The sequence below is a fragment of the Dokdonia sp. Hel_I_53 genome, from assembly GCF_007827465.1.
GTDB lineage: Bacteria > Bacteroidota > Bacteroidia > Flavobacteriales > Flavobacteriaceae > Dokdonia.
Genome location: NZ_VISL01000001.1, coordinates 1,733,358 through 1,791,028 on the forward strand (window position 1 = coordinate 1,733,358; position 57,671 = coordinate 1,791,028).

General features: G+C 36.7%; 52 protein-coding genes (1 of these 52 only partly in view). 25 read left to right on the forward strand and 27 right to left on the reverse strand.

The features are described from left to right. The 4 genes from OD90_RS07745 to trxA form a co-directional block, all read right to left on the reverse strand. Window positions 1-695 carry the 5' end (the start) of a carboxypeptidase-like regulatory domain-containing protein gene (locus tag OD90_RS07745; RefSeq protein WP_144668577.1) on the reverse strand. The gene continues 808 nt to the left of window position 1, outside the view, so the window shows 695 of its 1,503 coding nt (coding positions 1-695); the start codon lies at window positions 693-695; its stop codon lies beyond the left edge, outside the window. A gap of 85 nt (window positions 696-780) precedes the next feature. Continuing rightward, window positions 781-930: a hypothetical protein gene (locus OD90_RS13185; RefSeq protein ID WP_186434730.1), complete on the reverse strand. Its 150-nt coding sequence runs from the start codon at window positions 928-930 to the stop codon at window positions 781-783. Between the two features lie 23 nt (window positions 931-953). Further along, window positions 954-1,625 (reverse strand): SH3 domain-containing protein, encoded by a 672-nt coding sequence (locus OD90_RS07750; protein ID WP_144668579.1) that lies wholly within the window; start codon window positions 1,623-1,625, stop codon window positions 954-956. A 185-nt stretch (window positions 1,626-1,810) separates the two neighbouring features. After that, on the reverse strand, window positions 1,811-2,110 hold the full coding sequence (gene trxA / locus OD90_RS07755) for a thioredoxin (RefSeq protein WP_144668581.1): 300 nt from the start codon (window positions 2,108-2,110) through the stop codon (window positions 1,811-1,813). Between the two features lie 167 nt (window positions 2,111-2,277). Between trxA and OD90_RS13190 the strand changes: the two genes are divergently transcribed. Next, a complete protein-coding gene (locus OD90_RS13190) occupies window positions 2,278-2,427 on the forward strand; it encodes a hypothetical protein (RefSeq protein WP_186434731.1) in 150 nt (49 codons plus the stop codon). Between the two features lie 36 nt (window positions 2,428-2,463). On the opposite strand, the gene acs is transcribed toward OD90_RS13190, so the two are convergent. Next, a complete protein-coding gene (acs, locus tag OD90_RS07760; protein WP_144668583.1) occupies window positions 2,464-4,377 on the reverse strand; it encodes an acetate--CoA ligase in 1,914 nt (637 codons plus the stop codon). 389 nt (window positions 4,378-4,766) lie between these two features. Here acs and OD90_RS07765 point away from each other — a divergent pair, with 389 nt between their 5' ends. Beyond that, window positions 4,767-5,105 (forward strand): single-stranded DNA-binding protein, encoded by a 339-nt coding sequence (locus OD90_RS07765; RefSeq protein ID WP_144668585.1) that lies wholly within the window; start codon window positions 4,767-4,769, stop codon window positions 5,103-5,105. A gap of 72 nt (window positions 5,106-5,177) precedes the next feature. Next, window positions 5,178-7,268, forward strand: a complete 2,091-nt coding sequence (gene recQ / locus OD90_RS07770) for a DNA helicase RecQ (protein WP_144668587.1) — start codon at window positions 5,178-5,180, stop codon at window positions 7,266-7,268. A 15-nt stretch (window positions 7,269-7,283) separates the two neighbouring features. On the opposite strand, the gene OD90_RS07775 is transcribed toward recQ, so the two are convergent. Continuing rightward, window positions 7,284-7,868, reverse strand: a complete 585-nt coding sequence (locus OD90_RS07775; RefSeq protein ID WP_144668589.1) for a methyltransferase domain-containing protein — start codon at window positions 7,866-7,868, stop codon at window positions 7,284-7,286. A 103-nt stretch (window positions 7,869-7,971) separates the two neighbouring features. Between OD90_RS07775 and OD90_RS07780 the strand changes: the two genes are divergently transcribed. Then, a complete protein-coding gene (locus tag OD90_RS07780; RefSeq protein WP_144668591.1) occupies window positions 7,972-8,505 on the forward strand; it encodes a DUF6646 family protein in 534 nt (177 codons plus the stop codon). Between the two features lie 66 nt (window positions 8,506-8,571). On the opposite strand, the gene OD90_RS07785 is transcribed toward OD90_RS07780, so the two are convergent. The 3 genes from OD90_RS07785 to OD90_RS07795 all read right to left on the reverse strand — a co-directional run bounded on the left by OD90_RS07785 (window position 8,572) and on the right by OD90_RS07795 (window position 11,897). Beyond that, window positions 8,572-9,426 carry a cupin-like domain-containing protein gene (locus OD90_RS07785; RefSeq protein ID WP_144668593.1) on the reverse strand — a complete coding sequence of 285 codons (855 nt, stop codon included), beginning with the start codon at window positions 9,424-9,426 and terminating at the stop codon, window positions 8,572-8,574. A 93-nt stretch (window positions 9,427-9,519) separates the two neighbouring features. After that, entirely contained in the window at window positions 9,520-10,614 is a 1,095-nt protein-coding gene (gene bioB / locus OD90_RS07790; RefSeq protein WP_144668594.1) for a biotin synthase BioB, read from the reverse strand. A 125-nt stretch (window positions 10,615-10,739) separates the two neighbouring features. After that, complete coding sequence (locus OD90_RS07795) at window positions 10,740-11,897, reverse strand: beta-ketoacyl synthase N-terminal-like domain-containing protein (RefSeq protein ID WP_144668596.1); 1,158 nt, start codon at window positions 11,895-11,897, stop codon at window positions 10,740-10,742. A 138-nt stretch (window positions 11,898-12,035) separates the two neighbouring features. Here OD90_RS07795 and OD90_RS07800 point away from each other — a divergent pair, with 138 nt between their 5' ends. Then, window positions 12,036-12,464 (forward strand): cytochrome c oxidase assembly factor Coa1 family protein, encoded by a 429-nt coding sequence (locus tag OD90_RS07800; RefSeq protein ID WP_144668598.1) that lies wholly within the window; start codon window positions 12,036-12,038, stop codon window positions 12,462-12,464. Between the two features lie 3 nt (window positions 12,465-12,467). Then, window positions 12,468-12,911 (forward strand): cytochrome c oxidase assembly factor Coa1 family protein, encoded by a 444-nt coding sequence (locus OD90_RS07805; RefSeq protein WP_144668599.1) that lies wholly within the window; start codon window positions 12,468-12,470, stop codon window positions 12,909-12,911. Here the strand turns inward: OD90_RS07805 and bioA are convergent. The 3 genes from bioA to OD90_RS07820 all read right to left on the reverse strand — a co-directional run bounded on the left by bioA (window position 12,908) and on the right by OD90_RS07820 (window position 16,011). Then, entirely contained in the window at window positions 12,908-14,176 is a 1,269-nt protein-coding gene (bioA, locus tag OD90_RS07810) for an adenosylmethionine--8-amino-7-oxononanoate transaminase (RefSeq protein ID WP_144668601.1), read from the reverse strand. The genes OD90_RS07805 and bioA overlap by 4 nt on opposite strands. 67 nt (window positions 14,177-14,243) lie before the next feature. Next, window positions 14,244-14,876, reverse strand: a complete 633-nt coding sequence (bioD, locus tag OD90_RS07815) for a dethiobiotin synthase (protein WP_144668603.1) — start codon at window positions 14,874-14,876, stop codon at window positions 14,244-14,246. After that, entirely contained in the window at window positions 14,863-16,011 is a 1,149-nt protein-coding gene (locus OD90_RS07820) for an aminotransferase class I/II-fold pyridoxal phosphate-dependent enzyme (protein ID WP_261374482.1), read from the reverse strand. Before OD90_RS07820 ends, bioD begins: the two co-directional genes overlap by 14 nt. A 137-nt stretch (window positions 16,012-16,148) precedes the next feature. Between OD90_RS07820 and OD90_RS07825 the strand changes: the two genes are divergently transcribed. The 4 genes from OD90_RS07825 (at window position 16,149) to OD90_RS07840 (ending at window position 19,247) form a co-directional block, all read left to right on the forward strand. Then, window positions 16,149-17,921, forward strand: coding sequence for a M61 family metallopeptidase (locus OD90_RS07825; RefSeq protein ID WP_144668607.1), 1,773 nt, complete (start codon window positions 16,149-16,151; stop codon window positions 17,919-17,921). Between the two features lie 129 nt (window positions 17,922-18,050). Next, window positions 18,051-18,557 (forward strand): DUF2975 domain-containing protein, encoded by a 507-nt coding sequence (locus OD90_RS07830; RefSeq protein ID WP_144668609.1) that lies wholly within the window; start codon window positions 18,051-18,053, stop codon window positions 18,555-18,557. A 9-nt stretch (window positions 18,558-18,566) separates the two neighbouring features. Next, window positions 18,567-19,040 (forward strand): DUF2975 domain-containing protein, encoded by a 474-nt coding sequence (locus OD90_RS07835; protein ID WP_144668611.1) that lies wholly within the window; start codon window positions 18,567-18,569, stop codon window positions 19,038-19,040. A 3-nt stretch (window positions 19,041-19,043) separates the two neighbouring features. Beyond that, on the forward strand, window positions 19,044-19,247 hold the full coding sequence (locus OD90_RS07840) for a helix-turn-helix domain-containing protein (RefSeq protein WP_144668613.1): 204 nt from the start codon (window positions 19,044-19,046) through the stop codon (window positions 19,245-19,247). Between the two features lie 64 nt (window positions 19,248-19,311). On the opposite strand, the gene OD90_RS07845 is transcribed toward OD90_RS07840, so the two are convergent. Together OD90_RS07845 and atpD are read right to left on the reverse strand one after the other, a co-directional pair. Next, window positions 19,312-19,587 carry a FoF1 ATP synthase subunit delta/epsilon gene (locus tag OD90_RS07845; protein WP_144668615.1) on the reverse strand — a complete coding sequence of 92 codons (276 nt, stop codon included), beginning with the start codon at window positions 19,585-19,587 and terminating at the stop codon, window positions 19,312-19,314. Window positions 19,588-19,640: 53 nt separating this feature from the next. Further along, on the reverse strand, window positions 19,641-21,149 hold the full coding sequence (atpD, locus tag OD90_RS07850) for a F0F1 ATP synthase subunit beta (RefSeq protein WP_144668617.1): 1,509 nt from the start codon (window positions 21,147-21,149) through the stop codon (window positions 19,641-19,643). A 267-nt stretch (window positions 21,150-21,416) separates the two neighbouring features. Between atpD and OD90_RS07855 the strand changes: the two genes are divergently transcribed. After that, the gene (locus OD90_RS07855; RefSeq protein ID WP_261374483.1) at window positions 21,417-21,827 is read left to right on the forward strand and encodes a hypothetical protein; all 411 of its coding nucleotides are present in this window, start codon (window positions 21,417-21,419) and stop codon (window positions 21,825-21,827) included. Between the two features lie 50 nt (window positions 21,828-21,877). Here the strand turns inward: OD90_RS07855 and glmS are convergent, their stop codons facing one another. The 3 genes from glmS to OD90_RS07870 are packed head-to-tail and all read right to left on the reverse strand — an operon-like array spanning window position 21,878 to window position 26,294. Continuing rightward, entirely contained in the window at window positions 21,878-23,725 is a 1,848-nt protein-coding gene (glmS, locus tag OD90_RS07860; RefSeq protein ID WP_144668621.1) for a glutamine--fructose-6-phosphate transaminase (isomerizing), read from the reverse strand. Window positions 23,726-23,738: 13 nt separating this feature from the next. Next, a complete protein-coding gene (locus OD90_RS07865) occupies window positions 23,739-25,475 on the reverse strand; it encodes a DUF4270 domain-containing protein (protein ID WP_144668623.1) in 1,737 nt (578 codons plus the stop codon). A 3-nt stretch (window positions 25,476-25,478) separates the two neighbouring features. After that, a complete protein-coding gene (locus OD90_RS07870) occupies window positions 25,479-26,294 on the reverse strand; it encodes a glycogen/starch synthase (RefSeq protein ID WP_144668625.1) in 816 nt (271 codons plus the stop codon). 110 nt (window positions 26,295-26,404) lie between these two features. On the opposite strand from OD90_RS07870, the gene panC reads away from it, so the two are divergent. The 7 genes from panC (at window position 26,405) to OD90_RS07905 (ending at window position 34,008) form a co-directional block, all read left to right on the forward strand. Next, complete coding sequence (panC, locus tag OD90_RS07875) at window positions 26,405-27,253, forward strand: pantoate--beta-alanine ligase (RefSeq protein ID WP_144668627.1); 849 nt, start codon at window positions 26,405-26,407, stop codon at window positions 27,251-27,253. A 24-nt stretch (window positions 27,254-27,277) separates the two neighbouring features. Further along, entirely contained in the window at window positions 27,278-27,628 is a 351-nt protein-coding gene (panD, locus tag OD90_RS07880; RefSeq protein ID WP_144668629.1) for an aspartate 1-decarboxylase, read from the forward strand. A gap of 54 nt (window positions 27,629-27,682) precedes the next feature. After that, window positions 27,683-28,588, forward strand: coding sequence for a YbhN family protein (locus OD90_RS07885; RefSeq protein WP_144668631.1), 906 nt, complete (start codon window positions 27,683-27,685; stop codon window positions 28,586-28,588). A 44-nt stretch (window positions 28,589-28,632) separates the two neighbouring features. Beyond that, the gene (locus tag OD90_RS07890; RefSeq protein ID WP_144668633.1) at window positions 28,633-29,778 is read left to right on the forward strand and encodes an alpha/beta hydrolase; all 1,146 of its coding nucleotides are present in this window, start codon (window positions 28,633-28,635) and stop codon (window positions 29,776-29,778) included. Window positions 29,779-29,993: 215 nt separating this feature from the next. Next, on the forward strand, window positions 29,994-31,364 hold the full coding sequence (gene radA / locus OD90_RS07895) for a DNA repair protein RadA (RefSeq protein ID WP_144668635.1): 1,371 nt from the start codon (window positions 29,994-29,996) through the stop codon (window positions 31,362-31,364). 74 nt (window positions 31,365-31,438) lie between these two features. Then, window positions 31,439-32,587, forward strand: a complete 1,149-nt coding sequence (locus OD90_RS07900) for a peptidoglycan DD-metalloendopeptidase family protein (RefSeq protein WP_144668637.1) — start codon at window positions 31,439-31,441, stop codon at window positions 32,585-32,587. Window positions 32,588-32,649: 62 nt separating this feature from the next. Next, window positions 32,650-34,008, forward strand: a complete 1,359-nt coding sequence (locus OD90_RS07905) for an acyl-CoA dehydrogenase family protein (protein WP_144668639.1) — start codon at window positions 32,650-32,652, stop codon at window positions 34,006-34,008. A 119-nt stretch (window positions 34,009-34,127) separates the two neighbouring features. Here OD90_RS07905 and OD90_RS07910 read toward each other — a convergent pair whose 3' ends face one another. From OD90_RS07910 to OD90_RS07920, 3 genes are read right to left on the reverse strand one after another with little or no spacing between them, the layout of a single operon-like run. Beyond that, the gene (locus OD90_RS07910; RefSeq protein ID WP_144668640.1) at window positions 34,128-35,162 is read right to left on the reverse strand and encodes an aldo/keto reductase; all 1,035 of its coding nucleotides are present in this window, start codon (window positions 35,160-35,162) and stop codon (window positions 34,128-34,130) included. Between the two features lie 34 nt (window positions 35,163-35,196). Continuing rightward, window positions 35,197-36,177: a flagellar motor protein MotB gene (locus tag OD90_RS07915; protein ID WP_144668642.1), complete on the reverse strand. Its 981-nt coding sequence runs from the start codon at window positions 36,175-36,177 to the stop codon at window positions 35,197-35,199. 6 nt (window positions 36,178-36,183) lie between these two features. Continuing rightward, window positions 36,184-36,951, reverse strand: a complete 768-nt coding sequence (locus OD90_RS07920) for an exodeoxyribonuclease III (protein ID WP_144668644.1) — start codon at window positions 36,949-36,951, stop codon at window positions 36,184-36,186. Between the two features lie 199 nt (window positions 36,952-37,150). Between OD90_RS07920 and OD90_RS07925 the strand changes: the two genes are divergently transcribed. After that, window positions 37,151-40,495 carry a hypothetical protein gene (locus OD90_RS07925; RefSeq protein WP_261374484.1) on the forward strand — a complete coding sequence of 1,115 codons (3,345 nt, stop codon included), beginning with the start codon at window positions 37,151-37,153 and terminating at the stop codon, window positions 40,493-40,495. A gap of 45 nt (window positions 40,496-40,540) precedes the next feature. Beyond that, window positions 40,541-40,885 (forward strand): hypothetical protein, encoded by a 345-nt coding sequence (locus OD90_RS07930; RefSeq protein WP_144668646.1) that lies wholly within the window; start codon window positions 40,541-40,543, stop codon window positions 40,883-40,885. A 70-nt stretch (window positions 40,886-40,955) separates the two neighbouring features. Here OD90_RS07930 and OD90_RS07935 read toward each other — a convergent pair whose 3' ends face one another. The 3 genes from OD90_RS07935 to OD90_RS07945 all read right to left on the reverse strand — a co-directional run bounded on the left by OD90_RS07935 (window position 40,956) and on the right by OD90_RS07945 (window position 46,612). Then, the gene (locus tag OD90_RS07935) at window positions 40,956-43,910 is read right to left on the reverse strand and encodes a proprotein convertase P-domain-containing protein (protein ID WP_144668648.1); all 2,955 of its coding nucleotides are present in this window, start codon (window positions 43,908-43,910) and stop codon (window positions 40,956-40,958) included. Between the two features lie 112 nt (window positions 43,911-44,022). After that, window positions 44,023-45,558 (reverse strand): glycine--tRNA ligase, encoded by a 1,536-nt coding sequence (locus tag OD90_RS07940; RefSeq protein WP_144668649.1) that lies wholly within the window; start codon window positions 45,556-45,558, stop codon window positions 44,023-44,025. Window positions 45,559-45,733: 175 nt separating this feature from the next. Next, window positions 45,734-46,612 carry a hypothetical protein gene (locus tag OD90_RS07945; protein ID WP_144668651.1) on the reverse strand — a complete coding sequence of 293 codons (879 nt, stop codon included), beginning with the start codon at window positions 46,610-46,612 and terminating at the stop codon, window positions 45,734-45,736. 53 nt (window positions 46,613-46,665) lie between these two features. On the opposite strand from OD90_RS07945, the gene OD90_RS07950 reads away from it, so the two are divergent. Both OD90_RS07950 and OD90_RS07955 read left to right on the forward strand, forming a co-directional pair. Next, on the forward strand, window positions 46,666-47,346 hold the full coding sequence (locus OD90_RS07950) for a ComF family protein (protein WP_144668653.1): 681 nt from the start codon (window positions 46,666-46,668) through the stop codon (window positions 47,344-47,346). A gap of 41 nt (window positions 47,347-47,387) precedes the next feature. Further along, entirely contained in the window at window positions 47,388-49,064 is a 1,677-nt protein-coding gene (locus tag OD90_RS07955; RefSeq protein WP_144668654.1) for an Ig-like domain-containing protein, read from the forward strand. Here the strand turns inward: OD90_RS07955 and OD90_RS07960 are convergent. Beyond that, window positions 49,051-49,830 (reverse strand): amidohydrolase, encoded by a 780-nt coding sequence (locus OD90_RS07960; protein ID WP_144668655.1) that lies wholly within the window; start codon window positions 49,828-49,830, stop codon window positions 49,051-49,053. The two genes, OD90_RS07955 and OD90_RS07960, sit on opposite strands and share 14 nt — an antisense overlap. A gap of 64 nt (window positions 49,831-49,894) precedes the next feature. Here OD90_RS07960 and OD90_RS07965 point away from each other — a divergent pair, with 64 nt between their 5' ends. Together OD90_RS07965 and OD90_RS07970 are read left to right on the forward strand one after the other, a co-directional pair. After that, a complete protein-coding gene (locus OD90_RS07965) occupies window positions 49,895-51,805 on the forward strand; it encodes a DUF294 nucleotidyltransferase-like domain-containing protein (protein ID WP_144668656.1) in 1,911 nt (636 codons plus the stop codon). After that, entirely contained in the window at window positions 51,805-52,500 is a 696-nt protein-coding gene (locus OD90_RS07970) for a PolC-type DNA polymerase III (protein WP_144668657.1), read from the forward strand. Before OD90_RS07965 ends, OD90_RS07970 begins: the two co-directional genes overlap by 1 nt. Window positions 52,501-52,526: 26 nt before the next feature. Here the strand turns inward: OD90_RS07970 and OD90_RS07975 are convergent, their stop codons facing one another. Together OD90_RS07975 and OD90_RS13195 are read right to left on the reverse strand one after the other, a co-directional pair. Next, complete coding sequence (locus OD90_RS07975; protein WP_144668658.1) at window positions 52,527-52,994, reverse strand: ankyrin repeat domain-containing protein; 468 nt, start codon at window positions 52,992-52,994, stop codon at window positions 52,527-52,529. Window positions 52,995-53,104: 110 nt separating this feature from the next. After that, window positions 53,105-53,260 (reverse strand): hypothetical protein, encoded by a 156-nt coding sequence (locus tag OD90_RS13195; RefSeq protein ID WP_186434732.1) that lies wholly within the window; start codon window positions 53,258-53,260, stop codon window positions 53,105-53,107. 58 nt (window positions 53,261-53,318) lie between these two features. Between OD90_RS13195 and OD90_RS07980 the strand changes: the two genes are divergently transcribed. Further along, window positions 53,319-53,831 carry a DUF1440 domain-containing protein gene (locus tag OD90_RS07980; RefSeq protein ID WP_144668659.1) on the forward strand — a complete coding sequence of 171 codons (513 nt, stop codon included), beginning with the start codon at window positions 53,319-53,321 and terminating at the stop codon, window positions 53,829-53,831. A gap of 126 nt (window positions 53,832-53,957) precedes the next feature. Here OD90_RS07980 and OD90_RS07985 read toward each other — a convergent pair whose 3' ends face one another. After that, window positions 53,958-57,644: an HYR domain-containing protein gene (locus OD90_RS07985; RefSeq protein ID WP_144668660.1), complete on the reverse strand. Its 3,687-nt coding sequence runs from the start codon at window positions 57,642-57,644 to the stop codon at window positions 53,958-53,960. Between the last annotated feature and the right edge of the window lie 27 nt (window positions 57,645-57,671).

Below are 57,671 nucleotides of genomic sequence, written 5' to 3' on the forward strand. Positions count from 1 at the left end.
ACATTCTCTTTAAAAATTTTCTCTAACCGTTTACCAAATCCTTCAAAAGACACATCCTTACTTTTGTCATAGAGTTTTGCTGCTTTAGCTACATGTATTTTTTGATCATTATAGTTTCCATACAACGTCCCTACAGACTCACTATAATATTCTGATGCGCGAGGTATTTGTCTCACTATACTATCTATGAGTTCTTTATCAAGTTCCTTTATTGTAGATTTTTTAAAATCTACTTTTACCTTATTCACCTCATTACTCAATGTTTGCCTAAAGAAGAGCTTTTGACTTGTATATTGTGAGGGATAATTCTTAGAAAGATTTTCCTCAACCTTTTCTATTATTTCTTCTGGATTTAATTTTTGAGTTGTTAAAAAGACATTATCAAGCTCATTAAACTTTTCATTTAATGTTAAAATGGTATCGGTAGCCTGTACTGGATATAAACTAAGTTTATGGTACCCCATAGATGAGATAAAGATTGAGTCTTTTAATTTTTCGAGCTGCTTATTTCCTATGGAGAATACACCCTCTTCATTTGTAATCGTCCCACTATTTGATGAAAGTTGAACTGTAGCATATGGAATAGGTTCCCCCGTTTGAGCACTTACAACAGTTGCCGTATAAGATTGAGCAATTAGAGAAGAACTAACCAATAAAAATATGAAATAGGTAATGTATTTAAGTAATGATGTCATCTTATTTGTTTTAAACTAAGACGACAATAAATCCCAAAAGGTTGTTTGAAGTTTTAATAAAAACTAAAATGAGACGTTTATTTGACTACTCTTGCGCTTTCATTTTTGCTTTGGCAGCTAGTAGTCTCTCACGACTAGCTTCTTTTTTTTCGCGCTCTTTCTTTTTCTTGCGCTTCATAAGTTTGGAATGCTTTGCTTTGTTTTTGGTGTTTTTTGGAGTTCCTTTTTTGGGCATTGTGATCGGTCTTTAAAATATGCTTATTCCTCTAGTTTTTTAAGGTACAAATCATAGACCCATCCCTGCACTCCATTCTCTCTGCGTACTTTCTCCCATTTAGGCACAACACTATCTTGTGGGATCACCTCAACCCTTTCTCCCATTTTATCAAAAGTGTCAATGATTTCAGTCGACGTAGAAGGTCCAAATCTTAAGTTAACTCCATCTCCAGTGATCAATGCATCACCAAAAACAATAACCTCCTCTTTAACTTCTGCCTGTGTCTCTTCTGCTGCAATGGCTTCTTTCTCTCGGGTGTAATCTCGTTCCCACAATCCAAATACTAATACACTTATCATAATAGCTACTGCCAATAAGCCTCCGTATAATTTGTAATGTTTCTTCTTTTTCTTACCGCGATTAATCACAGCATTTGCCGCTGCTTCTTTTTTTGCGGCTACCTGAGCAGCTCGTTCTTTTTGAGCACTTACAAGTTCAAGACGTTTTTTTTCTTCAAATTCCTTGTATTGCCTTTCTTTCTCTGCCTCCCAACCTTCTTTAGTATATAATGTCCCACCTGCATCTTGATAGTAACCAGTAAATGTATCCTCAGCAGTTACAATACGTTCAAAAACACGACCATCTTCTTGTAGATAAAAACGATCTTCCTTTAAAGATTGTGACTTAATGATTTTCTTAAGTAATTCAGACATTTAATTCCATTTTAAAGAGCAAGGTATTGCATTAATTAAAATAATCGTGTTGTGAAAATCTTAAAATAAATTGATCCTTACATATTCGCTTTCGCGAAAGCGCTATAAGAAACAGTACTGCTGAGATCAACTTTTAGTCCTTTATTTTTAAGAATTCTTAGTGCCTATTCAGTTTTTAGAAAGTATTAGTGTGATGATTTAATGACGTTTATGAGTTCTTCTTTTTGTAACACACCAGATTGCCTCCAAACTTGTTTCCCATTTTTAAAGAGCAACATGGTAGGCACTCCTCTTACTTGATACTGAGTTGCAAGCGGCTGATTCTTATCAACATCAATCTTTATCACTTTTACGCTATCACCAAGCTCCTCTTTAACTGATGTGAGAATAGGAGTAAGCGCTTTGCATGGCCCACACCAGTCTGCAAAAAAGTCAACTAATACCGGTGTTTCTGAGTTTATAATTTCTGAAAAAGATGATTTCATAACGATTCATTTAATGTGAAAACTGCATTTTATCTCAAAGTATTAAATTCTAGAAAAGTGTAAAATCTGTTTTGCAATAATTAACAGTGTTAGGTTAAAGTTTTTTAATTTATATTTTAAAATCAATTACTATCAGTACTTTGAAATGAATTTAAAAATGAAAACAGATGAGTACACCAAAACCTAATCCAGAAAAGACGAGTAAGAAAGAACAGGCAATAAATCTTGAAGCTACTCACGGAAAACAAATAAATCATCAGGTAAAAGATAAAATGGAATATCAACAACCAAGGGATAATCTAAAGCCAAACAACTAATATCAAAAACCTCGAAGAAATTTCTTCGAGGTTTTTTTATGATTTAATCGTATTGTCTATAATCTTTTCCACTACCTCAGGATTAAGCAATGTACTTATATCTCCTAGTTTACTTGTTTCTCCACTTGCAATTTTTCTTAAGATACGTCTCATTATTTTGCCTGATCGTGTTTTAGGCAAGCCTTCGGTAAATTGAATTTTATCCAGTTTTGCAATTGGTCCCACACGCTCTGTAATAATTTGATTGATTTCTTTTCTTAAGTTGTCGTGATCACGCCCTTCACCAGTCTCTTTTAAAATCACATAACCGTACAAGGCGTTGCCTTTAATATCATGCGGAAATCCTACAATGGCACTTTCGGCTACAGCAGGGTGTTCATTGATTGCATCTTCTATAGGAGCTGTTCCTAGATTATGGCCTGAAACGATAATTACATCATCTACTCTTCCAGTTATTCTATAAAATCCAGTAGCATCTCTCAAAGCTCCATCGCCGGTAAAGTACTTATCTTTATAAGCAGAAAAATAGGTTTCTACATATCTTTTATGGTTACCCCATATGGTTCTCGCCATGCTAGGCCAAGGATGTTTTATTGTAAGTCTACCTTCTACTTGATTTCCTTTTAATTCCTCACCATTTTCATCCATCAATGCTGGTTGTATTCCTGGGAGCGGCAAGGTAGCAAAAGTTGGGATAGTAGGTGTTGCATAAGGAATAGGGCTTATCATAATTCCTCCTGTTTCTGTTTGCCACCATGTATCAACAATGGGGCTTTTCTTTTTACCAATATTATCATTGTACCAGTGCCAAGCCTCTTCATTAATTGGCTCTCCTACAGTTCCTAAAATTTTCAAAGAGGAGAGATCATATTTTTCTACAAAATCAAGTTTTTCTTTTGCTAATGCTCTTATGGCAGTAGGAGCAGTATAAAATTGAGTGACTTGGTGTTTTTCAATAATGCTCCAAAATCTTCCCCAATCTGGATAGGTAGGAACACCTTCATACATAAGTGTAGTAGCTCCATTTGCTAGCGGTCCATAAACGATGTAACTGTGCCCAGTAATCCAACCTATATCTGCACTACACCAGTATATATCTTGATCACGATACTGAAAAACATTTTTAAAAGTGTACGCTGCATACACCATATAACCCCCCGTCGTATGAACCATACCTTTTGGCATTCCCGTTGAGCCAGAAGTATAGAGTATAAATAGCTCATCTTCTGCATTCATAATAGTTGCAGGACAATCTGTAGACGCTTGTTCTAGCAAAGGTTGTAACCAGTAATCTCGGTCTGCAACCATTTTTACGGATGATCGTATACGCTTGACTACAAGAACAGATGTAATACTCGGTGTATCAAGTAAAGCCTCATCTACAATGGGTTTAAGGTCAATTGTTTTGGCTCCTCTGTAAGAGCCATCACTTGTAATCACCATCTTGCAACTGGCATCGTTAATGCGTGTGCGCAATGCTGTAGCAGAAAAACCCGCAAAAACAACCGAATGAACAGCTCCTATTCTAGCACAGGCGAGTAAGGAAATCGCTAGCTCTGGAATCATAGGCAAATAAATGCATACACGATCCCCTTTTTTAACACCCTTATCCTTTAATACGTTTGCAAATTTACATACTCGCTCGTGTAATTCTTTATAAGTAATATGTTGAGCAGACTCGTCTGGATCATTAGGTTCAAAAAGAATAGCAGTTTTGTCTGGATTTGTATATAAATGCCTATCAATACAGTTTTCTGTTATGTTGAGCTTCGCACCGTCAAACCATTTAACTTTATGACTTTCTTTATTCCATTTTAAAACCTCATCCCATCGTTTGCGCCACACAAAATTTTCTTCGGCGATTTCTTCCCAGAACTGCTCGGGATTATCTACAGATTTTCGGTAGACTTGAAAATATTCTTCTAATCCTTTGATATGGTAATTACTCATGTTCTTGAAAACTTATTTGTGGAGAAAAGATACATAATAAAGAAGTTTGATAGGGAACGAATGCAAATAATATTCTAAATGAATCATTATTTTGAGCTCGCTTTCGCGAAAGCGTAACATTTAAAACTTAATCCGTAATAATATGTAACCTAATGATATTCAGTTTTTTAAAAACGCTGCAAACGACAACAAGTATTTACAAACGACTATAAACGATAGTAAACACGTAGCAACCGACTAATTTTTGAGAGCTGACGCATATTTGCAGTGCTCTAAATAAGTACTCGATTAAATAAGGGTACAGAACAACTTAAATTTCTCAAGATAGACTTGGGAACGTATATAAATTAATTTGGCAGGCATAACCTGCTCAAGAAAAACTTATTATTATGAATGCATTACGTAACAAAGTACAGTTAATTGGTAGATTAGGTCAAGATCCAGAAATCACCACCTTTCCTGATGGCAACAAAATTGCAAAGTTCTCTATGGCCACAGATGATTCTTACAAAGACAAAAATGGTCAAAAAATAGAGCGTGCATACTGGCACAATATTGTGGTAAGAGGCGGTCTTGTAAAGGTTGTAGAAAGCTATGTACAAAAAGGACAAGAAATAGCCGTTGAAGGTAAACTCACAAACCGCTCGTGGGAAGATAAAGATGGAATCAAAAGATACATGACAGAGATCGTATGTAATGAGCTACTCATGCTAAGTAAAAACAATTAAGGAGTCTTTAATTTTGCTTAAAAGGCGTTCATTTGAGCGCCTTTTTTTATTTGCTATTTATAACTTCGCAACATGGTTGAAACGCAAGAATTGAAGTCTTTATTAAAAACGAATTTTGGTTATGATAACTTTCGTCCCAACCAGCAGGAAATTATAGAATCTGTTTGTGCTGGAAATGATGCATTAGTGATTATGCCTACCGGTGGTGGTAAATCTATGTGTTTTCAATTGCCTGCAGTCGCAATGGAAGGTACAACCCTTGTCATATCTCCACTCATTGCGTTAATGAAAGATCAAGTAGATGCACTTCAAGCAAACGGAATTAAGGCTGCCTATTACAATAGTACGCAACCTGCAGATGAGATTCAAGAGGTTATAGAAAATCTTGATGATGGTCAACTAGATCTTATTTATGTTGCTCCAGAGAGTTTACAATTATTAGATCCGCATCTTACAACCGCAAAAATTAACCTTATCGCTATAGATGAAGCGCATTGTATTTCTTCTTGGGGACACGACTTTAGACCTGCATACACCCAACTAGGCTACCTAAAAAATAAATTACCTGACACTCCGCTTATAGCACTCACGGCTACTGCAGATAAGTCAACACAAGATGATATTGCAGATCAGTTAGGTATTGCGCATGCAAAAAAATATATCTCATCTTTTGACAGACCTAACTTATATCTTGATGTGCGACCTGGTCAAAAGCGTAATGAGCAAATTCTCAAATTTCTTAATAAACGACCTTTCGAAAGCGGAATCATCTATTGTCTGAGTAGAAAAAGTACCGAGCAACTTGCTGCAAAATTGAATGCCAAAGGCTTTCAAGCAAAAGCTTATCATGCTGGCATGAATGCAGAAGAACGCAGCAAAGTGCAAGAGCGCTTTATAAATGATAAAACACCCATCATCGTTGCCACCATCGCCTTCGGGATGGGGATAGATAAGAGCAATGTTCGCTGGGTAATTCACTATAACATGCCTAAAAATCTCGAAGGGTATTATCAAGAAATAGGTCGAGCTGGACGTGATGGTCTGCCTGCGCATACACTCCTTTTTTATAGCTATGCAGATACGATTATGCTACGCAAGTTTATAGAAAACGCACAAAATGCAGATTACCAAATTGCAAAGTTAGAACGCATGCAACAGTATGCAGAGGCGCTGAGTTGTAGGCGCAAAGTCCTCATTCAGTATTTTGGCGAATATCTTTTAGAAGACTGCGGAAATTGTGATATCTGTAAAAACAAACCCGAATATTTTGACGGAACCATTCTTGCTCAAAAAGTACTTTCTGGAGTTGCCAGAATGCAGGAGCAAGAAGCAATGGGTACCGTAATAGATGTGCTACGTGGTTCACAAAACTCACAAGTGTTTGAAAAAGGCTATCAAAACATAAAAACTTATGGCATCGCTAGTGATGTTTCTTGGCGTGATTTGCAACAGTACATCATACAGATGATTAATCAGGGATTGTTGGAAATACGCTTTCGCGAAAGCGGAAGATTACTTCTCACCCCACTAGCAAATGAAGTATTATTCAATGGTAAAAAGATTGAACTAGCTCGACTTACACAACCAAAAGTTGAAGAAGTCAAAACTAAAAAACTCAAAAAACCAAAAGGAACACTCTTTGAAAAGCTAAGAGAATTACGAAGCGAACTAGCGAGAGATGCAAATGTACCTGCCTATGTTATCTTTTCTGACGCAAGTCTTAAAGACATGGAAGATCAAGAACCTACCACTCCAACAGCGTTTTTAGAGATAAGCGGTGTAGGGCAATCTAAAATGGAAAAATATGCTGCAGATTTTATTGAATTGATAAAATCACACGTCAAAACACCTAAAAAGAAATCTGGAGATACTGTTTATGAAACAAAGTCTTTGATTGATCAGGGTTATAATCTAGAAGAGATTGCGGAACAACGTAATCTTACTTTAGGTACGATCTACAATCATCTTATCAAGCTGCATGAAGAAGGTATGGAAGTAGACTATTTTCAATTCATATCAGCAGGTGAGGTAAAGCAAATTAACAGTGCTACAACTAAAGTAGAAGATCCTGAAAAGCTGAAAGATTATTTCAATTTTTTCGAAGAGCAAATTCCATATTGGAAGCTTAGATTAGCATTATATGTCAACAAACTTGAAAACTAAGTTTAGTGTACATCTCTATAAACGCTTAAGGAACTTAAAAAACAATTCCTTTCCCTGCCTGCCCTCTGCAGAATTATAAGCGCGTTCTAATTTTTCAATCCTAAAATATTTGGTAAAATATGCTTTATATAATTTAGCATTTCCACCAAAAGGAGGACCCTCATTAGTTAATGGGAAATCAAAGAAAAGTCCCACAAGTTTTCCATTTGGATTTAGAAGATTGTTCATTTTAATTACGTAATCTTTTCTCAGTTGTGGATCAAGAGCGCAGAAAAATGTTTGTTCTATGATGAGGTCAAAACTGTCTTCCAATTCAAAAAAGTCACCTTGTATGAGTTGCGCTTTCGCGAAAGCGGGAACGCGATTCCTTAAATCATTTAATGCAATTTCAGAGTAATCAATAACATAGACGTTTTTAAAGCCTTGCTCCCATAAATACTGTGCTTCGTAAGAATAACCACCACCAGGAATTAGAATTTTTAAACTCTTGTCGGTAAGCTGATCAAAATATTCTTTTAATGGTGGCGAGACTTTTTTAAGATCCCACCCCGTTTGATCCTCTTGATACCGATGATTCCAATAGTGTCTATCTAATTTCAATTTTCTATGATTTTAAGAATAAGAAAATTAAGGAATTTTTGATAGTTAGAATGGACTCTGTTTATTAATAAATTCTATTTTTGTTACTCTAAACAATCAATTTATGAAAGCAATATATACATTCTTGCTACTATTATCTTTTTCTACAGTATTTGGACAAGCTTATAATGGAGCAAATGATTTAAAATTTCAAGTGGGAGCAAATCTACAGGATAATGGAACAGGAGTTGTTTCTACTTTAGATTATGGTATAGGAGAAAATATTTCTCTAGGTGTTAAAGGAATTTATCTTCTTGGAGTAGAAGAGTTTAGTTCAATCACTCCAGAGGGAGCTTTTGAAGATGCAGAATTCGGTGATCGCTTTGATTTACGTGTGAGATTCAACGCTCATTTAGGTAATGTAATTAACGTAGATAGCCGCTTTGATATATATCCTGGGCTTGACTTGGGTCTTAAAAACTTTGGGGGTCACCTTGGTGCTCGCTTTTTCTTTACAGAAGGTTTTGGTCTATTTACAGAACTTAACGTACCATTTGCAAAATTTACACAAGACGATGATTTTACAGTTTCTGAAAGACCAAGAAAACAACTTAATAATCAATTCAATGTTTCTATAGGCGCAAGTTTCAATCTATAGTACGACAGTTCAATAAAATCAAAATGCCGTACTTTTTAAAAAGTACGGCATTTGATTTTCTATATATTATAAGTTCTTGTTGGTTTTTTGTAAAGCTCTCTCATTCTTCTCATCAATCCAATCCTGACCCTTGCGGCGCCTCATTAGATTGTCAAAATGCCGCATATAAAAAACGTTATACAAAGCATATCGAAGATGTTTAAAACTTCGTGGCAATGCACGTAGACTCATACTAAAACCTGGAGTTTCATATTTCATAAAGTGCCAATAGCCCTCTGGCATATACAGCGTTTCCCCATGATTCAAATAGCACACATATCCTCTGGCATTTTTTAGTGCAGGAAACTTTTCATAGTCAGGATTATCAAAGTCTATATCCTCTCTTGTAATTAAGGAATACGGAACTTTATATAAGTGTTCTGTTTCACTAGGAGGGAAGAGGATCACTCTCTTCCTACCTTCAAAATGAAAATGTAAAATATTTGCCCAGTCAATATCATGATGCATAAATACCTTACTTCCCTCACCCCCAAAAAATAACATCGGTATTTGTTTAATGAGCCTTAACCCTATTTTTGGAAACTTAAAATCGTTTTTAAGCAAAGGAACCTCTTTCATCAAATTATATAGAAAAATTCTGAAGTTTGTTGGTTCCTTTTTAAGAAAGTCAATGTATTCGCTCATTTTCATCGTAGCATGCGCTTGATTAAAACCTTCATCATGCTTTACAGGTCTATCGTCATATAAAGGCACCATTTTCTCACCTGCTACATCTTTTATATAAGACAGATTCCATTTCTTATAAGCATCCCAATCATCTATAAGGTGTTCAATAACTACTGGTCTTTGGGTCTTTATAAAGTCTTTTTTAAACTCCTTTTTTGTAATTGTGGAGACCCTTTTGATTTCTTGTAATTGCATATGTATTTTCTTAAAAACAAAAAGCCATCTTTACTAGATGGCCTCTCTTATAATATTTTTTTACGTGCTTAGCTCACAAGCATGAAGTATAGATTATTTTAAGGCTTTCCCAGCTAATTTTGCAGCTTCGTTACGCTCGATTTTGTGACCTGGTCTCGACCATTTTGGTTTTTCGCCCTTAGGTTGCACTTGAGAGTCTACTGCTTCTACTGTTTCTGGCTGTGCTTTTTTCACAAATGGTTTCATTGGAGTGAGTCCAAGTAAATCAAACATCTTCATATCCTCATTTACATCAGGATTAGGTGTCGTGAGAAGTTTATCACCCGCAAAGATTGAGTTTGCACCAGCAAAGAAACACATTGCTTGCCCTTCTCTACTCATATCTGTTCTCCCTGCGCTCAATCTAACCTGTGTTTGTGGTAAAACGATACGCGTTGTTGCAACCATACGAATCATCTCCCAGATAGAGATAGGTTCTATTTCTTCCATTGGGGTTCCTGGTACGGCTACCAATGCATTAATTGGTGTACTCTCTGGCTGTGGGTCTAATTTTGCAAGTGCCACTAGCATTCCTGCGCGGTCTGCCACTTCTTCACCCATACCTATGATCCCACCAGAACATACTGTAACGTTCGTCTTTCGAACATTTGAAATAGTATCGAGACGATCTTCAAAAGCTCTTGTAGAAATAACGTCCTTATAATAATCTTCAGAAGTATCTAGGTTGTGGTTGTAAGCGTATAATCCAGCTTCGGCAAGACGCTCTGCTTGATTTTCGGTTACCATACCAAGTGTACAGCACACTTCCATATCAAGTTTATTAATGGTACGTACCATTTCTAATACATTATCAAACTCAGGACCATCTTTTACATTACGCCATGCAGCACCCATACAAACACGGCTACTTCCAGACGCTTTTGCGCGTAAAGCTTGTGCTTTCACTTGGCGTACAGACATGAGTTCATTCCCCTCAATATCTGTATGATACCTTGCTGCTTGTGGACAGTAACCACAATCTTCTGGACACCCTCCGGTTTTAATAGATAACAAAGTAGATACTTGTACTGTATTAGGATCATGATGTTCCCTATGCACACTTGCTGCCTTATATAACAATTCCATAAGCGGAGTGTTATAAATCTCTAGTATCTCATCTTTAGTCCAGTCGTGTCGTAATTCTGTCATATCTCAAAAATAGGAAATAGTGATTAGTTGATAGTGGCTCGTAAAGAGATTTTTTTAATTTTAGATATAAAAGGGTTTTGAAGTTACGCTTTCGCGAAAGCGCAAAAACAACAATCACTTCAAACCTATGCTTTATCTATAATTATACTCACTGCGTTACCGCCAAAGCCAACAGCGTTTATCATAATCTTATTAAGCTTCTTAGGCCCTGTAGGCTCCTTAAGGTAAGACACTCCCACAAAAGATTGTTCTCGTAACATCTGTACCGCAAGTTCTAAGCTTAATAAGCCACTGGCCCCAAAAGTGTGACCTATTTTCCACTTATTGGTTGTAAGTAATGGAAGATCATCTCCATAAATTGATTTTATAGCCTCCATCTCAGAATTGTCTCCTTTAATAGTTCCAGGAGCATGCATCACAACAGCATCTATTTCTGAAGCGGAAGTTTTCCCTAAGGCCATTTTCATAGAATCTTTAAAACACTCTCCGGTAGTTGATAGTGAAACAGCGTGATCAATCACTTCTGTTGCATAACCAACACCTGTTACGTAAGCAAGTGCATTTTTTTGTTTTCCAAGTTCAAGACAAGCAGCTGCAGCTCCTTCCCCTAATGCCATCGTATTTTTTTTCTTAAAAAGATTAAGGGCTTGACTTGGGTACAAAGAGCTTGCTTCATCTTCTGTAAGGGTAAGCTTCATTGCTTTCATTTGTGCTAGCGTGAACGGTGTAAGTGCCGCTTCAGACCCCCCTACGAGAAACTTTTCAGCCATTCCTGCCTGTAACCAAGCAACTCCATTAAGTAACGCATGTAAAGCTGTACTACAAGTAATTGAATGTGATATATCTGGACCGGTGCTCTTAAGATCTTGTGCTAGCCACGAAGAAATATTTCCTAACGTGGTAGATGGCGAAGTAAGCGTTGGTGTAATATTACGTTTTTTAAATGCTTCGTAATATTTTTCAAAAAGTTGGGTAGCTCCTCTTGAGGAACCTACATTGATTCCAAAATCTCCATCTTTCCATCCAGCTTGAGCAACCGCTTTTCTACCAGCTATAATAGCATATAGTACAGATGGGTCTAATCTTAAATAGGCTGTATTCTCCTTCTTCAAGTCCTTTACAGCAGCTTTTCCCTCCTCAGTTAATGTCGCGGTAAAAGCTTCCATCTTTTCGTCCCATCTAATTGCCGTAGGCTTATGTTGATAAGCTTCCCACTGCTCTTCAAGAGTAGTGCCAAGGGGAGAAATAGAACCTAAACCAGTAATTGCAATGGGTGTTTTCACAGAAAAAATGAGTTTTGTTTTAATGCACAAAAATACGGTTTAGATGGAGCGCAAAAGAACTATTTTATTAAAAAATCTTAGGAATCTTGTAACATTGATTTGCAGATATATACATATGTAAGTAACTAAAATCAATGTATGAACACAACAGAATTAAGACCATCTTGGTGGAAAAGAAACTGGAAATGGGCGCTTCCCACTGGTGGCTGTCTTACAATAATCATTATCGTTTTAAGCTTTGTAGGTTACGGTGTTTATAAAGTGAGTAGCACTATGTCTGAGAAGACTAATGTTTTTGCCTTTATGGAGGTTATGTTAGAAGTTCAAAAAAATAAAGAGATCGCAACGGCGCTTGGCAAGCCCATTAATATTGATGACAGCGATTATGATCCAGAAGAAAATCCTAATCTAATGGATATTGATATGAGGTTGCGTGGCAAAAAAAGTAACGGGACTCTAAAAGTAAAAGCTGCCAAAAAAGACGATGACTGGAACTACGAATTATTTACAATTACAGTGGATGAAACTGGAGAAATTATTGATATCACAGACAAGATGAACAACTAAGGTATGGAAAACAACAACGAACTGATAGAACGACCTTCGTGGTGGAAACGCAACTGGAAATGGGCCGTTCCAGTAGGAGGTTGTCTTACAATTATCATTGTAGGAATTATCATTCTATTAGGCGGGGTTTTTGCATTAACCAATAAAATTAAGACTGAGACCAATTCTGATACCGCACTTAGGGACGCTCAACAAAATACGGAGTTAATTTCCATTATAGGGGAGCCTATTGAATCTAATGGGTTTGGGAGTTACAACATTTCTATTGATATTGGTGTCAAAACCGCTAATTCAACAGTTCCTATCAAAGGTCCTAATGGGACAGCAATCATAAACATTAGTACACGCAAAGAGGATGAGAAAACTGTATACGAAGTATACATGATCACCATTGACGATAGCGATCGAGTAATAGATCTAAAACCTGAGCTTTTAGAAGAAGATTAATTAAAATTATCTAACGCTTCTTCAATAACAGTATAGATCTTTTCTAATTGATTGTTTGTGATTACATAAGGGGGCAATGCATAAATAGTATTACCTAAAGGACGTAATGCCACCCCTCGTTGCATAAAGAATTGATATAATTCATCTCGTAAGTTTCCGTAGCGTTCCATTTTTACATTCAGGTCCAAAGCAAAAATGACACCCTTAACACGCACTTGGGATGCATTGGGGTGTGAGGATATCGCTTTCGCGAAAGCGTGATGCTTCTCCTCAATCTCTTTCCTACGTGCTACTATTTCCGTACTTTGTAATAGTTCAATTCCAGCAATGGCAGCCGCACAACCTACAGGGTGTGCACTAAAGGTATGTGCATGAAAAAAACCTTTATGTACCTCGTCGCTTAAAAAGCCATCAAAAATAGTTTGGGTACAACTTGTAATACTGAGCGGAAACATACCCGCAGTAAGCGCCTTGCTTAAACACATCACGTCTGGTTTATTTTCTAGCTGATCTACGGCAAAATCTGTACCTGTTTTCCCGAAGCCGGTCATTATCTCATCGGCTATAGTGAGTACATCGTGTTGTTTACACAGTTTGAGTAATGCATCTAAACCTTGGGCACTGTGAAATTTCATTCCTGCGGCACCTTGCGCTAAGGGTTCGAATATAAAAGCAGCACATTTATTCTCAGTCAAAACAGCTTCTAACTGACTACAAACAGCGTCTATAGTATCTTTCTGCGGAGTGGGAATACGAATGACTTTAAGTAATAAATCTTCAAAAGGACCATTATATGAACTTAGCCCTGAAGCACTCATCGCTCCAAAAGTATCTCCATGAAAGCCATCTTCAAAAGCAATAAGCGTATCTCGTTTATCTCCTTGGTTGTGGTAATACTGAAATGCCATTTTTATAGCTGCCTCTACTGCTGTAGAACCATTATCGTTAAAGAAAATCTTTTGCTGATTGGCTGGAAGTATTTCCATTAATTTCTCTGCGAGTGTAATTGCTGGTGGATGCGTAAACCCACTAAACATGACAAAGTCAAGTGCTTGCATTTGGTCATACATGGCCTTTGTGATATATTCATTACCGTGGCCATACATACAGGTATACCAAGAAGCAATTCCATCTATATATTCATTGCCTGCATCGTCATACAACAGCGCACCTTTTGCACGCTCAATCAGTACGGGTTGCTTGGCTGTTTTATGTTGAGTGAGTGGGTGCCACAGATATGATGCGTCTTTTTCTTGATTGGTCACGATGGAAAGGTTTATTGAGAGTTACGTGCGGTGTTTACTGCTTATGAAAACTGTTTTGAAACAGCGATTATAGGTTTTTTAAGCTTTCGCGAAAGCGATCTGCATACTCTGCTATTACGTTTTTATCAAAGTACGGTTCTTCTTCTATACGACCTATCACCGGCACTTGACCCATTTTTTGAATGATGTCCTCTGTGGTAGGATGTTTATCTCCAGAAAATATGATTCCGCCAATTTCTAGACCTCGAGACTTTAATAATTCAATCGTCATTAAAGTGTGGTTGATACTCCCTAAATAGTGACGCGACACTAAAATTATTTTATCCGATTGCGCCATGAGATCGGCTATCGTTTCAATATCATTTATAGGCACCAATAAACCTCCAGCTCCTTCAATAACCAGTGAGTTTTTGGTTTCTGGACGGATTATGTCTTTCGCAGTTATCTCAACTCCATCTATTGCCGCCGCCGCGTGCGGACTCATTGGTGTATTTAAAGTGAATGCATTGTCGTGAAAGGTTGTTTTTTCTGACGTAACATAGCGTTTTATCTTATGGGTATCACTATTCTCAACATCTCCTGCTTGTATAGGTTTCCAATAATCTGCTTCCAGTGCTTGAGTTACTATCGCTGCTGCTACTGTTTTACCTACCTCGGTTGAAATTCCGGTTATGAAATAGGTGTTTTTAGATTGTGTCATTCCTTAATTTCTTGTTTAGATAAGTTACCAAACTATGTATTTCTTCTTCTGTATTATACGCATGTAAACAAATGCGCAAACGTTCTTGTCCTTTTGCTACCGTGGGGGAAAGAATCGGCTTTATTGAAAGGCCTAAAGCTGCTAACTCTTTAGCTATATTTTGAACCTTTTCTACTCCAGCAATGACAATACAGTGTATCGCAGCGTGGCATTCTATAAAATGATGTGCGATATCGTATGAATCTAGTTCTCTCTTAAAATTGAGGATAACGGATTGGAGTTGGGTTACAACCGAAACATCTTTAGCGTGTTGATCACTCAGATACTCATAAGCAGCAATGATGATTGCTACACTATGTGGCGGCAAACCTGTAGTATAGATAAACGATCGGGCAAAATTAATGAGGTACGTTTTTAAGTCCGCGCTCCCAATAATAGCCGCACCATGAGCACCCATGCCTTTACCAAATGTCACAATACGTGCAAACACTTTATCGACTATATTTAAATCTTGAACCAGTCCCTCTCCTTGATCTCCTAAGACACCTACTGCATGGGCTTCGTCTACCACAAACTTTAGGTTAAACTTTTTACAGAGGTTAGCCATTTTTACTAAGTCTGGAGAATCACCGTCCATAGAAAACACAGATTCGGTAACAACATAGATTTCAATATCATTTGGCCGATCAGTAATATGATAATTATCACGAAGCCTACATACGGTCTCTTCTAAATCTGCAAGACTGTTATGCTTAAATTTAAAGCCTTTACCAAAACTCATTTGAATCCCATCTCGTATACTGGCATGTATATACTCATCGTATAAAATGATATCTCCACGCTGCGGTACAGACTGAAAAAAACCTACATTAGCATCATAACCGCTATTAAATAGTAAAGCGGATGGACCTCCATGAAATTGAGCGATGCGTGTTTCGGCAAGTTCATAGAGTTTATGATTCCCAGTTATCAATCTGCTGCCTGTAGCTCCGTTGCTATAAAGTCCGTGGCGCTGTAGAATTTGATGTGCATTTTTGGAGATCGCTTTCGCGAAAGCGGGATTATTAGAAAAACCTAAGTAATCATTAGACGAGAAATCGACACCTTCCTTTAATACAGGTAAGGTGCGCTGCATATTTTGAACAGCTCGTGCATCTAATTTTTTTTGTAGCTTAGGTGGCAACATAGCGGTAAAGATAGTTTTTGAAGTTGACTTTTTGCAAGTCCAAGTATACCCTTTGTTGCCAACTTTTAAATTTTAAAAATCTTTCTATGCGTTTATTGCTTATTACACTTTTATGGACCGCAGTTTCTTATGGTCAAGTGAATCACTATGCTATTTCTTTTGATAATGCTGTGCACCACGAGGCAGAAGTCGAGGTCACTTTTCCAAATTTAAAAGAGCTCACCGTTCACGTGCAAATGAGCCGCAGCTCACCTGGTCGATATGCGATCCATGAGTTTGCAAAAAATGTCTTTGATTTTAAAGCAACCAATAGTAAAGGAAAATTGTTGTCGGTAAAACGTCCAGATCCCTATTCTTGGGAAATAACGGGTCATGATGGAACAATCAAAATTACATACACCTTGTTTGCAAATCGAGCTGATGGTACGTACTCACAAATAGATGAGTCACATGCGCATCTTAACATGCCAGCCACTTTTATGTTTATGGAAGGTTATGAGCATAGACCTATAGAAATTAATTTTGAGGTGCGTCAAGATTTGAACTGGAAGGTAGCTACACAACTCAAAAAAATAAACGACACAAAGTACGGTGCACCAGATTTACAATACTTTTTTGACAGCCCTACGGAGATAGGTGATTACCAGCTACGCGAGTTTATGGTAGAAGGTCAAAACATACGTTTTGTTTTACATAGTAATGACACTGCCGAAGATTTTGATACCTATTGGGACAAGGTAAAGGCCATTGTTTTGGAACAAAAAGAAGTCTTTGGAGAGTTGCCTACTTATGATTATGGCGAATACACTTTTCTTGCTTGTTACGCCCCCCACGTTTCTGGTGACGGGATGGAGCACCGCAATAGTACCATCCTTACAGATAGTGAGTCACTAGCCGAAGGCGGTATGAAAGGAAACATTGTAACCGTATCGCACGAATTTTTCCACTCCTGGAATGTGGAGCGCATACGCCCAGCAGATCTACAGCCCTTTGACTTTACAGCTGCAAATATGAGTGGGTCACTTTGGTTTGCCGAAGGGTTTACCAGCTACTACACCAATCTTATTCTTGCTCGTGCTGGTGTGATATCTAGTGAAGCATATGTAGAAGGTTTGAATAGAACGTTTAATTATGTATGGAACTCACCCGCCCGCGACTATTTTAACCCTATTGAGATGAGCTACCAAGCACCTTTTGTAGATGCGGCTACATCAGTTGATCCTGTAAACAGAAATAACACCTTTATTTCCTACTATTCATATGGTAGCGTTTTAGGGCTTGCGCTTGATCTCTCCTTACGCCAACAGGGACTCAATCTCGACGATTATTTTAAAGCGGTATGGAATCAGTTTGGAAAAAAGGAGGTCTCATACAGTATTCAAGATCTTGAAAATGTGTTAGCTGGGTATGCGGGTGACGCTTTCGCGAAAGCGTTCTTCTCCCAATACATATATAACAGTAAGATGCCAGATTATCAAAACCTATTTACCAATGCCGGACTGACGATTAAACAAGACAAAAACAAACCTTATTTAGGGTTAGACCTGAACCCCTCAGAAGGCGGATTAAGCATTGCCCGAGCTACCTCAAAAGGAACACCTGCGTACTCAGCAGGTCTCAATAAAGGTGATCTTATAACCGTAATAGATGGAGAAGCGATAACGACTGTAGATGCCTATAATGAGCTAGTTAAAAAGCTTACTGTAGGTCAAACGATTGCAGTGACTTATAAACGTTTTGGTAGCGAGGCAACCACAAACCTAATAGTAAGCGCAGATCCTACCTACACCATCGCTACCGATGAAAACGCAGGTATAAAAGCTCGTAAGCTCAGAAAATACTGGTTGCAAGAAAAGTAATAGGATAATCTTTAAAAGCTATATCCCCAGCACTAAAAATAGTGCTGGGGATTTTTAGGTCTAATTTTTAAATAAAATTATTGTTTTTCAATAATTTTTATATATTTGTTATTGTAAAACGATAATAAAATGAAAAATCTCACTATTCTTAGAAAACTGATTTCTATTTACTATTACATAACTCTCTTGATATTTGCAATTGGGATGATTGTGATTCCCTATCGTTTGTCTACCCATAAGAAAATGGAGATGATTTTCTCTATTGATGCGATCGACCTTAACTATTTATCTTCTTTGCAGACTAACATTATTTTATTATATCTAGCTGGGATTTATATTTTATACATTCTAGCAATTAAGCTCATAAAAGATACCGTAGATCAACTTTCGAAAGGAGTATTTTTCACCACAGAGATTTCAAGGAAATTTAAAAATATTGGGAGATACTTTGTAGTAATAGGTATTTATGGTTCAATAGTTAAATGGCTTATAGACTTGACAGCTTTCAGTCGGATGTCTACAAATATTGAAGTGACTATGCTTGTATTTATTCTCTTTGGGCTTTTCTTTATGTTTTTGAGTGAAGCATTTGCTAAAGCACAGACTATCAATGAAGAAAACAATCTAACTATATAAACACATCAGATGAATAAACTTAAAATACTCTTAACAATTACCACCATAGGTATACTTCTCTACATATTACACTTTATTTCATTGATATATATGTGGGACTATTATACCGAATTGTACAAAGCGACAGAGGATAGAGTAGTATTTGGTAAGTATAACTTTATTATTGGGCATGTAAGCTCTGTTATTATATTCATTGGGCTTTGCCTAAGCTTTAAATGTATCTATACAATTATTAAACAAGGTTTTTTCACAGAATTAGCTAAAAAATTATTGAGAATTGCAGGAAGCATTTTCCTATTCTTAGGAGTACTAACAGGTATTATTGACATTGTAAGAGTAGCTAATGAAATGGAAGAGTCTGTGGCAATTGGAATAATACTTGTTGATTTCTTACTTACTATTGTAGGGCTTATTGTTTTAATCATAGCAGATATGGCGCAAACGGGTTACCAACTCAAATCTGAAAACGACCTAACCATATAACCTATGCCTATCACAATAAACTTAGACAAAGTACTGGTAGATCGTGAGATGAAAAGCAAGGAGCTCGCAGAGATTGTAGGGATTACAGAAGCAAATCTTTCCATACTTAAGTCAGGTAAGGCCAAGGCAGTACGCTTTTCTACCCTTGAAGCCATTTGTAAAGCGCTAGATTGCCAACCTGGGGATATACTTGCTTACACCGAATAATTCAATAAAAGAGCCCAAATTCAATTATAGAATTTGGGCTTTAAATCTTAGTAAAAGTTCTCGCTTAATCTGCTAGTACAATTACTTTATTGTTATTCATTTCGACAGTACCGCTGGCAATCGCTAGCGACCATTGACCATCTACTTTAGTAAATTTATTTTCAAATCCTTTTGCAATCGCAGGGTTTCCCTCAAAGCGTACCGTTCCTTTTTCTAGCAAAGAAACAATGGCCGCATGATTATTTAACATTTGGAATTCTCCATCTACGCCAGGTACCGTTACTGAGGTTACCTCACCGCTTACTAGAGATGCTTCTGGAGTGACAATTTCTAAATGCATAGTTTATTGTTTTGATACGTTACCGCTTTCGCGAAAGCGTAATGAAATATCTATTAAGCCTCTTGAAGCATTTTTTCTCCCGCTTCAATCGCCTCTTCGATGGTTCCTTTAAGGTTAAATGCTGCTTCTGGAAGGTGATCTAACTCTCCATCCATAATCATATTAAATCCTTTGATTGTTTCTTTAATATCTACCAATACTCCTGGGATACCTGTAAACTGCTCTGCTACGTGGAATGGCTGAGAAAGGAAACGTTGTACACGACGTGCACGTCCTACGGCCATTTTATCTTCCTCAGATAATTCTTCCATACCAAGGATAGCAATAATATCTTGAAGCTCTTTGTAACGTTGTAATAACTCTTTTACACGCTGTGCACAATCATAATGCTCATTACCTAAAATATCTGCAGTAAGGATACGTGATGTGGAATCAAGTGGATCTACCGCTGGGTAAATACCTAACTCTGCAATTTTACGTGAAAGTACTGTAGTTGCATCAAGGTGAGCAAAGGTTGTAGCTGGTGCTGGATCGGTAAGGTCATCTGCAGGTACGTAAACCGCTTGTACAGATGTAATAGATCCTCTCTTTGTAGAAGTAATACGCTCTTGCATCGCTCCCATCTCTGTTGCAAGTGTAGGTTGGTAACCTACTGCAGATGGCATACGTCCAAGAAGTGCAGATACCTCAGAACCTGCTTGTGTGAAACGGAAGATATTATCTACGAAGAAAAGTACATCTTTTCCTTGTCCTTCTCCTGCTCCATCACGGAAATACTCAGCTATCGTAAGACCTGAAAGTGCAACACGAGCACGTGCTCCAGGTGGTTCATTCATTTGACCGAATACGAAAGTTGCTTTTGAGTCTCTCATCGCTGTTTTATCAACTTTAGAAAGATCCCATCCACCTTCTTCCATAGAGTGCATAAAGTCATCTCCGTATTTGATAATACCAGACTCAAGCATCTCTCTCAAAAGGTCATTTCCTTCACGTGTACGTTCTCCAACTCCTGCAAATACAGAGAGACCACCGTGACCTTTTGCGATATTGTTAATCAACTCTTGAATAAGTACTGTTTTACCTACTCCTGCTCCACCAAATAAACCAATCTTACCACCTTTTGCGTAAGGCTCAATAAGGTCAATTACTTTAATACCCGTAAAAAGTACTTCCGTAGAGGTTGATAAATCTTCAAATTTTGGCGCGCTACGGTGTATAGGCAAACCTGCATCTCCTGCTTTAGGAAGGTTTTCCATACCATCGATAGCATCACCTATCACATTAAACAAACGACCGTAAATATCATCACCTATTGGCATTTGTATTGCAGATCCCGTTGCTACTGCATCAACTCCTCGACTTAATCCATCTGTAGAATCCATAGAGATGGTACGTACTGTATTCTCTCCAATGTGTGATTGTACTTCTAGAACAAGTAATGTTCCGTCAGCATTTGTAACTTCTAGTGAATCATAAATTTTTGGTAAGGCAGATCCGCTTTCAAAAGCGACATCTACTACTGGGCCTATAATCTGTGCAACTTTACCTGTAACCTGTGACATTAGTATCTGTTTAATGTTTAGCAAAATAAAAGTGAAAAACTTATCATTTTTCGTGGCGCAAAGATACTGTTTAATATTTTATACAGAAATAGGATTTTAAAGTTTTAATGAATCTTATTACGATAGAAGAAAATCTATGGAGTACGCTTTCGCGAAAGCAAAATATCACCATTTTAATTATGATGTCGGTTAAATTAATAATAATCCCATCTACATCAGAGAGATCTTCCTTATATTTATGGAAATCAACTTGATATCACTATGGGAATGTTTCATTACTACGATTTGGGAATATCTGAAGTTTTTGTCTTTGATGAATTTTTAGTGAATCAAATTAGGGAAGGAGTAGTTATTACTCCAGCACATAATATCGCAACACAAACAGTAATTGATCAGCATTTTGCAAATAAACCTGTAGTGTATATTTCAAACAGACACTTTTCTTATACCGTGGACCCACTTACCTATATTGAAACTTCAAAAATTCATAATTTAGTTGGTATCGCTATTGTATCTGACCAACCAGACAAGCAATCTACAGCTAATTACGAGAGTTCATTTTACAAAAAACCCTTTGAAATTTTTAATACACTTAGTGAGGCGATGGAGTGGGTACATAAAGTTGTGTTAGTAAACGAGAACTCTAACAAGAAAACTAGAAAAATTATTACTAAATGAAAAAGCCTTCTCTTGTGTGAGAAGGCTTTGACAGGTTATAAATATATTAATTATTCCACCGTTACAGATTTCGCTAGGTTGCGTGGTTGATCTACATTCTTATCAAGCATTAAAGCTATATGATAGGAAAGTAGCTGTAAGGGTATTGTTGCGAGTATAGGTGTTAATGGTTCTAGTGTCTCAGGAATTTCAATAACATGATCTGCTAGTTTTTTAACTTCTTTATCACCTTCTGTAACAATTCCAATAATTTTCCCGCTACGGGCTTTTATTTCTTCTATATTACTCACTACCTTTTCATAATGCCCTTTCTTCATGGCAATTACAAAAACAGGCATTTGCTCATCTATCAAGGCTATGGGACCATGCTTCATTTCTGCTGCTGGATATCCTTCTGCATGAATATATGAGATCTCTTTAAGCTTTAATGCTCCTTCAAGTGCCACTGGAAAATTATATCCACGTCCTAAATAAAGTGCATTTGAAGCATCCTTGTATTGTGCAGCAACAATCTCTGCCTGGTCATTGCATTTAAGCGCTTCTTCTACTTTTTTCGGAATTCGCTCTAATTCTTGTAGATAATTTCTAAAAGTTGAATCTGACATTCTACCTGTTGCCTGAGCAAGCCTTAAGGCTATTAAAGTAAGAATGGTAATTTGAGTTGTAAAAGCTTTTGTACTTGCAACGCCAATTTCTGGTCCAGCATGAGTATAAGCGCCTGCATCGGTGATTCTAGATATTGAAGAACCTACAACATTGCAAACACCAAAAACGAACGCCCCTTGCTCCTTAGCTAGCTTTATAGCAGCCATTGTATCTGCGGTCTCTCCACTTTGCGAAATAGCGATCACAACATCATCCTTAAGAATTACAGGGTTACGATATCTAAACTCAGAAGCATATTCCACTTCGACAGGGATACGTGCGAATTCTTCAAAGATATATTCTGCAACAAGACCTGCATGCCAAGAGGTACCGCAGGCAATTATAATAATGCGCCTTGCATTTTTAAATTTTTCGAGATTATCATCTACTCCAGCCATTTTAATGATCCCCTCCTTCACAAGCATGCGCCCCCTAAAAGTGTCTTTTATAGCTTGAGGTTGCTCATAAATTTCTTTAAGCATAAAATGATCGTATCCTCCTTTTTCTATTTGCTCTAGATTAAGCTTTAAGGTTTCAATATAAGGGACCACAAGTGAATCATCTTTAATATTAAATACCTTTAATTTCTTATGGTTTCTCACTACAGCCATCTCACCATCTTTTAGGTAGATGGTCTTTTTAGTATATTCTAAAAATGGAGTTGCATCTGATGCAATAAAAAATTCGTCTTTCCCTACACCAATAGCTAGCGGACTACCTAAACGTGCTACTACAATCTCATCTGGTTTTGACTTATCAAAAACAGCGATCGCATACGCCCCAATAGTCTGATTTAGTGCTATTTGCACCGCTTTCCCCAGCTTAACGTTCTCATTCTTTTTTACATCCTCAATAAGGTTCACCAAAACCTCAGTATCTGTATCCGATTCAAATGTATAACCTCTTTGAATTAATTCTTTTCTTAAAGGATCGTAATTTTCAATGATACCATTATGAATAATCACAAGGTTTCCAGAATTTGAAAAGTGTGGATGGGAATTCACATCATTAGGCACACCATGTGTAGCCCATCTTGTATGACCAATTCCAATCGAACCTTTCGTGCTTATTTCTGATTCTAGTTTATTTCGGAGATCTGAAACCTTCCCTTTTGTTTTTGAAAACTTTAGGTCAGTCCCATCATAAAGCGCAATTCCAGCACTATCGTACCCTCTATATTCTAGTCTTTCTAAACCTTGAACCACCACTGGATAAGCCTCTCGACTTCCTATATATCCAACAATTCCGCACATAAATAATTTCTTTTTAAAGTCCTAAGATAAGTCCACACGGACTGTTAGGATCAATTTCTTCTGTTGTTGTATAGTAGATGCGTAATTTAAGACGCTTTGCTTCTACTGAACTTGCATTTCCATGTAAAATAGTGCCTTCAGGAGAAATAACTGAAGATCCTGGTACTCGATTGTTATTCTCAATGTTTTCTTGACCTCCTATTAGCGAATTTCCTAGTGCTGTAACATTTTGGGATACCGCAAGACCTAAACGAACATTCGTAGAATCATTCCTTACAATATTATTAATATGCTGTGTTAATCGTAATTTATAACTTACGCCTGCACTAGTTAGGTCACCATCCACTTCTCTAGTAAGTCTTCCAAGATGATTTATTCTTGTATCCAAAGCACCACTCGTAGCACCTGTAGTTGGATCTAATGCAGCATCTAAAAGTGTTGAATTATTATCAAAGTCATAAATAAATATACGTTCAGGCTCATTAACACCAGTACCTTCTTGGCCTAAGTTTTCTTGATCAACATAAAAAATCAGATTCGCTTCGCGAATAAGTACATTACAAGAACGCAAGATCTCTAATTCTTCTGAAAAACCATCTTCATCTCTACCGAAAAGATCAATTAGCGCAATTGAGCCATCTCCTCCTTTTAAAAATAGGTTTTCCTCACCATCAACAGTATTTTGATTCGAATTAAAATCAACAGCTCCTATAGGGCTCATAGTAAAATCATTGTCAAACTGAACAGCATTTACACCTCCTAAGTTTAATACAATATTACCTGTATTATTATCTGAGATGGAATCTGGATCATCATTTGTATTCTCTCCAGTAAAGGAGTAGTATATAGTAATATTACTTTGAAGTGGATTGAAAATAAAATAACTCCCATTCCCTCCTATATTTTCAGCTTTAAAATACAGACCTCTAAAATAGTCTACAAATGAATTTTGATTAAGCAATACATTTTGACCTTCTTGATTAATAATCACCTCATTCCAATCTATCGCTCCTAATGTAACACCGTCCTCGTTCTCACTTGGGTCATCTAATCTTACTCGTAATCTTGGAGACAAACGCTCTGAAATTTCCAATTCTTCGGGGACTACTGGATCACCGTTTTCATCTAGTACGGGAGTTTTAAGTTCAATTTCAGAAGCACTTGGAGAAAATTCCGAATGTTCAAAAATAAGTTCACCTTCTACTCCTGTAAATCCACCAATCTCATTAGAGAAATAAACAGCTGGGTTTTCAAAATCTGAGTCTGGATCAAGACTATTTAAAAAGTAATTGGAGCGGTATAAGGATAATTTCATATCTCCAGAATTACCAAATAATGAATCAATAGCGTAAGTATTGTTGCCTTCATCATCAGTGTCTACTATCTGAGAAAAATAAGGCATTGAAAAAACAACACTATCAATAACAGTTTCATTACCAAAATCTGGATTATAATTAGAGAGTGTAACTTGAGACAATAAAGATGCTGTAGTAGGTCCGTAAACAGGATCATTATAAAACCCTAAAACTCCTGCAGGTAGATTATTTGTTTGCACTCCATTAAAAGAAGTGCCATCTGCATAGTTTTTACTATAAGCTGCAACTTTAAAATCAGCAGCGAGGTTGGTATCAAAATTAACCTCACCAACAATATCTGTTCCTAAAGTACCAAAATCTTCTTCACACGCTACTATTAAAAATGCAAACCCTATAACCGCTAGGATTTGCTTTACAAAATTCTTTACTTTCATAAACTATTCTTCTTCTAAAACTTGGGTAGTGTAAAATTCCTCATAAGCCTGAGGAAACTCCTCTTTCTTCTTATAAGGCAATACTGGAATCTCTGATGCATTAACAATCTCCATAAGATTCTCATCAAGTTCTGGCGAGCCAACGATTACTGCATCACTATTCTTTACAGTAACTTTCATGAGATTCTCATAAGTAGGACTCTCTAACTCTTCAATGGTTTGAGGGTCTACACCATCAAAAGCGATTTTATTTATTAATTCTTCATTCAAAGCACCTTCAAAGCCTTGATTATATATAGATGTTACAATTTTACTTTGCGCAAATAATGGCTCACTTGCGTAATATTGCTTTAAGTAAAGTGGTAGTAGAGAAGCTAACCAACCTTGTACGTGAATAATATCTGGAGCCCAGTTTAATTTTTTTACTGTTTCTACGACACCTTTTGCAAAGAAAATGGCACGCTCATCATTATCTGGAAAAAGGTTTCCTTCTTCATCTGTAAACGTAGCTTTACGTTTAAAATACTCTTCATTATCTATAAAGTATACCTGTATACGCTCTTTAGGGATAGATGCAACCTTAATTATTAAGGGCATATCAAAATCATTGATAACTAAATTCATTCCCGAAAGTCGTATCACTTCGTGTAGTTGGTGTCTGCGCTCGTTAATGTTACCGTAACGCGGCATAAATATGCGTATCTGACCACCTTTGGAATTTACCATTTGTGGTGCATCAAACGACATAGAGGCAATCTCGGTCTCTGGCAGGTAAGGAATCACTTCAGATGACACGTACAATATCCTCTTATCTTTCATATATCAATTATTAGGTTGTTAATCTTTGTAAAAAACACGCAAAAGTACGAATTTTTACGCACTTAGCAGTAATATTAGTAAGTTTGCACTCCGTTAAAATTTAAAGTAAAGTGCAGGTTATCACCGCTCATCATAAAATTCAGACTCATATCCAAGAAGCAAAAACTTCTGGAAAAACCATCGGTTTTGTACCCACAATGGGTGCACTACATGAGGGTCATGCATCATTAGTAAATTATGCCAGCAAAGACTGTGCCTTAGTTGTAGTAAGCATTTTTGTCAACCCAACGCAATTTAACAACGCATCAGATTTAGAAACATATCCCCGTACTTTAGATGCAGACGTGGCTTTTTTAAATGCGCTTTCAAAAGATATTATCATTTATGCACCATCTGCGAAAGAGGTATATGGGGACAACATATCTTCTGATGAATACAATTTTGGAGAGCTAGAAAATGTAATGGAAGGCGCTCACAGACCCGGACATTTTGATGGTGTAGGAACTGTTTTAAATAAGCTTTTTAGACAAATAAATCCAGATAGAGCCTACTTTGGAGAAAAAGATTTCCAGCAGCTCGCTATAGTAAAACGTCTAGTAAAAAAGGAAAGACTCAGTGTAGAAATTATAGGATGCCCCATCTATAGAGAAAATAATGGACTGGCTATGAGTAGCCGTAACGCACGTTTAACACCTAAACAACTTACCGTCGCACCTTTCATCTACAAAACATTGAAGGAGGTAAAAAAAAGATTCCACAAAGATTCTGCTAGTGTTTTAAAAGATTTTGTACAACGTAAGTTTTCAGAGATAGAGAGTCTTGAGCTAGAATACTTTGAAATAGCAAATGCACAAAACTTACAACCGCTTTCGCGAAAGCGATCTGAAACAAAATACCGTGCTTTTCTAGCAGTCTATGCTGGAGAAGTAAGACTCATCGATAATATCGCCTTAAATTAGACCAATTTCATACCTTTGCACTCTATGTTAGTAAATGTTGTAAAATCGAAAATACACCGCGTTACAGTCACAGGCGCGGAGCTTCACTATATAGGGAGCATCACTATAGATGAGGACTTAATGGACGCAGCAAATGTGATTGAAGGAGAGCGCGTTCAAATTGTTAATGTAACAAATGGCGAGCGACTGGAGACGTATGCAATCCCAGGACCTAGAAAGAGTGGAGAAATTACCCTCAATGGCGCAGCAGCTAGGAAAGTAGCAAAAGGAGATATTCTTATCCTAATTGTCTATGCTTTTATGGAAGTTGAGGAGGCAAAAAAATTCAAGCCTACCTTGTGTTTCCCAAATGAAGATACAAATTTGCTCAATTAACAATTGGCTTCCAAAAAATATTTAAATACAATTCTAAAGATCATACTCCCACTCGTGGGAGTTTTTTTAGTCTGGTATCAGCTCAGTAAAATGACTGCCCTCGAGCGTGATTCTATGTGGGAAGCCATTATAGCGGTTAACCCTATTTGGATTATACTATCCATTCTTTTTGGAATTTTAAGTCATCTATCAAGAGCATATCGCTGGGGTTTTTTACTGGAGCCATTAGGTTATAAACCAAGGTTAGCCAACAGTTTTATGGCTATCATGATAGGCTATTTTGCAAATACATTTGTCATCAGATCTGGAGAAGTACTTCGGGCTGTTTCTCTTAGTAAAACTGATAACATACCTTTTGAAAAAGGCTTTGGAACCATAGTAGCTGGTCGTATAGCAGATCTTATTTTATTAATAATTATTATGACTACTGCTGTGATGTTACAATCTACAGCCTTGATCTCCTACTTTAAGGAACACGCAAATCCTTTAGGATTTATGATCCTATTAATTTTGGGCATAGGTATAGGCATTTTAGGACTGCGATTACTTCAAAAATCATCCCACCCTCTTATTAAAAAAATCAGAGATTTTGGCTTAGGCTTACTAGATGGTGTAAAAAGTATTTTACACTTGAAAAATAATGCTGCATTCATATTTCACTCTCTTTTTATCTGGACCATGTACATTGGCATGTTTTGGATAATGAAGTTTGCAGTAGAAGGTACCTCTGAAGCTCCCTTTGGAGTTATCCTTGCAGCATTTGTAGTGGGCGGCTTTTCAATGAGTGCCACAAATGGTGGCACAGGATTGTACCCAATAGCCATGGCTGCGATTTTTTCGTTTTTTGGATATGAAGATGGAGCTACTTTCGGATGGTTATTATGGGGAACACAAACGATCTTTAATATACTAGTAGGAGGGATTTGCTCCTTGATTTTACTATTCTATAAGAAAGATTGATATTTTTAGTACTTTCACACCTTAAATCGTATAAAATAATCACTATGAAGAATTACCTTCTAATTCTAGCTTTCATATGTACGTATTATCCTACTCTTTCTCAAATTGATTATAAAGAAATACAATCTGAAAAACTTGGATCTACACGTCAACTCAAAATACAACTACCCCGTAATTATGATGAGAATCCAGAAAAATCATACCCTATTATAATTGTATTTGATGGAGATTATCTTTTTGAGCCTGTAGCGGGTAACGTAGACTATTACAGTTATTGGGAAGAAATGCCTCAGGTAATCGTGGTAGGAATTAATCAAGATAGATCTCGAGAAGATGATACCTATTATGAAGATGTAAATTTTTTTCCTGCAGATACAGGCGTAGATTTTTTTGAATTTATAGGGATGGAATTAATGCCATATCTAGATAAAAATTATAGAACAACTAACTTTAGGGTAGCTGTGGGACACGACCTTACAGCAAACTTTATGAATTTTTATCTTATGAAAGACCCTGTGTTGTTCCAAGGATACATCTCTCTTAGTCCTGACTTATCTGGAAAAATGGAGGAACGTATTACATCTAGGCTTTCTGTAATAGAACAAAAATTATTCTATTATTTAGCCACTGGCACTGATGACATAAGTGTACTAAGAGACCCTATTTTAGAACTCAACAGTAAGATAAAACAGATAGATAATGAAAGTTTACAATATAATTTTGACAACTTTCAAGGAGCAACTCACTACTCATTAGTAGGTAGAGCTATTCCAAAAGCATTAGAGAAAATGTTTTCTATTTATAGACCCATTAGCAAAAAAGATTATAATGATGTTATTTTAAAAAGTGATGCTCCTTATGATTACTTAGTTGATAAATATGACACTATAGAAACATTGTTTGGGTTAATTGACCCCATCAGAGTAAACGATTATATTGCTATTTCAACTGCATTAGAAAAGAAAGAGGATTGGGAAGCACTCGAAGAATTAGGAAAATTAGCAAGAAAGCAATATCCAGATACGATGCTTGGCAATTATTATATCGCTTTGTCACTAGAAATGTTAGGGGAGCCTAAAAAAGCTATGAGAGCTTATCAAAATGCATTTCTTCTAGAAGAAGTGTCTTACATCACCAAGGATTTAATGCTTGAAAAATCTGATAAAATCAAAGAAGATTTTGGTTACTAATACAATTACGCTTTCGCGAAAGCAACCAATAAAATTAAAAAAAGGGCTTATAAAAGCCCTTTCTTTGTTTATCGACATACCCCCTACAGTACGCCCATAAATTCTAATTGTAAATATATACGTAATACAAATAAGAACGGTTTTCAATTAAATAAAAAATTGAAAAAAAATTATTGTTCTATGTGATTACTTAATTTAGCTGAAAGTCTTCACCTATGGCAAAAACTAAAACAACTTTCTTCTGTCAAAACTGCGGTACCCAACATGCAAAATGGCAAGGGCAATGTAATGCTTGTAAGCAATGGAATACCATTGTAGAAGAAGTTGTTCAAAAAGCTGATAAAAAAGACTGGAAATCTGATGCAAAAAAAGTTTCTGGGATTACACGCACCAGCAAACCTTTAAAAATTGCTGACATTTCAACAACTTCAGAGGCACGTATGAACACTAAGAATGGTGAACTTAATCGTGTTCTTGGTGGTGGCTTGGTACCCGGATCACTCACTTTACTTGGCGGTGAGCCTGGAATAGGGAAGAGTACACTTCTTCTTCAAATATCGCTAGCACTTCCCTATAAAACACTGTATGTGTCTGGTGAAGAAAGCCAACAGCAAATAAAAATGCGTGCAGAACGCATTAATCCTAATAGCGATCAGTGTTATATTCTTACGGAAACCAAGACACAAAATATTTTTCGTCATGTGGAAGAGATTCAACCTGATATAGTAATTATAGATTCCATACAAACGCTACATTCTGACCATATTGAAAGTACCGCTGGAAGTATTTCTCAAATACGAGAAACCACCTCTGAACTTATTCGCTTTGCAAAAGAAACTGCAACACCTGTTATCCTGATAGGCCATATTACAAAAGACGGGAATATTGCTGGGCCAAAAATTTTAGAACACATGGTAGACACCGTTCTTCAGTTTGAAGGTGATCGCAATCATGTATATCGCATCCTTCGTGCACATAAAAATAGATTTGGTAGCACAAACGAGTTAGGCATTTATGAAATGCAAGGCAGCGGTTTACGAGAAGTAAGCAACCCAAGTGAGATACTTATTTCAAAAAATGAAGAAGAATTAAGTGGTACTGCCATAGCGACCACTATGGAAGGAATGCGTCCACTTATGATAGAGATACAGGCTTTGGTAAGCACGGCAGTTTATGGTACACCACAACGTAGTTCTACGGGTTACAATGTAAAGCGACTTAATATGCTACTGGCTGTTCTTGAAAAAAGAGCTGGATTTAAATTAGGCGCAAAAGATGTTTTCCTGAACGTTACTGGAGGTATTTCTGTAGATGACCCTGCAATAGATCTTGCCGTAGTGGCAGCTGTGCTTTCAAGTAATGTAGATATACCCGTAGATAAGTCTATGTGTTTTGCTGCAGAAATTGGTCTAGCCGGCGAAGTGCGACCCGTAAATCGTGTCGAACAACGTATTGTAGAAGCAGAAAAATTAGGATTCACTAGTATTGTGATTTCAAAATATTGTAAAATTCCAGATACAAATTATCATATTACAGTAATTAAAGTAGCAAAAGTACACGATGTGGTGAGACATCTTTTTGGCTAAACACGTCACGTTGTAAAAATTCTTACACCCTATGAAAGTATTAACTTTGGCATCTTTTCTGTATAGTCCTTAGAGTGAAAAACCGTTTCCTCTATTTTGTAATTATTGTTTTTTTGTGCCTAAGCTGCAATCAAGTACAGCAGGCGACAGATGCCATCACCCAGCCCTCGGCAAGAGAAGTGTATGCCCGATCTTTTGACAAAGCAGATAGTTTATATTTAAAATGGAATACCGCTTTCGCGAAAGCGTATAAAGACACCTCAAAATATCCTTTAGAAGAAATTAAACTAGAACTCCCACATACCACCGTTGGTCAATTTTCTGAATTAAATTTACAACCACTATCCTATACATTTAAATTATCGCAAGGAGAAATTCTAATTGCCGAAGTCTCAACAGAGGTGGATAGTAACCTTGTTTTTCTTGATTTATTTGAGTGGGAAAATGACAGTTTAATTGGTCAACAAATATTAAAGTCAAGTCAACGAGACGAAAAAGCTTTGAAATTTGAAGTAAAAAAAACAGCAAACTATGTTTTACTACTACATCCAGAGTTAGAAGCTTCCTCCTCTTTTTCTCTTAAAATATATAGTCAGCCTCAATATCAATTTCCGGTTAGTAATAAGGGAAATAAAGCAGTTCAAAGTTTTTGGGGTGACTCGCGAGGGGGAGGCAAACGCTCACACAAGGGTATAGACATTTTTGCCTCCCGCGGCACACCTGTAATCGCTAGTACAAATGGAATTGTAACCTCCACAGGAGAGAGAGGGTTAGGTGGGAAACAAGTATGGATAAGAGATGGCTTCTTTGGTCAATCCCTATATTATGCACATCTCGATAGCATTATCGCAAGGTCTGGGCAACGCGTAAAAATAGGAGATACTTTAGGACTCGTGGTTAATACTGGTAATGCAAGAACAACACCACCCCATCTACACTTTGGTATTTATAATCGTAGCGGTGCTGTAAATCCGTATCCTTTTGTGAAGCACCAACAGATACCCAAGATAAATGATTCTCTTAATTCCAGTTTTGGAATAATCAAAAACCTAGCAAACTTAAGACTTCAACCTAATTCAAAAGGCTTAAAAATAGCACAGCTTAACAAGAATGATTCTGTACAGGTGGTTGAAAAATCTTCAAACTGGCTTCGGGTCTCAACGCAAGATTCCTTTAATGGATATATCTATAAAACCTCTATAAAATTGATTTCAAGCAATTAACGTTTCTTTAATGAGTCCCCATGTAGAGAGCAGTATCTTTAGTTTAAGAAAAACTGACGCTTATGTTCTCAAAAATAAAACAAACCATCTCCCTACTTAAAGATGTAGACTTAACAGCTATTGCAAAACTATCTGAAAAGGTAGATCTCTCTGAAGTAATGACAGCAGTAGGCGGTCTAGATGATCGCCAACTTAAAGGACTCATGAAAATGCTTAAAAGCCAGAGTAAAAAAGGGAAAAAGCAGATTCCAGAGGTAGATGGAGATTTTTATGATCTAGCCTTGCAACTTACTCCAGAACAAAGAGCGCTACAACTAAAGGTGCGTGCTTTCATGGAGAAGGAAATAGAACCTATTGCTAATGATTTTTGGAACAGAGCTGAGTTTCCACATCACGTGATTCCAAAATTTGCAGAACTAAATATTGCTGGGCTTGCCTATCACGGTTATGGCTGCGCAGGTGAAACTTTTCTTACAGAAGGTATTATCGCTATGGAACTTGCTCGTGTAGATGTGTCTTTATCTACATTCTTTGGCGTACATAGTGGTCTTGCAATGGGTTCTATCTACCTCTGTGGCAGTGAGGAACAAAAACAACACTGGTTACCAAAAATGCAGCGTATGGAAAAAATAGGTGCCTTTGGACTCACAGAGCCAGATGTAGGTTCTGGAGCAGCCGGTGGTTTAGGCACTACTTGTAAAAAAGAAGGAGATGAGTGGGTGCTTAATGGTCAAAAAAAGTGGATAGGCAATGCCACCTTTGCAGATGTGATAATCATCTGGGCACGTGATGTAGATAGCGATCAAGTAAAAGGATTTTTAGTAGAAAAAGGAGCTGAAGGGTTTTCTGTTGAAAAAATGGAAGATAAAATGGCCTTGAGAACCGTTCAAAACGGACTCATCACGCTAGAAAATTGCCGCATTACAGAAAGTAATCGCTTGCAAAATGCAAATTCTTTTAAAGACACAGCGTCTGTTCTAAAAATGACACGGGCTGCTGTTGCATGGCAAGCTGTAGGATGTGCGAGGGGTGCGTATGAAAATGCACTTGCGTACACCACAAAACGAGAACAATTTGGCAGACCCATTGCCTCATTCCAACTCATACAGAATCATCTCGTTGAGATGTTGTCTAACCTTACTGCAATGCAAACATTATGTTTTCGGCTTTCGCAATTACAAGATCAGGAGTTACTCACAGATGAGCATGCTTCACTTGCCAAAGTGTTCTGTTCTATGCGCACACGTGATGTCGTAAGTCGTGCTCGCGAAGTAATGGGTGGCAATGGTATCTTACTAGAGCACAACGTCGCAAGGTTTGTGGCAGATGCTGAGGCTATTTATTCTTATGAAGGGACTAAGGAAATTAACACTCTTATAGTGGGTAGAGCCATCACTGGATTTAGCGCTTTTGTGAGCTAAAGAGTACTATTGATTTGTACGCTTTCGCGAAAGCGTAACTCTAAACCTAAAAGACCTGTCTATTTAAATATAGACAGGTCTTAACTTTTAAAGTGGATTCTTAATTCTATTGCTAAAAACTATGGTGCTGGATTAGGAATTGCCTGATGCACCTCATCTATTTTCTTCAAAACTTCATCTGATAAAGCGATCTCTACACTTCCTATATTCTCTTCGAGTTGTTCTAAACTTGTGGCTCCAATAATATTTGAGGTCACAAAAGGTCTATCTGTTACAAAAGCCAGCGCCATTTGAGTGAGACTCAAGTTAAAATCCTTGGCTATCTGTTGATAACGCCTGGTTGCCTCAAATGAGTTATCGTTGTGATAACGATTGTAATTAGGGAACAAATCTACGCGACTATTTTTAGGTGTTCCATTTAAATATTTACCCGTAAGCTGTCCAAAACCTAGCGGAGAATACGGCAAATGGCCTACATTTTCCCTATGTAAAACTTCGGTGAGTCCTACCTCATCTTTTCTATTTAATAAACTATAAGGGTTCTGTACGGTAATCATTTTTGGAGCTCCCTTGCGAGCTTCTTCCATAAAACGCATCACGCCGAATGGCGATTCATTAGAAAGCCCAATATGTCTAATTTTACCAGCTTTAATGTACCCTTCTAGAGTTTTTAGAATTTGGGCGATATTATCTTTCCACTGCTCGTCTGGATTGTGTGTATATCCTCTTTGTCCAAAAAAATTAGTGTTACGCTCTGGCCAGTGCAACTGGTACAAATCAATATAATCCGTCTGTAACCTTTTTAAACTCCCGTGCAGTGCATCGTCTAATGCCTTTTTAGAGAAACCTAAGTTATCCCTAATCGGTTCAAATGTAGGACTAGGTCCTGTAATTTTTGAAGTTAAAATAACCTGATCTCGATTGTTATTTTTCTGTAGCCAAGTTCCAATAATTCGTTCTGTCTCACCAAAGGTTTTCTCTTGAAAAGGGACACTATACATCTCTGCAGTGTCTATAAAATTGACTCCTTTATCAAGAGCAAAGTCCATTTGTGCATGGCCCTCTTCTTCTGTGTTTTGCCTGCCCCAAGTCATAGAGCCGAGACAAATCTTAGAAACCTTAATATCCGTATGAGGAAGATTTGTATATTTCATAGTGGCTTAATTAATACTGTCTAGAGTTAAACGACTAATCAATATCATTAAGTAAAGCGTTTACTTCATCTAACTTTGGTGTTAATATAACCTCAATTCTTCGGTTTTTAGCTTTATTTTCTGCAGTATCATTTGGAACTACAGGTGCATATTCTCCACGGCCAGCTGCTGTCAAATTCTTTGGGTCAATATTACTATTCATTCGTAATATATTTACGATAGCAGTCGCACGCTTTGCCGAAAGATCCCAGTTACCTACTAAATTCCCACTACCTCCGTAAGGCACATTATCTGTGTGTCCTTCTATAAGTACAGCAATTTCAGGGTTTTGTGCAAGCACATTACCTAATTGTTTTACCGCTCTAGTACCATTTGCACCTACAGTCCAGCTACCAGAGTCAAACAGTAATTTATTTTCTAGAGATACATATACTTTACCATCACGTTGCTCCACCGTAAGTCCTTTGCCTTCAAAATCTGTTAGTGCCTTTGAGATAGATTCTTTAAGATTGCGCATTTTTGCATCCTTTGCAGCGATTACTCCCTCTAGTTCATCTACGCGAGCAGATCGATCTGCTAAGTCTCTTTGTAGTTGTTCTAGTCTTTTACGTTCAGCTTCTAGTGCATTTGTCTTTGCGGTAAGATCGTTTTGCTTTGCTTCTAGTTGTGTAAGTAACTCACGATTTTTTCTAGTATTCTCTGCTATAGTGGCACTACTATTTGATGCTAATGCCTCGTAACTACTCTGTAATTGTTCAAGTTGCGCTTTCGCGGAAGCGTAATCACGCTCCATCTCTTCTACTTTAGTAGTAGACTCGCGAAGATCTTGTGAGACCTTGTCGTAAGCATTGTTAAGTTTTTCTAGTTCTCTGTTTGCTTCTTCAAGATCATCTGTGAGTGAGCGATTATCACCACGAAGTCGGTTAAATTGAGCCTCAAGGTCCGTATAACTTTTTCTAGATACACATGAGGTTAGTGTAATTCCTGCTAGTAAGAGTATTGCTATTTTTTTCATTAGTATTTATTTTGTAAAATTTAATTCAACTGTATGCGGGCAGTGGTCACTGTGTTTTGCGTCTTTTAAAATAACCGCTCGATCAATATATTGCTGTAAAGGGTCACTTACCATATTATAATCTATGCGCCAGCCTTTATTATTTGCACGAGCATTAGCTCGGTAACTCCACCACGTATAATTATCTGGCTCCTTATTGAGATGTCTAAAAGAATCTGTAAATCCACTTTCTATAAAATTACCAATCCATTCTCTTTCTACTGGTAAAAAACCACTAGTATTTTTATTACGCACTGGGTCGTGAATATCTATTGCCTCATGACAAATATTAAAATCACCGCCTATAACTAGATTAGGTTTATCTTGTTTGAGCTCATTTACATAATCTTGAAATAAATCCATGTACTCCAATTTATGCTCTAGCCGAGCAATATTAGTTCCAGAAGGTAAATACAAACTCATTACAGATAACTCGTCAAAGTCTATTCTAATATTACGACCTTCAAAATCCATGGAAGCTATTCCAGTACCATAATCAACTCCTTTTGGTGTTTTTTTAGTAAGAATCGCTACACCACTATACCCTTTTTTTTGAGCGCTAAACCAGTAGTGCTCGTAGCCTAAATTTTCAAAGACTGCTACATCTACTTGGTCTGGCGTAGCTTTTGTTTCTTGTAACAATACCACATCTGGATTTGCTTGTTGTAACCACTCTGCAAATCCCTTACGTAATGCGGCTCGTATACCATTAACGTTATAAGAGATAATCTTCATACATTATACATTGAAGTGCTAAGTTATAAATACTGCTGTGGTGAGACACATAAAAATGGCAGAAAGTTTAACTTTGAAATGCATGTACTTTTTATTTAATATGTGAGTTTTACTATTGATGCGACTAGGTCACTTTCTACTCTTCTTCATTTTTACTACAACAATTCTTGCACAAGAAGTACGAAGTAAAAAAATAGCTGTGCGTGAAACTGTTTTAATAGATACGGTTTCAATAAATCCGTTTCAGTTCAAAGTCCTCACTATAGATGGCGGAGTAGTAGACTCTACTTTATATTCAATTAATTATCCTAAAAGTATTTTTTCGATTAAAGCGAAAAGAGAAAAACTTCCAGATTCTCTATTGATAACTTATCGCGTTTATCCAGAATTTTTGACAAAGACATACCGTGCATTTGATCCAGAGGTAATAGTTAATAGTTCTGGTTTATTAAATAAGGTAATTAGTCTAAATACAGAAGACAAAAGGAGCATCACAACGCCCTTTTCTGGATTAAATGTAACTGGAAGCATTTTGAGGGGTGTTACCTCTGGCAATAATCAAAATAGCACAATAAACTCAGAACTAGACTTGCAAATAAGTGGAAAACTAAGCGAAAAAGTTACTCTCAGAGCATCTATACAAGACGCAAACATCCCTAGTCAGCAAGGAGGTTATTCACAAAATCTAGACGAATTTGATCAAGTTTTTATCGAATTACTTTCTAATAATTGGAAAATACGCGCAGGAGATATCAACCTTCAGAATTCTGAGTCCTATTTTGGGCAGTTCACAAAAAAAATTCAAGGACTTTCACTAGGTGGCACTATTAACCATTCAGATACAAAAAAATCAGATTTATTTGCCTCTGGAGCTCTTGTACGTGGTGTATTTACTCAAAGTATTTTTACAGGACAAGAAGGTAATCAAGGTCCTTATAAGCTAACAGGGCCTAACGGCGAACTTTTTGTATTAATTGTCTCAGGAAGTGAGACTGTGTACGTAAATGGATTTCCACTCACACGCGGAGAATCTGAAGATTACGTCATAGACTATAACGCAGGAGAAATCCGTTTTAACCCTACCTATCCTATAAATAGCGAAATGCGGATTAATGTAGAGTATCAATACTCTGAAAGACGTTATACTCGTTTTCTTGCCTATGGAGGTGGTAGCTTTCAAGAAAATGATAAACTTAAAATTTCTGCGCATGTGTATTCAGAAAGTGATTCAAAAAACCAACCCTTACAGCAAAACCTTACCCAAGAGCAAGTGGCTATTCTTCAAGCCGCTGGAGATAATATGGATCAAATGATTGCACCTAGTGCCATTGCAGAGACTTATGATGAGAACAAAATTTTATACCGAAAAATATTAGTAAATGGAGTAGAAACTTTTGAATTTAGCTCAGATCCAGACGAAAATCTTTTTCAAGTACGATTCACTAATGTAGGTGAGAATCAAGGTGACTATATTTTGAGCACAACAAACACGCTGCAACGAACTTTTGAGTATGTAAGCCCTGTTAATGGAGTTTCTCAAGGTTCTTTTGCTCCACAAGTCCAGCTATTTGCCCCCAGTCTTCTACAACTAGCTGTTATAAATGGAACTTATACTCCTTCTAATAAAACGCTCATAAATTTTGAGGCCGCTGGTAGTAAAAATGATATGAATACTTTATCTGATTTTGATGACAATAATAATGATGGCTACGCCACGCACATAGATCTAAATCATCAATTATTTTCAAAAGATAGTGCTAAAACGCTCCACGTGTTTGGAAAATGGGATTACATACAAGAAAGTTTTCAAAACATTGAAGGTCTATATAACGTAGAGTTTAATCGCGATTGGAACTTAGAAAATTCGCTAGCAAACGCAAGTGGTAAATTATTAGGTACTCAAAATTTTACAACATTAGGCCTTGCTTATAAGTCTATAAAAGACTTAAATATTGTATATACGTTTGAGAACTTGCATTTTTTAAATTACTATAATGGACTAAAACATAACCTTCGGGGCGCTTGGTCTACAGGGAGTTTAAGGACATCTGTTACAGCAAGCACACTCACTACAAATGACACCCTACTCGAAACTGATTTTAATCGTATAAATACCGTTGCTGTATATGATTTTAATAAAAAATGGATAGGCACACATTATCAACTTGAAGATAATTTAAGGGTCAATAAAAGAAATGATTCCATTACAGGAGATAGCCAACGCTTTTATGAATATGGTGCTTTTGCAGGAGTGGGGGATAGCACAAACGTATATATAGAATTGGGATATCGCTTTCGCGAAAGCGATAGTCTAAGACTTAATAGGATTACATCTGTCAATACATCGGACACATATTATTTAAAGTCACAACTCATAAAAAACGAAAAGACTAACTTATCTCTATTTACAAATTACAGAACGCTACACTATAGCGACGATCGTGAAGATGAAAATTCCCTGAATTCAAGATTACTATATGATCAGCAATTTGCGAATGGCATCGTACGAACGAATACGGTTTTTGAAACCAATAGCGGTACGCAACCACAACAAGAGTTTACATATTTACAAGTAGATGAAGGACAAGGTACTTTCACTTGGAATGATTATAATAATGACACAGTACAGCAACTAGAAGAGTTTGAAATAGCGCAATTTCAAGATCAAGCTAAGTATATAAGGGTCTTATTACCTAATCAAGTATTTGTACGTACTCATCAAAACAAAATAAGCCAGCAAGTTACACTCAACCCTTCACAATGGTCTGGAAAAAAAGGCGTTAAGAAATGGCTTGCTAGATTCTATAATCAAACTAGTTATCTGCTAGACAAACGAATATTAAGGTCTACAAATGATTTTAGGTTAAATCCTTATAAAGAATCTAAAGATGAGATTGGAGCTAATATCAGTTTTAGAAATACACTTTTTTTTAATCGTGGAAAACAACGGTATACCACATCGTACACGCTCCTCTCAAGTAACACAAAAAACTTACTTTCTACTGGGTTACAAGAGAATGATTTAAAAAGTCATCAATTTAGTTTTTTACACAAAGTAAAGGAGAGTTGGCTATTTAATTTGAAAAGTGAGCTGGGTTTTAACCGTAGTGAATCTGAGAATTTTGCGCAGCGTAGCTTTGACTTAAAAACCACCAGCTGGAATCCTACAATCTCTTATTTATTTGGGAAGCAATCACGTGCTTCTCTTTTTTATCAATTTCAACGTAAAGAAAATACTATTCAAGAAATGGAGTCTCTTTCCCAAAATAATATTGGTGTCTCCTTTGCGCTTGCAGATTATGAAAAAGTCTCTATTAATGGTGAGCTCAAGTATATTGAGAATAGTTTTGAAGGAAGTGCCTTTACTCCCGTTGCTTATCAAATTTTAGAAGGCTTGCAACCAGGCACGAATCTCACTTGGACTCTTGTAGCACAGAAAAGAATTACAAAATTTCTTGATTTAAATCTTTCTTATTTTGGAAGATCAAGTAAATCTTCTCGAACAGTACATACAGGAAATGTGCAAATTAAGGCGTTCTTCTGATATTTTTTTCGATCTTTAGACATCTTAAAATAACAAACTATGAATATGAAAACATACCTAACAGGACTTTCACTTGTTGCGGCAGTTGCGCTTTCTTGCTGTGGACAAAAAGCTGCTTCAGAAGAAAGCAACAAGTCAGCTTTAACTGAAGAAGTAACATTTAATCCTAAGGGTTATACTTCTGGAACGATTGTGCAATCAAAGGCTCAAGGAGACTGTGAGTGGGCAATACAACTTGAAAACGGTGATTTTGTCGAAACTATGGATATGGATAAAACCTTTTTAGAATCTGGCAAGAAAGTTTGGCTTAAGTATACTCCACAACGTAGAATGCAACGTTGTACGAAAGCCTCTCCAGTTGCTGTTTCAGAAATGGTTATAAGAGATTAAATTTTTAAGCTTTGCTTATAAAAAAACCGTTATCACAATTGATAACGGTTTTTTTTGACTTTAAGTTAAGCTATTTTACTATAATGCGCCCTACTTTTGCTTTTTCTGCATTTCCTAAGCGTACAATGTACACTCCTGCTGCAGCGTATGACATGTCGAGATCATACTGATAACCAGTGCCGTTATTTAAAATTCTTCTATTTAATAGTCGTTGACCATTTAAATTGTAAACATCTAAATCTAACCTCTCAGTAATATCTTGAGTATTTAAATTGAGTCTATAAAGATTCTCTCCTAGATCAAAAATTTCAAAATTTGACTTTGATGATAGATCTTCAGGTACTCCAAGAACTTCTGATGCACACAACTGAATAGACCAACTATTTAAGGTTCCGCCGTCATCATTTGCATTATCAGTAATTCTTAACTTCCAATCTCCTCCTGACGTTAATCCATTTAGAATTCCTAAGTCTTCTAGAGGAGCGAAAGTTCCAGTAAAAGGTGCAGTACCTTCATTAATGCTAAGATTTGAATCGCTATCAAACAAAGTGTTAATATAATTATCACCACTGTTACCGGTTCCACCAGTTCTATTAGCAAGCACCACCGCTGTCCCATCTGGAGCAATAATTTCGATAAGTAAATCACCTACCCAAGTATGATTTATATTTACAGTCACATTAACATCAGTTAACACAAAATCCTGATCAATAGTTATGATAGATTCTGTAACCGCATTACTATCTGGTCCCACTGCTTGAGAAGTGGTATTATCACTTCCTAAACATGATTGATTAGAAAACTGTGTGGTAAATGAATCATTAGCCGGAGTCCCATCATTGTCAAGAAGTGTTGAAGCTGTAAGCTCATATTCCTCAATGGCTGATACGTTAATTGTCTGACTAAATGTATACTCAAGTGTAGCACCAGACTCTATAGTGTTATTTACAGTTTCAACAACAGTAGCCCCTCCATTTAACACATAACTTACATCAAAATTTGTTTGACTATCAGCTCCAAAATTTTCTATTAATATGGTCACTTCTTCACTATCTGTTAAACCTTCTTGACTTATCGGGCTAAGTAAAGCTACAACACCTAGGTCGTTTGGCTCTAACAATGTAACTTCGATAGTCTTACAATCATTGTTATCATCACCATCTCCAGTAAGTGAAGTACAAACCGCAATCTCATAGGTAGTACCTGATGATCCGTTTAGATTTGCAGTTGCATCAAATACGTAAGATGAAGTTTCTCCAGGGTTAATTACATCAGCAAATGTTTCAGTTACAACAGCACCTCCATCAATTTGAAATGAAACTTCAAAATTTGATATAGCTTCAGATCCGTAATTGAATATCTCAATACCAATTTCAGCTGAGGGATTTGCTAATAATCCAATATTAGGAGAGTTTAATAATACCACTCCTGCATCATTAGTTAACGTAGGAGCTAATTGAAAAACACCTAATACATTTGCTCTACCTTGATCACCAACATATTCATTTAAAAACCAAAAAGCCCTATCACCTATTGGGTCAACATCCATTTTTCCGTAATCACCATATCGTTCTGAACCTGGAATATTACCAGCTCCAGTTGCAATTAATGTTTCTTGTACAGACATCACTCCAAGTTCATCATTTGCAAATCTTCCTGTATAATAAGAACTGAGGGTGAGTTCAACACTACCATCAGTTACAGTATTTGGCCCTCCCATAGAGGTGTATCCTAAACCAATATTCCCCTGTGCATCCATAGCCATACTCCCATGCCAGGCATGCTTATTGTCAGGAGCTGTATATGTTCCCTCTTGATACAGAGACCATGTCCCACCATCTTCTGCTTGTCTAAATTCCATCCATCTTATACCCGCTAGTTTTTCATCTGTTGCATCTGTATCTACTACAAAATTAAAAATAGCAGAATTATGATTATCAAATTTTCTGAACTGAGCTTGATTCATTATAGTAGCTTGAAGAGCATCAATAGCTTGACCACCATTAGGCTGGGGTAAATTTGCAAAGCTACCTCCATCAAAAACTGATATAAAGTCACTAACTACGATCTCTTGAGGATCTGATATGGTAGAGTTTGAGAAATTGTTTGTATCCAAATCAATTTCCCATAACTTAATATGGTCATTATCTACACCCGTCCAAGCATCATCCTGCATATAAACAATTGCAGCAGGACCTGTTTTGGGGTGAACATCATTTGTAATATTAAATGCTTGAGCACTATTAAAACCATTCGTTACAAGACCTGGTAATGAAAATCCTATGATTTGTGCATCTTCATTACCTGCAAGTGCAGCGGCTCTATCTAGAACCCAAACTTCATTAGGACTTCCGTTTTGAGTAATGTAGTAACCATCTCTCCATACAGAAAGCTTATTATAATCAGCAATATTTGGAAATAAATACACATTCCAACTATCATTAACTGGATCTGGACCATCAGAAACAGCAACTTGTACACCATTAGTAGAACTAAGAATAGATACTATCCATCTATCTGCTAGATTGTCATAAGATACAGTAAGATCACAACATTGATTATTCTCAGGAAAAATATTTAAAACACCTAACTCTTGCGTTAAAGCGTTTCCATCTTTATCAAAAATTCTAAATCCTGTATTAAAAACAGCAAAATAATGATTACGACCTATAGCACCAGAAGGATCTGTAGGTTGAGAATTTGATTGTGCAGTCTCGAACACCAAAGATGGCATTTTTCCTACTATCGCCCCTTCCATTTTACTTGGGTTATTTGCAAAAAAGTCTGGTGTATTATTTCCTTTTCCTATAATTACTTCGTGTCTGGTTGCTCTCCCATCTTGTACCTCACCCGTTTTTTCTGTAGAAGGATAGAGTGTTTTTTTGGAGGAAATAGAAGGCATCTTAGTTACACTAAAAGCCTTTTTAACCGAAAAAGGTTTATTTATCTGCTTTGCATCTTGAGCATAAAAATCTTGACTCAAGAAAAACAATATTGGTAGTATTAAAAAGGTAATTTTCTTCATAGTTTATGGTTTAACATTGTGTTCTAAATGAATATCAAAAGTAATCAATTTAATAACTCTTTAACAAACAAATGTCCACTTAGTGGACATTTATCTACTGAAAGTAAGTGATTTATGACATCCAGTGTTTGAAATTAATCTTTTTATCTAATAATGTTTGTAATTCATCGATATCAACTCTTTCTTGCTCCATAGAATCTCGATCTCTTACTGTTACTTTACCATCTTCTTTAGTATCATGATCTACCGTGATACAAAATGGTGTTCCAGCGGCATCTTGACGACGATAGCGACGACCTACTGCATCCTTTTCATCGTAGATAACATTGTAGTCAAATTTTAGATTGTCAATAATTTGATGAGCGATTTCTGGAAGGCCATCCTTCTTAACAAGTGGTAATACTGCAGCTTTTACGGGCGCAAGTACTGCTGGTAATTTTAAGACAGTCCTAGAAGATCCATTATCAAGCTCCTCTTCTTGTAGTGCAGTTGAGAATACTGCTAAAAACATACGATCCAAACCTATCGAAGTTTCTACCACATAAGGAACGTAACTTTCATTAAGTTCTGGATCAAAAAATTGTAATTTTTTGCCAGAAAATTCTTCGTGAGCTTTAAGATCAAAATCTGTTCGTGAATGTATTCCTTCCAGTTCTTTAAATCCAAAAGGAAAGTTAAACTCAATATCTGCAGCTGCGTTTGCATAGTGTGCAAGTTTCTCATGATCGTGAAACCTATAATTTTCATCACCTAGACCTAATGATTTATGCCACATAAGTCTAGTTTCTTTCCAGTGCTCATACCATTTCATTTCTTCTCCTGGTCGCACAAAAAATTGCATCTCCATCTGTTCAAACTCACGCATACGAAAAATAAATTGTCGCGCAACAATTTCGTTTCTAAATGCCTTACCGGTTTGAGCGATACCAAAAGGGATTTTCATTCTCCCTGTTTTTTGCACGTTCAGAAAATTGACAAAAATTCCTTGGGCTGTCTCCGGGCGTAAGAAAAGATCTGTTGCAGTCTCTGCAGAAGCTCCTAATTTTGTGCCAAACATAAGGTTGAACTGACGTACATCTGTCCAGTTTTTTGACCCGGATTCTGGACACGCTATTTCTAATTCTTCAATAAGTGCTTTAACAGCTGTTAAGTCATCTGCATCCAGGTATTTTGCAAGTCTAGCTGTTGCACTTTTTTGCTTTTCTCTATACCCTATTACCCGAGGGTTAGTCGCTTCATATTGCTCACGATCAAAACTATCTCCAAAGCGTTTTTCTGCCTTAGCTATTTCCTTCTCTGCTTTTATATTGAGCTTCTCAGCATAATCTTCAACAAGTACATCTGCTCGATAGCGCTTTTTTGAGTCTTTATTATCAATAAGTGGATCTGAAAATGCATCCACATGACCTGAGGCTTTCCATGTAGTTGGGTGCATAAATATGGCAGAGTCCAAACCTACGATGTTTTGATTCATTTGAACCATACTCTTCCACCAGTATTCTCGGATATTTTTTTTGAGTTCGGCACCATTTTGCCCGTAGTCATATACCGCACTAAGTCCGTCATAAATTTCACTACTTGGAAAAATATATCCGTATTCTTTGGCGTGGGAAATCACTTTTTTAAACTGGTCTTCTTGCTTTGCCATCGTATCTATAATTGGTTTCCTTTACATTGCTAAAATGGTTTTATGAGAAATACGCTTTCGCGAAAGCGTACTCATTTTAAACCCATTTAGTATGAAAAGCTATTAGTTATTTTGCTTAAAAAATGTAGGTAGTAAAAATAGCGATACATCTGTAGTTACCGAAATGGAGTGGTCTTTATTTTAAACCAAGCTCTGTAGAAATCAATAATTCTTGATCGTGGTATACATTTATTGTATAATCACCTCCATTCATTTTCTGAATGGGAAGTACCAGCTCACATATAGTATAGGCCTCTTGATTATAAGGGATAGTTGTTTTTGTGTTATAAATGATGGTGGTACCATCTGGCCAATCTTCATAACGCTGTACCCCAATTACTTTGTTTTTATAGCTCACTTGCACATAAAACGTCTTATTTCCTTCTTGTGTTAGTTTATTTTCATTAATCGTAAAACAGACTTGAATCATCTCTGCCCGATTTGCTCTTGAAGTATTTGCAAACTTGCCACTATTACGTTGTATTACACCACGAGCAGCAAGATTGCTTATCGTAAGTCGTGCTCCCTGCATGAGTCTTTCTGATAATTCTTTATTAGACTTTTGAATACTATCTTGAGATTTTGTTACTAACTCAAGCGCTTTTTGAGTTTCTTCTTGTAGAGTGGCTAAACGTTTAGTCTCAAGTTGCAAACTATCATTTTGTGTACTAAAAAATTCTCTTTCTCTACGGAGTCTTCTTATTTCGATTTGCAATTTTTGTACAGTAGTTCTTGTGATTTTGTTACTAGTGAGGGTTTTCTTTAATTGTTTTAATCTTGTTTGAGCCTGTTGTAGGTTAGTTTTGAGTGCATTTTTCTCCTCTAGCAGTGCATTATAATTAGATAATTCTTCTTCTAGTTGTTGTACTACTCTTTCCTTTTCTTCTGCCAGCTGCGCTTCTCTTGCCTGAACTTCACTATGAAATCCATACGTATAGTAACCTAATGCTGTAACTACTAGGCATAAAAGAATAACGAGAATAAGAAGTGTATTATTTGTACTTTTAGTACTCATTGATGACAACGTATCTGTTAAAAAAGGGTTAAATTAGAAAAAAAGAACAACACTTGCTACAATCCCTACGATCTCTATTTTTTTCTAAAACCTGTAACTGTTGTGATCTAGATCTATACGGTACAGAAAAATGTATTTGTACTGCTTGTCGCCTAGAGCTTCCTCTTACAAATTTTCATACTTACAACGATAGTGCTATCAAAAAAGTATTTTATGGTCGCATCAATCTACAAAATGCGACATCCCTTTTTTATTTTGAAAAAAAAGGACCTGTACAAAAGCTTATGCATAACCTTAAATATAAAGGTCATCATGAAATAAGCTCCGTCTTGGGGAATTGGCTGGGTGTGGAACTTGCAAAAATTGATGGATATATGGATATCGATGTTGTAATTCCAGTACCTATTCATCCTAAAAAAAAGCGAGTAAGAGGCTATAACCAAGTTACTGGGTTTGGGAGACAAATCGCGCATCACTTAAACGCTATATATAGAGATGATATACTTTTAAAATCTAAAAATACCAAAACACAAGTGTTTAAAGGGAGATTTAAGCGGAGTGATGAGGTTTTAGATGCATTTATGATTTCTCCCTATTCAAATTTAGAAGGAAAACACATTTTACTTTGTGATGACATTCTTACTACGGGTGCTACCTTAGAATCTTGTGCATTACAATTATTGAAAATTCCTAACATTACGTTGAGTATTGCAGTAATGGCAATAGCTCAATAGATCTTTCGTTTAGTTAAAAATAATTGTTTCTTTGCAGACAGATGGAAAACTCGCATTGGTATCACGTTAATTTAATAAAAGGAATAAAGCTAGCTATTCTCATGCTATTGCTATCTATCACACTTACTAATTGTGCAAAGAGGGGTAGACCTGAAGGGGGGGCAAAGGACAGTATACCTCCAGTATTTGTAAAAGCTACACCTCCTAATTTTACAACAAATTTTGATGCAGATGAAGTACGTATCTACTTTGATGAGTTTATTAAACTAAAAGACTTACAAAAACAACTTATTGTATCACCTCCCATTGAGAATTATTCTATCTCCCCACAAGGTTCTGCCTCTAAATATATAAAGATTTCCATACAAGATACACTTGCAGAGAACACGACTTATGTTTTTAATTTTGGATTGAGTATTGTTGACAATAATGAAGGGAATCCATTTGCTTCTTTCAAATATGTGCTATCAACAGGTAATTTTGTTGATAGTTTAAAAGTAAAAGGTACTATTATAGATGCTGTTAAGGAGAAACCAGCAAATTTTGTAACAGTGATGCTTTACAAAGCAGATAGTTCCTATACAGATTCTATTATCTATAAGGAACGGCCATTGTATGTTACAAATACTCTTGATAGCCTAACAACGTTTGAGCTGGATTATCTTAAGGAAGGAAAGTATGCCCTAGTAGCTATGAAAGACGAGGATGCAAACTTTACCTTTCAACCTAAAAAAGACCAAATCGGCTTTTTACAAGAATTTATAACCGTACCTGCTGACACGTCATATACTTTAAAATTATTTTCTGAAGAGCTAGCTTATAAATCTTCTCGACCAAAACATGCGGCGCAAGGAAGAATTGCATTTGGGATAGAAGGAGATAGAGACAGTATTAGCATCAAAAGACTAACGACAGTAGATAAAAAGCTTACCACAATTATCACAGAAAAAGCTAAAGACACACTCTACTACTGGTATAAACCAAAAATTACTTTAGATTCTTTGATATTTAACGTTAAGGCGCCTGGATATTCTGATATTCTGCAAGTACGTATACGAACCCCAAAACAAGATTCTCTGAGCTTCTCTTCAAGATCGCGTACTAACATTCCCTTTGATAAGCCGTATCGTATTCAATCAAATATTCCTTTGGATAGTATCAAAAAAGAATTAATTAAAGTTGTAGAAGACTCTACGGAAATACCTTTCACCTATAGTTTAGAAGAAAATACTACAGCACTGGATCTAAATTTTGACCGTAAGGAAGCTACTTCCTACAAGATCCAAATGATGCCAAATGCCATTACAGACTTCTTTGGGCAAAAGAATGACACACTTACCTTTTCCGCAAAGACAAAAGAACTTTCAGATTACGGTGAGATAGAGCTTACCTTATCAAATGCAACAAACTTCCCGTATATCATACAACTTCTCGACTCAGACATGGAAGTGATAGAAAAAAGGTATGCTACAGAAGAACTCATCTTTACATTCGGGTATTTAAATCCAGGTCAGTATAGAATAAGGATAATAGAAGATGCTAACAAAAACAGGACATTTGACACTGGTAGTTTCTTATCAAACAGACAGCCAGAAAAGGTAATTAATTACCCTAAAGTGATTGAAGTAAGACCTAGCTGGTTTGCAAAAGAACTATTTGAGCTTAATACAAATAATCTTCCTGCCACTATACAAGGTGATGATATCATAGAAGAGTAAAGGTATCTCTATCTTCTAAGAATGGAAGCTTCTTTCTGGTTTCATTGAGGTCAGGCTTAGATAAGGTAATTGACGTAATTCCCTCTTTTTCTTCTATCTGGGACATCTCATTTCCCAACATGTCATAAGCACCACTGTGACCTACATACTCCAGTTGATTTCCGTCGAAACCTACTCGATTTACACCTATACAGTAACTTATATTTTCTATAGCGCGAGCCTTTAACAAGGTGTCCCATGCGGCAATCCTAGTTTTAGGCCAATTTGCAACATATAGTATGGCATCATAATGCATCGTATTGCGCACAAAAACAGGGAAACGTAGGTCGTAACATATTTGAGGAAATAGAGACCAGCCTAAATAGTTGATAATTATTTGCTCTACTCCAGCTGTATACCTCTCTCCCTCACCAGCCATGTTAAATGTATGTCTTTTGTCATAATGCACGATAGTGCCATCTGGCTTTACAAATAAAAAACGGTTGTAAAAACTATCATTTTCTGACACCACAACACTTCCGCATATAGCCATCTTTAGTTTTGATGACCAATCTTTAAGCCAGTTCACGGTCTCACCATCCATAGTTTCAGCGATTAGTTTTGGGTTCATCGTAAATCCTGTGGTAAACATTTCTGGCAAAACAACAACATGACAATCTTCTCGTAATTGTTTAAAATAACGTTCACATTTAATTTTATTTGCAGAGGGATTTTCCCAAACGAGTTCAAGTTGTAAAAGTGAAATCTTAAGGTTCTTTGTTTTCATATCATAAATATACAGTATACTTCAAAATGATCTTTAGTATCTTTATATAAATGAAACATCTGGTATGCAGAACACTATTGCGCATCGCATTTACGATTTTCTAAAGCAATTTCCGCCATTTAGTTTTATGGCAAAAGAAGACTTACTAAACATATGTACACAAGCCACTGTAATTTATATTGATAAAGAAGATGTCCTTTTTGAGCGAGATGCAGTTTACAAGGATCGATTTTATATAGTACAACAAGGAGCCGTGAGACTTTCACGACCTTCTGGCGATCAGATTAAAGTGGTAGATATTTGTGATGAAGGAGATCTTTTTGGCTTAAAAGTAACCTCAGAAGATACCTATCGAACTACTGCTACAGCAAATGAGGAAACTATACTGTATACGCTACCTGTGGTGGAGTTTTCCGCTTTCGCGAAAGCGAATAAAACCATCTCCAATTATCTAATTGCTACTTTTGCGTCTAACATAAAAGATCCCTACACGCTTCAAAAAAGCGGTGCATTATTTACTGAATATGAGCCAGAAAAAGGAGGTGACCTTCTTGGTTTTGAGCAAGCTAGATATAGCACAGATATTATTTCTTGCAGTCCTACTACATCTATTAAAAAAGCTGCCCAGTTGATGCAAGAGCATCAAATAGGATGTCTTGTTGTAACAATAAATAACATTCCACAAGGAGTGTTGACTAATCGTGAATTGCGTAATGCAATTGCAAATGACATCCTTAAAGAAGAAACAACCGTGACTGATGTCATGGTTAACGATGTAGTATGCGCAGGTGTCAAGGTTACAGTCGCTGAGTCACAACTATTATTATTAAAAAATGGTATTAGTCATTTAGTAATTACTCAAGATAGCACCCAACAAACTGAAGTAGTAGGCATATTGAGTAAGCACGACATAGTGGTGGCTTACGGTCACAGCCCTGGAGAATTGATAAAAGAAATAAAACGTGCGCCTAAAACTAAAATACTACGTCTAGCTTGGGAAAAGGCAATGATCTTACTTAAACGATATCTTGATCAAAATTTACCCTTATCTCATATTTTGAGCGTATTTGCTCCACTTAAAGATGCTTTGATTCAGCGTGCCATGGAGTTATCACTGCGCAAGATGAAAGAGAGTCCACCAGTACCATTTGCCTGGCTATCACTAGGAAGTCAAGGTAGAGAAGAACAGCTTTTATACACAGATCAAGATAATGCCATTATTTATACAGATGTGCCAAAAAACCAGTCTATAGCCATCAAATCCTATTTTCTAAAACTGGCTAATAGAATGAATAAACGTTTGCATAAAATAGGGTATGATTACTGCCCAGCAGATATGATGGCTAGTAATCCACTATATTGTTTATCACTATCTGAGTGGCAACATCAATTTGCTACTTGGATCACCAGCCCATCTCCCGAGAGTATGCTGTTATCTGGGATCTTTTTTGACTATCGCTTTGTATATGGTGATAAAAAACTTGCAGAACAGCTTACTGCAGATATATTTAGTCGCCTACAAGAATCCTCTGTTTTTTTTAGATTTATGGCAAAGGATGCCCTTAAAAACCCACCACCTGTAAGTTTTTTTCGCAACTTTTTAGTAGAATCTAACGGTGAACATAAAGACGAGTTTGACATTAAAAATCGAGCAATGGCTCCTCTCATAGGTGCCGCCCGCGTGTTGTCATTATATCATAATGAGCGTGGTATACATAATACCACAGCTAGGTTTGAAAAGCTGGCTGTTATCGAACCAAACAATAGTGAACTATATGAAAGCTGCGCGTATGCATTTAAAGCACTATTAAAATTTAGAGTAAAGCAAGGCTTAGAAAATGGTACTAGCGGGAGGTTTATTACGCTTGCAAATCTATCTAAATCAGAACGTCTTAAGTTGAAACGTTGTTTCAAACCTTTAAGAGATGTTCAAGAATTAATACAAGTGAGGTTCCAAACGCAAAATCTAAGCTAGTGCCTGTTTTTAAAAAGAATAAAGCTCTTGCAACCCCAGAATTCTGGCAGAAATATCAAGAAGCATTTGCAGTGGAAAAATCTAAGACTGGCTTTTTAGGTAACACCCTTAATCATCTCGATCTACAAACAACTCGCTTTATCGTTTTTGACACAGAAACGACCGGACTTAATTATAAGGAAGATAGAATTTTATCTATAGGCGGGGTTGCTGTCATAGGCAATCAAATATCTGTAATAGATAGTCTTGAACTGCTTGTAAAACAAGATGTTTATAACCCTGAAACCGCTGCCATACACGGCATATTAAAACAGGGGCATTACAAAAAAGTTAGTGAAGAAAAAGCGATACAAAAATGCTTAGAATTTATAGGGACAGGGATTCTAGTGGGTCATCATATAGGATTTGATATTGCTATAATCAACCAAGCGCTCAAACGCAATAAGCTCGGGAAGCTCAAGAATAAAATTCTTGACACAGAATTTCTATATAAAAGGTTAGTGCACCCTATAAATAATCAACTACAGGAAAAAAGATATACGCTAGATGAGCTTGCAGAGTCTTTAAAAATTCCGCTACAAGACAGACATACTGCTGCTGGAGATGCTCTTATTACAGCATTAATATTTATTAAAGTTATAAAGAAGTTAAATAGCGATGGCTGTCTTAAAGTAAAACATCTTTTTAGAAGGTAGTGTTATCTATAACCCTTTTAGAAATTTCACTCTTTTACAATATCCATTAATGTGTTAGCTCCTTGCATTTTTGCATGATCGTAGGCAGTATTCCCTTTATCATCCTTATGTGAAGTATCTGCCCCGTTATTTACAAGAAGCTGGGCAATCTCTGCTTGTGCAAATGTAGCCGCATATATAAGAGCAGTAGCGTTGTTATGATTTACCTCATTTACATTTGCACCGTGGTCGATAAGTAATTTTGCAATCACACTATACCCTTTAAAACAAACTCCCATCAATGCTGTATTCCCAGAACTATCTTTTGCATTGATGTCTGGATTTTGTTTTAGTAATGCTTCTGCAATATCTTGATTACCATAATATGTTGATAAAAGTAATGGTGTGGATCCACGCTGATCTTTAACATTTACAAGTTCTGGATGAGCCGTGATGATCGCCTTTACCATTTCTAAATCTCCATTGCGGATCGCATCAAAAAGTTTATCGTTCATAATACCAACATTCCTAGGAAGTACTAGTGTAGCCCCATCTTTTAAAATTGATTATAAATATAAATACAAAAAATTTACAATTGTATAACGTTTAGATTTATTTAGCGTGGTTATGGAACTTTACTTCTATACATTTCTTTTACACTAAAGTAACGAGAGAACTCTGGTTTTCTGTACTCATCTAGTTTAAGTGGATTTGAAAATAGCTCGGTGAATTTAAGAGTACGCTTTCGCGATAGCATGATGGAGTCTGGCCACTTAAACATCTGTTAAATCCATCTCACATCTATAAACACCTTCCTATATTTGAGTAAATAAAAAAACATGAGCAACTCTGAACTTTCTAATTGGCTTGAAAAAGATACAATGACATCAACAGCAACACGTGGTGTTATTTCTGGGGTATTGGGTGGTCTTGCAGGAACGATTGTAAAATCTGCAATAGAGAAAATTTTACCTGTACGCAGTCCAGACACCACTAGTGCACAACTAAAACTGGTAGATAACATCTCTACCAAGCTCACCGGTGAGCCCGTAAGTTCTTCAAACCGTGAACTAGCAGAGCAACTTGTAAATATTCCTATAGGAGTAAGTTTAGGTGCTAGTTTAGGCTATGCAAAAAAAGACCGCCCAGAAACAAATTTAGTAGAAGGAGCACTTTTTGGCACAACCGCATATCTTGCTACTCATGAAACTTCGCTCCCTATGATGGGACTTGAAGAAGCACCTAAAGATATTCCAGTAAAATTACAGGCAAATGAGTTTCTAGCGCATGTGGCTTTTGGCATCACTGCAGAACTCGTACGGGGCTGGGTTGCTAGGAGGTTAGATGATTAAGAATAATTTTCTATACGCTTTCGCGAAAGCATTGCTATTTAAAGTAAAAAAGGGTTGCCATATAGCAACCCTTTTTGCGTTACATCTTCAGTGGAGGCTGAAAACATAAACACCCTACCTACTTAACTATTTTTTAATCACTCTTTTATAAGAAGATCCTTGACCTGTCGTGATATGTACAAAATAGATCCCTGTTGAAAGGGTACTCATTTCCACTTGGCTACTAGTGGTACTAAACACTTTTTGTCCCGATAGTGCATAAACATTCACTTTTTCTACAGGCGTAGCTGTATCAATCATAAGTATATCAGTCACTGGGTTAGGATAAACGCTGACTTTAATAGCCGACTGATCTTTTATCGAAAGTGTTTCATCTACTGTAAGGTTAAAGCTACAGTCTACACTGTTACCACTTGGATCTGTTGCAGTAAAAGTAATAGTCTGCACACCGGCACCTATTGTAGTTCCAGCAGCTGGACTCTGGCTTACTGTTGCACTACAATTATCTTGAAAAGAAAGGGTATAGTTAGGTATTGTATATTGATCCCCTTGATCTACAGAAACAGTTTCATCTGATGGACAGGTAATTGTTGGTGCTTCATTATCTTCTACAGTAATTGTCGCTGTACAAGTATCTGAGTTTCCTGCTGCGTCCGTCACAGTAAGTGTAACCATAGTGATTCCAATATTTGAGCAATCAAATGAAGTGATATCGATTGTTGTACTTGCCACACCTACATCATCACTACTTCCGTTATCTACTTGAGCAGCAGTTAATGTAGCAGTACCATTGCTGTCTAATTGTAGTGTTACATCCTGACAAACTGCTACTGGATTTGTTGTGTCTGCATTTTCAGTAACTGTTATATCAAAGCTACAATTGCTTGTATTCCCACTTGGATCTGTCGCAGTAAAAGTTACTGTGTGTACTCCTACACCCACCATCGTTCCAGCAGCTGGACTTTGACTCAATGTTGTACTACAATTATCATTTGATACAGCAGTATAATTTGGAATGCTATATTGCGCACCTTGATTAACTACCACAGCCACATCTGATGGACAAGTCACAGTAGGTGCTTCATTATCCTCTATTATAACTGTCGCTGTACAAGTATCTGAATTTCCTGCTGCATCCGTCACCGTTAGTGTTACCATAGTAGCTCCGACATTTGAACAATCAAATGATGTGATATCAATTGTTGTACTTGCAACACCTACATCATCACTACTTCCATTGTCTACTTGAGCAGCAGTTAATGTAGCGGTACCATTGCTGTCTAATTGTAGTGTTACATCCTGACAAACTGCTACAGGATTTGTTGTGTCTGCATTTTCAGTAACTGTTATATCAAAGCTACAATTGCTTGTATTCCCACTTGGATCTGTCGCAGTAAAAGTTACTGTGTGTACTCCAACACCAACCATCGTTCCAGCAGCTGGACTTTGACTCAATGTTGTGCTACAATTATCATTAGATACAGCAGTATAATTTGGAATGCTATATTGCGCACCTTGATTAACTGCCACAGCCACATCTGATGGACAAGTCACAGTAGGTGCTTCATTATCTTCTACAGTAACTGTCGCTGTACAAGTATCTGAGTTTCCTGCTGCATCCGTCACCGTAAGTGTTACCATAGTAGCTCCGACATTTGAACAATCAAATGTTGTGATATCAATTGTTGTACTTGCCACACCTACATCATCACTACTTCCGTTATCTACTTGAGTAGCAGTTAATGTAGCGGTACCATTGCTGTCTAATTGTAGTGTTACATCTTGACAAACTGCAACAGGATTTGTTGTGTCTGCATTTTCAGTAACTGTTATATCAAAGCTACAATTGCTTGTATTCCCACTTGGATCTGTCGCAGTAAAAGTTACTGTGTGTACTCCTACACCCACCATCGTTCCAGCAGCTGGATTTTGACTCAATGTTGTGCTACAATTATCATTAGATACAGCAGTATAATTTGGAATGCTATATTGTGCACCTTGATTAACTGCCACAGCCACATCTGATGGACAAGTCACAGTAGGTGCTTCATTATCCTCTATTATAACTGTCGCTGTACAAGTATCTGAGTTTCCTGCTGCGTCCATCACCGTAAGTGTAACCGTATTGGTTCCCACATTTGAGCAATCAAATGATGTGATATCAACTGTTGTACTTGCCACACCTACATCATCACTACTTCCGTTGTCTACTTGAGCAGCAGTTAATGTAGCGGTACCATTGCTGTCTAATTGTAGTGTTACATCTTGACATACTGCAACTGGATTTGTTGTGTCAGTAGTATTTGAACAATTATTACTATAACTTGCAGTTGCATCTTTTTGCCATCCTGATGGAGGTGTAAAACCAGTATCAATCTGAATGCAACTTAATGCACTATTCGATGTTGAATTAAAAGTAGTTATTGCAGAGTTGTTACCATTAGCAACGTCTAAAATTGATAATTGATTATTAGCAAGGTCTATATACGTTAGTGCATCATTTGAGCTTAAATCAATGGTAGTTAAATTATTATTATTTAACGACAAAAAGGTGAGAGCTGTTAATGTAGAAAGATCAACAGACGAAAGAGTATTTTGATTAGCCAACAACCCAGTTAGCTGTGTATTTGCACTTAAGTTAAGGGAGCTTAAATTATTTTCATCCAAATTTAAATTTAAGAGATTTGTGTTAGAAGACAGGTCAATATTGTTTAATACATTTTTCGATGCAAACAATATTTCCAAATTTGACTGATTGGATAAATCAAGCGCTGATAAATTATTATTAGTAACATTTAAAGACTCTAAGAGAGTATTAGCACTTAAATCTAACGTAGTTAAATTACTGCCTCTCAGATCAAGAGTAGTCAAGGAAATATTATTTTGAAGATTAATTGAAGTAAAATTATTTCTATCTGCAATTAAACCAGTGATGCTAGTAAAAGCTTCAATACCAGTTAAATCATTAAAATTTGCATTACTAATATTAATCTGACCATTAAAATTGCTTGCCTCTGCACATTGGATCTCTCCATCACCATTTGTATTTATTCCAGAATCTGCAACCAAAGCTGCTTTAAAATTTGCATCAGGAATATTTACAATACAGGCTCTCGGGTCTGTAGCATTAAAAAGACTTGTAACCTCAGCTTGAGATAATGCTCTTTCGTATAAAACAACATCATCCATTGTCCCGGAAAAAGCCTGACCTGTAAATGGCGATAATTTAAATGTTGCGTTTGATGTAAGGAATTGTGAAACCCTATTTGAGGATATAGCAGAAGATACATTTGCATCCAAAACTCCATTTATATAAAAATTATTACTAAATCCAGTACTCGTTTGTTCTATGGTAAGTGCTAGATGTACCCACTGTCCTTTTGGAACCGATACTGTACCTGCAGATTTAGCATCATTGACACTTTCAAAATCTACCTGTGTTAAAGGCCCATTCGGTTGATATGTTATTTTAAAACCCTTACCAGAATTATCAATTAACTGCACTAACCTTTGAGTAGCAGGATCGTTTACAGAGATATTTACCCAGAAAGAGATTGACACATTATTATTGGTACCCGTATATGTATAGCCATTAAATATATTACTATCAATATAAATGGAGCTTAGTGCATTGCCGAAGCGATCTGAGAAGTAGGTCAACGAGCTTGCGGAGGTTGTAAAATCCTGACTGCCTGCACTATTGTCTAGATTACCAGAAAAATAATATTCTCCTACAGCTCCAGGAGGTACTTGACCACTAGCACAGAGACTAGCAATACAAAATGTAAAGATTAATAGTAATTTTATTTTCATATTGAAATATTTAAAATTGTTGATTTA

Excerpts from the sequence above, each read along its gene's own strand:
- trxA (WP_144668581.1), bottom strand. The coding sequence starts at position 2,110 with ATGAAATCATCTTTTTCAGAAATTATAAACTCAGAAACACCGGTATTA.
- panD (WP_144668629.1), top strand. The coding sequence starts at position 27,278 with ATGTTAGTAAATGTTGTAAAATCGAAAATACACCGCGTTACAGTCACA.
- OD90_RS07840 (WP_144668613.1), top strand. The coding sequence starts at position 19,044 with ATGCCTATCACAATAAACTTAGACAAAGTACTGGTAGATCGTGAGATG.
- OD90_RS07915 (WP_144668642.1), bottom strand. The coding sequence starts at position 36,177 with ATGAAAAAAATAGCAATACTCTTACTAGCAGGAATTACACTAACCTCA.
- OD90_RS07980 (WP_144668659.1), top strand. The coding sequence starts at position 53,319 with ATGAGCAACTCTGAACTTTCTAATTGGCTTGAAAAAGATACAATGACA.
- OD90_RS07865 (WP_144668623.1), bottom strand. The coding sequence starts at position 25,475 with ATGAAAGTAAAGAATTTTGTAAAGCAAATCCTAGCGGTTATAGGGTTT.
- OD90_RS07985 (WP_144668660.1), bottom strand. The coding sequence starts at position 57,644 with ATGAAAATAAAATTACTATTAATCTTTACATTTTGTATTGCTAGTCTC.
- OD90_RS13195 (WP_186434732.1), bottom strand. The coding sequence starts at position 53,260 with ATGTTTAAGTGGCCAGACTCCATCATGCTATCGCGAAAGCGTACTCTT.
- radA (WP_144668635.1), top strand. The coding sequence starts at position 29,994 with ATGGCAAAAACTAAAACAACTTTCTTCTGTCAAAACTGCGGTACCCAA.
- OD90_RS07930 (WP_144668646.1), top strand. The coding sequence starts at position 40,541 with ATGAAAACATACCTAACAGGACTTTCACTTGTTGCGGCAGTTGCGCTT.
- atpD (WP_144668617.1), bottom strand. The coding sequence starts at position 21,149 with ATGTCACAGGTTACAGGTAAAGTTGCACAGATTATAGGCCCAGTAGTA.
- bioD (WP_144668603.1), bottom strand. The coding sequence starts at position 14,876 with ATGACACAATCTAAAAACACCTATTTCATAACCGGAATTTCAACCGAG.
- OD90_RS07820 (WP_261374482.1), bottom strand. The coding sequence starts at position 16,011 with ATGCAGCGCACCTTACCTGTATTAAAGGAAGGTGTCGATTTCTCGTCT.
- OD90_RS13190 (WP_186434731.1), top strand. The coding sequence starts at position 2,278 with ATGAGTACACCAAAACCTAATCCAGAAAAGACGAGTAAGAAAGAACAG.
- OD90_RS07890 (WP_144668633.1), top strand. The coding sequence starts at position 28,633 with ATGAAGAATTACCTTCTAATTCTAGCTTTCATATGTACGTATTATCCT.
- OD90_RS07825 (WP_144668607.1), top strand. The coding sequence starts at position 16,149 with ATGCGTTTATTGCTTATTACACTTTTATGGACCGCAGTTTCTTATGGT.
- bioB (WP_144668594.1), bottom strand. The coding sequence starts at position 10,614 with ATGACAGAATTACGACACGACTGGACTAAAGATGAGATACTAGAGATT.
- OD90_RS07955 (WP_144668654.1), top strand. The coding sequence starts at position 47,388 with ATGGAAAACTCGCATTGGTATCACGTTAATTTAATAAAAGGAATAAAG.
- OD90_RS07830 (WP_144668609.1), top strand. The coding sequence starts at position 18,051 with ATGAAAAATCTCACTATTCTTAGAAAACTGATTTCTATTTACTATTAC.
- OD90_RS07855 (WP_261374483.1), top strand. The coding sequence starts at position 21,417 with ATGTTTCATTACTACGATTTGGGAATATCTGAAGTTTTTGTCTTTGAT.
- recQ (WP_144668587.1), top strand. The coding sequence starts at position 5,178 with ATGGTTGAAACGCAAGAATTGAAGTCTTTATTAAAAACGAATTTTGGT.
- OD90_RS07765 (WP_144668585.1), top strand. The coding sequence starts at position 4,767 with ATGAATGCATTACGTAACAAAGTACAGTTAATTGGTAGATTAGGTCAA.
- OD90_RS07800 (WP_144668598.1), top strand. The coding sequence starts at position 12,036 with ATGAACACAACAGAATTAAGACCATCTTGGTGGAAAAGAAACTGGAAA.
- OD90_RS07905 (WP_144668639.1), top strand. The coding sequence starts at position 32,650 with ATGTTCTCAAAAATAAAACAAACCATCTCCCTACTTAAAGATGTAGAC.
- OD90_RS07785 (WP_144668593.1), bottom strand. The coding sequence starts at position 9,426 with ATGCAATTACAAGAAATCAAAAGGGTCTCCACAATTACAAAAAAGGAG.
- OD90_RS07780 (WP_144668591.1), top strand. The coding sequence starts at position 7,972 with ATGAAAGCAATATATACATTCTTGCTACTATTATCTTTTTCTACAGTA.
- OD90_RS07870 (WP_144668625.1), bottom strand. The coding sequence starts at position 26,294 with ATGAAAGATAAGAGGATATTGTACGTGTCATCTGAAGTGATTCCTTAC.
- OD90_RS07940 (WP_144668649.1), bottom strand. The coding sequence starts at position 45,558 with ATGGCAAAGCAAGAAGACCAGTTTAAAAAAGTGATTTCCCACGCCAAA.
- OD90_RS07960 (WP_144668655.1), bottom strand. The coding sequence starts at position 49,830 with ATGAAAACAAAGAACCTTAAGATTTCACTTTTACAACTTGAACTCGTT.
- glmS (WP_144668621.1), bottom strand. The coding sequence starts at position 23,725 with ATGTGCGGAATTGTTGGATATATAGGAAGTCGAGAGGCTTATCCAGTG.
- OD90_RS07750 (WP_144668579.1), bottom strand. The coding sequence starts at position 1,625 with ATGTCTGAATTACTTAAGAAAATCATTAAGTCACAATCTTTAAAGGAA.
- OD90_RS07845 (WP_144668615.1), bottom strand. The coding sequence starts at position 19,587 with ATGCATTTAGAAATTGTCACTCCAGAAGCATCTCTAGTAAGCGGTGAG.
- OD90_RS07945 (WP_144668651.1), bottom strand. The coding sequence starts at position 46,612 with ATGAGTACTAAAAGTACAAATAATACACTTCTTATTCTCGTTATTCTT.
- acs (WP_144668583.1), bottom strand. The coding sequence starts at position 4,377 with ATGAGTAATTACCATATCAAAGGATTAGAAGAATATTTTCAAGTCTAC.
- OD90_RS07805 (WP_144668599.1), top strand. The coding sequence starts at position 12,468 with ATGGAAAACAACAACGAACTGATAGAACGACCTTCGTGGTGGAAACGC.
- OD90_RS07910 (WP_144668640.1), bottom strand. The coding sequence starts at position 35,162 with ATGAAATATACAAATCTTCCTCATACGGATATTAAGGTTTCTAAGATT.
- OD90_RS07835 (WP_144668611.1), top strand. The coding sequence starts at position 18,567 with ATGAATAAACTTAAAATACTCTTAACAATTACCACCATAGGTATACTT.
- OD90_RS07965 (WP_144668656.1), top strand. The coding sequence starts at position 49,895 with ATGCAGAACACTATTGCGCATCGCATTTACGATTTTCTAAAGCAATTT.
- OD90_RS07935 (WP_144668648.1), bottom strand. The coding sequence starts at position 43,910 with ATGAAGAAAATTACCTTTTTAATACTACCAATATTGTTTTTCTTGAGT.
- OD90_RS07920 (WP_144668644.1), bottom strand. The coding sequence starts at position 36,951 with ATGAAGATTATCTCTTATAACGTTAATGGTATACGAGCCGCATTACGT.
- OD90_RS07975 (WP_144668658.1), bottom strand. The coding sequence starts at position 52,994 with ATGAACGATAAACTTTTTGATGCGATCCGCAATGGAGATTTAGAAATG.
- OD90_RS13185 (WP_186434730.1), bottom strand. The coding sequence starts at position 930 with ATGCCCAAAAAAGGAACTCCAAAAAACACCAAAAACAAAGCAAAGCAT.